The organism is Natrinema salaciae (assembly GCF_900110865.1).
In the GTDB taxonomy this organism is placed as follows: domain Archaea; phylum Halobacteriota; class Halobacteria; order Halobacteriales; family Natrialbaceae; genus Natrinema; species Natrinema salaciae.
Map to the genome: position 1 here is coordinate 1 of NZ_FOFD01000001.1, position 53660 is coordinate 53660.

At 67.3% G+C, this 53660-nt stretch carries 64 protein-coding genes (1 of these 64 running past the window's edge); 42 read left to right on the forward strand and 22 right to left on the reverse strand.

What is annotated here, in order from left to right; genetic code table 11:
• Nucleotides 1–691, forward strand: a 691-nt coding sequence (locus BMX07_RS00005) for an RNA-guided endonuclease InsQ/TnpB family protein (protein WP_139210774.1), incomplete at its 5' end; no start/stop codon positions are given.
• 11 nt (nt 692–702) lie between these two features.
• On the opposite strand, the gene BMX07_RS00010 is transcribed toward BMX07_RS00005, so the two are convergent.
• A complete protein-coding gene (locus BMX07_RS00010; RefSeq protein WP_090611485.1) occupies nt 703–1647 on the reverse strand; it encodes a PGF-CTERM sorting domain-containing protein in 945 nt (314 codons plus the stop codon).
• Nucleotides 1648–1961: 314 nt separating this feature from the next.
• The gene (locus tag BMX07_RS00015; protein ID WP_090611487.1) at nt 1962–2159 is read right to left on the reverse strand and encodes a hypothetical protein; all 198 of its coding nucleotides are present in this window, start codon (nt 2157–2159) and stop codon (nt 1962–1964) included.
• A 195-nt stretch (nt 2160–2354) separates the two neighbouring features.
• On the opposite strand from BMX07_RS00015, the gene BMX07_RS00020 reads away from it, so the two are divergent.
• The 11 genes from BMX07_RS00020 (at nt 2355) to BMX07_RS00070 (ending at nt 10213) form a co-directional block, all read left to right on the forward strand.
• Entirely contained in the window at nt 2355–2738 is a 384-nt protein-coding gene (locus BMX07_RS00020; protein WP_090611490.1) for a DUF5789 family protein, read from the forward strand.
• 108 nt (nt 2739–2846) lie between these two features.
• Complete coding sequence (locus tag BMX07_RS00025; protein ID WP_090611493.1) at nt 2847–3458, forward strand: translation initiation factor IF-2 subunit beta; 612 nt, start codon at nt 2847–2849, stop codon at nt 3456–3458.
• Nucleotides 3459–3542: 84 nt separating this feature from the next.
• Nucleotides 3543–4184 (forward strand): HAD family hydrolase, encoded by a 642-nt coding sequence (locus BMX07_RS00030; RefSeq protein WP_090611495.1) that lies wholly within the window; start codon nt 3543–3545, stop codon nt 4182–4184.
• A gap of 33 nt (nt 4185–4217) precedes the next feature.
• Nucleotides 4218–5195: an adenosylcobinamide-phosphate synthase CbiB gene (gene cbiB, locus BMX07_RS00035; protein WP_090611498.1), complete on the forward strand. Its 978-nt coding sequence runs from the start codon at nt 4218–4220 to the stop codon at nt 5193–5195.
• Nucleotides 5186–5950 carry an adenosylcobinamide-GDP ribazoletransferase gene (gene cobS / locus BMX07_RS00040; RefSeq protein ID WP_090611502.1) on the forward strand — a complete coding sequence of 255 codons (765 nt, stop codon included), beginning with the start codon at nt 5186–5188 and terminating at the stop codon, nt 5948–5950. Before cbiB ends, cobS begins: the two co-directional genes overlap by 10 nt.
• Nucleotides 5950–6537, forward strand: coding sequence for an NTP transferase domain-containing protein (locus BMX07_RS00045; RefSeq protein WP_090611505.1), 588 nt, complete (start codon nt 5950–5952; stop codon nt 6535–6537). The genes cobS and BMX07_RS00045 overlap by 1 nt, the downstream gene beginning before the upstream one ends.
• Nucleotides 6538–7584, forward strand: a complete 1047-nt coding sequence (cobT, locus tag BMX07_RS00050) for a nicotinate mononucleotide-dependent phosphoribosyltransferase CobT (protein ID WP_090611508.1) — start codon at nt 6538–6540, stop codon at nt 7582–7584.
• On the forward strand, nt 7574–8632 hold the full coding sequence (locus BMX07_RS00055) for an aminotransferase class I/II-fold pyridoxal phosphate-dependent enzyme (RefSeq protein WP_090611511.1): 1059 nt from the start codon (nt 7574–7576) through the stop codon (nt 8630–8632). The genes cobT and BMX07_RS00055 overlap by 11 nt, the downstream gene beginning before the upstream one ends.
• The gene (locus BMX07_RS00060) at nt 8629–9423 is read left to right on the forward strand and encodes an adenosylcobinamide amidohydrolase (RefSeq protein WP_090611514.1); all 795 of its coding nucleotides are present in this window, start codon (nt 8629–8631) and stop codon (nt 9421–9423) included. Before BMX07_RS00055 ends, BMX07_RS00060 begins: the two co-directional genes overlap by 4 nt.
• 26 nt (nt 9424–9449) lie before the next feature.
• Nucleotides 9450–9866 (forward strand): DUF8009 family protein, encoded by a 417-nt coding sequence (locus tag BMX07_RS00065; RefSeq protein WP_090611516.1) that lies wholly within the window; start codon nt 9450–9452, stop codon nt 9864–9866.
• A gap of 110 nt (nt 9867–9976) precedes the next feature.
• Nucleotides 9977–10213 (forward strand): hypothetical protein, encoded by a 237-nt coding sequence (locus BMX07_RS00070; protein WP_090611518.1) that lies wholly within the window; start codon nt 9977–9979, stop codon nt 10211–10213.
• 377 nt (nt 10214–10590) lie between these two features.
• On the opposite strand, the gene BMX07_RS00080 is transcribed toward BMX07_RS00070, so the two are convergent.
• Both BMX07_RS00080 and BMX07_RS00085 read right to left on the reverse strand, forming a co-directional pair.
• A complete protein-coding gene (locus tag BMX07_RS00080; protein ID WP_090611523.1) occupies nt 10591–10830 on the reverse strand; it encodes a PRC-barrel domain-containing protein in 240 nt (79 codons plus the stop codon).
• 113 nt (nt 10831–10943) lie between these two features.
• Nucleotides 10944–11183: a hypothetical protein gene (locus BMX07_RS00085; protein WP_090611526.1), complete on the reverse strand. Its 240-nt coding sequence runs from the start codon at nt 11181–11183 to the stop codon at nt 10944–10946.
• Nucleotides 11184–11222: 39 nt separating this feature from the next.
• Here BMX07_RS00085 and BMX07_RS00090 point away from each other — a divergent pair, with 39 nt between their 5' ends.
• The 3 genes from BMX07_RS00090 to BMX07_RS00100 all read left to right on the forward strand — a co-directional run bounded on the left by BMX07_RS00090 (nt 11223) and on the right by BMX07_RS00100 (nt 13089).
• Nucleotides 11223–11984 (forward strand): fumarylacetoacetate hydrolase family protein, encoded by a 762-nt coding sequence (locus BMX07_RS00090; protein ID WP_090611528.1) that lies wholly within the window; start codon nt 11223–11225, stop codon nt 11982–11984.
• Nucleotides 11985–12149: 165 nt separating this feature from the next.
• Complete coding sequence (locus BMX07_RS00095; RefSeq protein WP_090611529.1) at nt 12150–12662, forward strand: YkgJ family cysteine cluster protein; 513 nt, start codon at nt 12150–12152, stop codon at nt 12660–12662.
• A gap of 142 nt (nt 12663–12804) precedes the next feature.
• Nucleotides 12805–13089: a translation initiation factor eIF-1A gene (locus tag BMX07_RS00100; protein WP_081603348.1), complete on the forward strand. Its 285-nt coding sequence runs from the start codon at nt 12805–12807 to the stop codon at nt 13087–13089.
• A 119-nt stretch (nt 13090–13208) separates the two neighbouring features.
• Here the strand turns inward: BMX07_RS00100 and BMX07_RS00105 are convergent, their stop codons facing one another.
• Together BMX07_RS00105 and BMX07_RS00110 are read right to left on the reverse strand one after the other, a co-directional pair.
• Nucleotides 13209–13388, reverse strand: a complete 180-nt coding sequence (locus tag BMX07_RS00105) for a hypothetical protein (RefSeq protein WP_090611531.1) — start codon at nt 13386–13388, stop codon at nt 13209–13211.
• A 98-nt stretch (nt 13389–13486) separates the two neighbouring features.
• Nucleotides 13487–14185 (reverse strand): SDR family NAD(P)-dependent oxidoreductase, encoded by a 699-nt coding sequence (locus BMX07_RS00110; RefSeq protein WP_090611534.1) that lies wholly within the window; start codon nt 14183–14185, stop codon nt 13487–13489.
• 151 nt (nt 14186–14336) lie between these two features.
• Here BMX07_RS00110 and BMX07_RS00115 point away from each other — a divergent pair, with 151 nt between their 5' ends.
• The 4 genes from BMX07_RS00115 to BMX07_RS24055 all read left to right on the forward strand — a co-directional run bounded on the left by BMX07_RS00115 (nt 14337) and on the right by BMX07_RS24055 (nt 18030).
• Entirely contained in the window at nt 14337–15833 is a 1497-nt protein-coding gene (locus BMX07_RS00115) for a phytoene desaturase family protein (protein WP_090611537.1), read from the forward strand.
• A gap of 82 nt (nt 15834–15915) precedes the next feature.
• Complete coding sequence (locus BMX07_RS00120; RefSeq protein ID WP_090611540.1) at nt 15916–16788, forward strand: prenyltransferase; 873 nt, start codon at nt 15916–15918, stop codon at nt 16786–16788.
• Entirely contained in the window at nt 16781–17740 is a 960-nt protein-coding gene (gene cruF / locus BMX07_RS00125; protein ID WP_090611543.1) for a bisanhydrobacterioruberin hydratase, read from the forward strand. Before BMX07_RS00120 ends, cruF begins: the two co-directional genes overlap by 8 nt.
• A gap of 128 nt (nt 17741–17868) precedes the next feature.
• The gene (locus BMX07_RS24055) at nt 17869–18030 is read left to right on the forward strand and encodes a hypothetical protein (protein ID WP_175479998.1); all 162 of its coding nucleotides are present in this window, start codon (nt 17869–17871) and stop codon (nt 18028–18030) included.
• 68 nt (nt 18031–18098) lie between these two features.
• Here BMX07_RS24055 and BMX07_RS24060 read toward each other — a convergent pair whose 3' ends face one another.
• The 3 genes from BMX07_RS24060 to BMX07_RS00135 form a co-directional block, all read right to left on the reverse strand.
• Nucleotides 18099–18251, reverse strand: coding sequence for a hypothetical protein (locus tag BMX07_RS24060; RefSeq protein WP_175479999.1), 153 nt, complete (start codon nt 18249–18251; stop codon nt 18099–18101).
• 72 nt (nt 18252–18323) lie between these two features.
• Nucleotides 18324–19274 carry a phytoene/squalene synthase family protein gene (locus BMX07_RS00130; RefSeq protein WP_090611546.1) on the reverse strand — a complete coding sequence of 317 codons (951 nt, stop codon included), beginning with the start codon at nt 19272–19274 and terminating at the stop codon, nt 18324–18326.
• Between the two features lie 104 nt (nt 19275–19378).
• A complete protein-coding gene (locus tag BMX07_RS00135; protein WP_090611548.1) occupies nt 19379–20977 on the reverse strand; it encodes a bacterio-opsin activator domain-containing protein in 1599 nt (532 codons plus the stop codon).
• A gap of 158 nt (nt 20978–21135) precedes the next feature.
• On the opposite strand from BMX07_RS00135, the gene BMX07_RS00140 reads away from it, so the two are divergent.
• The 3 genes from BMX07_RS00140 (at nt 21136) to msrB (ending at nt 23488) form a co-directional block, all read left to right on the forward strand.
• Nucleotides 21136–22377 (forward strand): carboxypeptidase-like regulatory domain-containing protein, encoded by a 1242-nt coding sequence (locus tag BMX07_RS00140; RefSeq protein WP_090611551.1) that lies wholly within the window; start codon nt 21136–21138, stop codon nt 22375–22377.
• 435 nt (nt 22378–22812) lie between these two features.
• Nucleotides 22813–22974, forward strand: a complete 162-nt coding sequence (locus BMX07_RS24065) for a hypothetical protein (RefSeq protein WP_175480000.1) — start codon at nt 22813–22815, stop codon at nt 22972–22974.
• Nucleotides 22975–23086: 112 nt separating this feature from the next.
• Nucleotides 23087–23488 (forward strand): peptide-methionine (R)-S-oxide reductase MsrB, encoded by a 402-nt coding sequence (msrB, locus tag BMX07_RS00150; RefSeq protein ID WP_090611556.1) that lies wholly within the window; start codon nt 23087–23089, stop codon nt 23486–23488.
• 72 nt (nt 23489–23560) lie between these two features.
• Here the strand turns inward: msrB and BMX07_RS00155 are convergent, their stop codons facing one another.
• Nucleotides 23561–25972, reverse strand: a complete 2412-nt coding sequence (locus tag BMX07_RS00155) for an MEDS domain-containing protein (protein ID WP_090611558.1) — start codon at nt 25970–25972, stop codon at nt 23561–23563.
• Between the two features lie 300 nt (nt 25973–26272).
• On the opposite strand from BMX07_RS00155, the gene BMX07_RS00160 reads away from it, so the two are divergent.
• The 3 genes from BMX07_RS00160 to BMX07_RS24075 all read left to right on the forward strand — a co-directional run bounded on the left by BMX07_RS00160 (nt 26273) and on the right by BMX07_RS24075 (nt 27135).
• Nucleotides 26273–26479, forward strand: coding sequence for a DUF2196 domain-containing protein (locus BMX07_RS00160; RefSeq protein ID WP_090611561.1), 207 nt, complete (start codon nt 26273–26275; stop codon nt 26477–26479).
• Between the two features lie 70 nt (nt 26480–26549).
• Nucleotides 26550–26786, forward strand: a complete 237-nt coding sequence (locus tag BMX07_RS24070; protein WP_175480001.1) for a hypothetical protein — start codon at nt 26550–26552, stop codon at nt 26784–26786.
• Between the two features lie 175 nt (nt 26787–26961).
• Nucleotides 26962–27135 (forward strand): DUF7556 family protein, encoded by a 174-nt coding sequence (locus BMX07_RS24075; RefSeq protein ID WP_175480002.1) that lies wholly within the window; start codon nt 26962–26964, stop codon nt 27133–27135.
• Between the two features lie 72 nt (nt 27136–27207).
• Here the strand turns inward: BMX07_RS24075 and BMX07_RS00170 are convergent, their stop codons facing one another.
• Nucleotides 27208–27870, reverse strand: a complete 663-nt coding sequence (locus BMX07_RS00170) for an ERCC4 domain-containing protein (RefSeq protein WP_090611566.1) — start codon at nt 27868–27870, stop codon at nt 27208–27210.
• A 97-nt stretch (nt 27871–27967) separates the two neighbouring features.
• Between BMX07_RS00170 and BMX07_RS00175 the strand changes: the two genes are divergently transcribed.
• The 3 genes from BMX07_RS00175 to gdhB all read left to right on the forward strand — a co-directional run bounded on the left by BMX07_RS00175 (nt 27968) and on the right by gdhB (nt 32546).
• Nucleotides 27968–30958: a bacterio-opsin activator domain-containing protein gene (locus BMX07_RS00175; RefSeq protein ID WP_090611568.1), complete on the forward strand. Its 2991-nt coding sequence runs from the start codon at nt 27968–27970 to the stop codon at nt 30956–30958.
• Nucleotides 30959–31071: 113 nt separating this feature from the next.
• Nucleotides 31072–31218, forward strand: a complete 147-nt coding sequence (locus BMX07_RS00180; protein WP_139210821.1) for a rubrerythrin-like domain-containing protein — start codon at nt 31072–31074, stop codon at nt 31216–31218.
• 2 nt (nt 31219–31220) lie between these two features.
• The gene (gene gdhB, locus BMX07_RS00185) at nt 31221–32546 is read left to right on the forward strand and encodes a glutamate dehydrogenase GdhB (protein ID WP_090611576.1); all 1326 of its coding nucleotides are present in this window, start codon (nt 31221–31223) and stop codon (nt 32544–32546) included.
• 152 nt (nt 32547–32698) lie between these two features.
• On the opposite strand, the gene BMX07_RS00190 is transcribed toward gdhB, so the two are convergent.
• Nucleotides 32699–33328 (reverse strand): phosphoribosyltransferase, encoded by a 630-nt coding sequence (locus BMX07_RS00190; RefSeq protein WP_090611579.1) that lies wholly within the window; start codon nt 33326–33328, stop codon nt 32699–32701.
• A 133-nt stretch (nt 33329–33461) separates the two neighbouring features.
• On the opposite strand from BMX07_RS00190, the gene BMX07_RS00195 reads away from it, so the two are divergent.
• Nucleotides 33462–34238 (forward strand): NAD(P)H-hydrate dehydratase, encoded by a 777-nt coding sequence (locus BMX07_RS00195; protein ID WP_090614697.1) that lies wholly within the window; start codon nt 33462–33464, stop codon nt 34236–34238.
• Nucleotides 34239–34297: 59 nt separating this feature from the next.
• On the opposite strand, the gene BMX07_RS00200 is transcribed toward BMX07_RS00195, so the two are convergent.
• Complete coding sequence (locus BMX07_RS00200) at nt 34298–34981, reverse strand: class I SAM-dependent methyltransferase (protein ID WP_245742011.1); 684 nt, start codon at nt 34979–34981, stop codon at nt 34298–34300.
• A 147-nt stretch (nt 34982–35128) separates the two neighbouring features.
• On the opposite strand from BMX07_RS00200, the gene BMX07_RS00205 reads away from it, so the two are divergent.
• Complete coding sequence (locus BMX07_RS00205) at nt 35129–36196, forward strand: pyridoxal-phosphate-dependent aminotransferase family protein (RefSeq protein ID WP_090611585.1); 1068 nt, start codon at nt 35129–35131, stop codon at nt 36194–36196.
• Nucleotides 36197–36507: 311 nt separating this feature from the next.
• Complete coding sequence (locus tag BMX07_RS00210) at nt 36508–38346, forward strand: carbon starvation CstA family protein (protein ID WP_090611589.1); 1839 nt, start codon at nt 36508–36510, stop codon at nt 38344–38346.
• Nucleotides 38347–38428: 82 nt separating this feature from the next.
• Here the strand turns inward: BMX07_RS00210 and BMX07_RS00215 are convergent, their stop codons facing one another.
• A complete protein-coding gene (locus BMX07_RS00215; RefSeq protein WP_090611592.1) occupies nt 38429–39037 on the reverse strand; it encodes a DUF8052 family protein in 609 nt (202 codons plus the stop codon).
• A 198-nt stretch (nt 39038–39235) separates the two neighbouring features.
• On the opposite strand from BMX07_RS00215, the gene BMX07_RS00220 reads away from it, so the two are divergent.
• Nucleotides 39236–39484, forward strand: a complete 249-nt coding sequence (locus BMX07_RS00220; RefSeq protein WP_090611596.1) for a DUF8007 family protein — start codon at nt 39236–39238, stop codon at nt 39482–39484.
• Nucleotides 39485–39503: 19 nt separating this feature from the next.
• Here the strand turns inward: BMX07_RS00220 and BMX07_RS00225 are convergent, their stop codons facing one another.
• Nucleotides 39504–39728, reverse strand: coding sequence for a DUF8107 family protein (locus BMX07_RS00225; RefSeq protein WP_090611600.1), 225 nt, complete (start codon nt 39726–39728; stop codon nt 39504–39506).
• 132 nt (nt 39729–39860) lie between these two features.
• Here BMX07_RS00225 and BMX07_RS00230 point away from each other — a divergent pair, with 132 nt between their 5' ends.
• Nucleotides 39861–40181 (forward strand): hypothetical protein, encoded by a 321-nt coding sequence (locus BMX07_RS00230; RefSeq protein ID WP_090611604.1) that lies wholly within the window; start codon nt 39861–39863, stop codon nt 40179–40181.
• 116 nt (nt 40182–40297) lie between these two features.
• A complete protein-coding gene (locus BMX07_RS00235; protein WP_090611608.1) occupies nt 40298–40501 on the forward strand; it encodes a hypothetical protein in 204 nt (67 codons plus the stop codon).
• Here BMX07_RS00235 and BMX07_RS00240 read toward each other — a convergent pair whose 3' ends face one another.
• Nucleotides 40502–41749 (reverse strand): CobW family GTP-binding protein, encoded by a 1248-nt coding sequence (locus tag BMX07_RS00240; protein WP_090611612.1) that lies wholly within the window; start codon nt 41747–41749, stop codon nt 40502–40504. It abuts the gene before it with no gap.
• 74 nt (nt 41750–41823) lie between these two features.
• Here BMX07_RS00240 and BMX07_RS00245 point away from each other — a divergent pair, with 74 nt between their 5' ends.
• From BMX07_RS00245 to BMX07_RS00255, 3 genes are all read left to right on the forward strand, one after another.
• Nucleotides 41824–42120: a DUF7990 family protein gene (locus tag BMX07_RS00245; RefSeq protein WP_090611616.1), complete on the forward strand. Its 297-nt coding sequence runs from the start codon at nt 41824–41826 to the stop codon at nt 42118–42120.
• On the forward strand, nt 42120–43094 hold the full coding sequence (locus BMX07_RS00250) for an ArsA family ATPase (protein ID WP_090611620.1): 975 nt from the start codon (nt 42120–42122) through the stop codon (nt 43092–43094). The genes BMX07_RS00245 and BMX07_RS00250 overlap by 1 nt, the downstream gene beginning before the upstream one ends.
• Nucleotides 43095–43390: 296 nt before the next feature.
• Nucleotides 43391–44590, forward strand: coding sequence for a redox-regulated ATPase YchF (locus BMX07_RS00255; protein WP_090611624.1), 1200 nt, complete (start codon nt 43391–43393; stop codon nt 44588–44590).
• A 49-nt stretch (nt 44591–44639) separates the two neighbouring features.
• On the opposite strand, the gene BMX07_RS00260 is transcribed toward BMX07_RS00255, so the two are convergent.
• Complete coding sequence (locus tag BMX07_RS00260; RefSeq protein ID WP_090611627.1) at nt 44640–45050, reverse strand: polyketide cyclase; 411 nt, start codon at nt 45048–45050, stop codon at nt 44640–44642.
• Between the two features lie 119 nt (nt 45051–45169).
• Here BMX07_RS00260 and BMX07_RS00265 point away from each other — a divergent pair, with 119 nt between their 5' ends.
• On the forward strand, nt 45170–46837 hold the full coding sequence (locus BMX07_RS00265; protein ID WP_090611631.1) for a spermidine synthase: 1668 nt from the start codon (nt 45170–45172) through the stop codon (nt 46835–46837).
• A 28-nt stretch (nt 46838–46865) separates the two neighbouring features.
• Here the strand turns inward: BMX07_RS00265 and BMX07_RS00270 are convergent, their stop codons facing one another.
• Nucleotides 46866–47660, reverse strand: a complete 795-nt coding sequence (locus tag BMX07_RS00270) for a helix-turn-helix transcriptional regulator (protein WP_090611634.1) — start codon at nt 47658–47660, stop codon at nt 46866–46868.
• A 239-nt stretch (nt 47661–47899) separates the two neighbouring features.
• Here BMX07_RS00270 and BMX07_RS00275 point away from each other — a divergent pair, with 239 nt between their 5' ends.
• Nucleotides 47900–48880 carry a DMT family transporter gene (locus BMX07_RS00275; protein WP_090611637.1) on the forward strand — a complete coding sequence of 327 codons (981 nt, stop codon included), beginning with the start codon at nt 47900–47902 and terminating at the stop codon, nt 48878–48880.
• Nucleotides 48881–48903: 23 nt separating this feature from the next.
• Here BMX07_RS00275 and pth2 read toward each other — a convergent pair whose 3' ends face one another.
• Together pth2 and BMX07_RS00285 are read right to left on the reverse strand one after the other, a co-directional pair.
• The gene (gene pth2 / locus BMX07_RS00280; protein WP_090611639.1) at nt 48904–49242 is read right to left on the reverse strand and encodes a peptidyl-tRNA hydrolase Pth2; all 339 of its coding nucleotides are present in this window, start codon (nt 49240–49242) and stop codon (nt 48904–48906) included.
• A gap of 172 nt (nt 49243–49414) precedes the next feature.
• A complete protein-coding gene (locus BMX07_RS00285) occupies nt 49415–50227 on the reverse strand; it encodes a hypothetical protein (protein WP_090611643.1) in 813 nt (270 codons plus the stop codon).
• 218 nt (nt 50228–50445) lie between these two features.
• On the opposite strand from BMX07_RS00285, the gene dcd reads away from it, so the two are divergent.
• Nucleotides 50446–51048, forward strand: a complete 603-nt coding sequence (gene dcd, locus BMX07_RS00290; RefSeq protein WP_090614700.1) for a dCTP deaminase — start codon at nt 50446–50448, stop codon at nt 51046–51048.
• A gap of 15 nt (nt 51049–51063) precedes the next feature.
• Here the strand turns inward: dcd and BMX07_RS25365 are convergent, their stop codons facing one another.
• Complete coding sequence (locus BMX07_RS25365) at nt 51064–51195, reverse strand: hypothetical protein (protein WP_281246908.1); 132 nt, start codon at nt 51193–51195, stop codon at nt 51064–51066.
• A 34-nt stretch (nt 51196–51229) separates the two neighbouring features.
• Here BMX07_RS25365 and BMX07_RS24930 point away from each other — a divergent pair, with 34 nt between their 5' ends.
• Both BMX07_RS24930 and BMX07_RS00300 read left to right on the forward strand, forming a co-directional pair.
• Nucleotides 51230–51592: a hypothetical protein gene (locus BMX07_RS24930; protein ID WP_245742012.1), complete on the forward strand. Its 363-nt coding sequence runs from the start codon at nt 51230–51232 to the stop codon at nt 51590–51592.
• A gap of 83 nt (nt 51593–51675) precedes the next feature.
• Entirely contained in the window at nt 51676–52473 is a 798-nt protein-coding gene (locus BMX07_RS00300; RefSeq protein ID WP_090611646.1) for an alpha/beta fold hydrolase, read from the forward strand.
• A gap of 180 nt (nt 52474–52653) precedes the next feature.
• On the opposite strand, the gene BMX07_RS00305 is transcribed toward BMX07_RS00300, so the two are convergent.
• On the reverse strand, nt 52654–53660 hold the 3' portion of the coding sequence (locus BMX07_RS00305) for a YihY/virulence factor BrkB family protein (protein WP_090611650.1). 319 nt of this gene lie beyond the right edge of the window; only the last 1007 of its 1326 coding nucleotides appear in the window; its start codon lies beyond the right edge, outside the window; it ends in the stop codon at nt 52654–52656.

A 53660-nucleotide genomic window follows, 5' to 3' on the forward strand; every position in this document is an offset into this window, starting at 1 on the left:
TGAAGACACGGTTGGTCTCGACCTCGGCGTACTAAATTTCGTGTACGACTCCGAAGGTCGCACCATCGACCGTCTCGACTTGTCCGACGACCGAGAGCGTTTGGAACGCGAGCAACGCTCGCTCTCTCGCAAACAGTACGAATCTCAAAACTGGGAGAAACAGCGCCGTCGCGTTGCCAAAGTGCACGCGAGAATGTCGAACAAGAAGCGTGATTACAAGCACAAAATCGCACACTTCTACGCGACGGAGTACGACGCGGTGTTTGTCGAGGACTTGAACGTGAGGTCGATGCTGGAATCAGATGGCAACGCGCGGAACAAGGCTGAAGTAGGGTGGAGTGATTTCAGAGCGATTCTCGAACACCATTGTGACAAGCACGGAACGCATTACGTCGAAGTGAATCCCAGCGGAACGACGAAGGAATGCGCTGAGTGTGGTGCGGAGTCGGATAAGCCGTTGTGGGTTCGAGAGCATTCGTGCCCATCGTGTGGATTCGAGACTGATAGGGATTGGAATGCGGCGTTGAACGTGAAATCGCGCGGATTGTCGGAACTAGGAGTGGTTCACTCCAAAGGCACGCCTGTGGAGACTGCTACCTCTGCGGACACTCGTTCTGTGTCTGCAAGTCGCGTCGTAGAAACAGGAAGCTCCGTCCTCAAGGAACGAGTCGCGTTAGCGACGAGTGAGTAGGGCGGAGTAGTTCACTTTCGCCGTCGAGCGAGGGCACCAATCGACAGCGTTGCGAGGGCTGCGAGCGCGCCGAATCCGGGCATTTCGTCGTCTCCGCCACCGTCGGTCCCGTCAGTCTGCTCGGTCGCGTTCGTGTCCCCGTTCGAGTCCGTCACGTCCGTGTTCGAGTCGGCGGGCTCGAATCGTTCGTCGGCCGGCGCGTCGAGCTGGAGCACGACGACGACCCCCGCGTGTGTGGCGTTGGTCTCGTAGGTCCAGCCGCCGCCGGCTTCCGCGTAGGGTTCCGCGGCGGTCACGGGATCGATATCCGTGTCCCAGCCGTCGCCCTCGGGAATCTGTTGGATGTAGCCGACGAGGTCGATTCTGTCCGCGTGCTCGCCGCTGATCTCCGCTTCGCCGTATTCGACGGTCGCGTCTTCCGGGAGTCCGTGCATCTCGATGCAGTGAGTGTCCATGTAGCCGTCACCCTGTGAGATGTCCGGACTCGTTCCGAACTCGTCGGCGTCGAGCGGTCGGTCGTAGTGGTCGGTCATGGGGAACTGCACGGTCATCGGGTCCGCGTGCGAGTGCCAGCTCGTGACGTTGTTCGTCGGGATCGTCACGGACGTGTTCGGCACGGACTCGCCGACGACCGGATCGCCGTTCTCGTTGACGAGCGTGACACAGACCTTCCCGGAGCCATCTCCGAGGTACGGATTCCGGTACTCGTCGCGCGGGTTCTCGTAGCTGATCCAGCTACCGTCGCTCGCGGCCGCCTCGAAGTACGGATCGCCCTGTTCCGGTGCGGGCTTGACGTATTCAGCCTCCGAGACGGTCCCGTTCGAATCCGGATCCACGACGCCCGCGGACGCACCCGCCGCACCCGCCGCGACGAGGCTCGCGACCACGGCCAGCCCGAGCCCCAGTGCGAGCAGCGACTGCCGCCAACTCGGGCCACGTTCTCGAAACCTGGCCATGGTTACGTCCCCACCTCGGCTTCGACGGCTGCGGTCTCGATCGTGTGACTGTTTCGCCTCGACGACTGTCGTCTGGGACTACTGGTCATCGATCCGGAGTATCGGATTCACCGTTCTATATATGAGCCGCGTACTCGAGGAGTAGCGGGTCCCTACGCCCGGTAGGCGGTCGCTGAAGCGGTCGGCGGTTCCCGAAGGGAGTGGAAAACCGTGGACCCAAACTGGACGCTGGGGCGGTCGGCGACGACGTCGACGCGGGAGTACCGAGCAGCGGCGTTCGGGTTCCGTTCCGAACGCCCGTCGCGCTGGTCGAGTCAGGTATCGGTGGTGTCCTCGAGAGAAAAATCCGAGAGCGAGTCGTCGACGGGTGTAAAACACGTACTCCCGCATCGGCACCCGTCTCGGCTGCCGATCGGACGAATCTTGTCTTCGGCGAGTTCGAGTGCGGCGTAGAGCGCCCCGCACTGCTCGCAGGCAGCGATCGTTCGTCGATTGTCGTCTTGATCACCCATTCGCAGTGCGAGTTCGGCGAACGGCCCACATATATCCGCTGTGAGGCCTCGAGCGGTAACAGTGCTGTTACTCCTGGGGGAACAACACCGACGGACCGCCGGCGTGGATACCGACGGGCTACCGGTCCGGGAGCGTCGCCTCGCCCCGCGAACGCCGGCCGGTCGCTTTTCCGACGGCTGGTGATAGCTCGGTTTATGGCCGAGGGACCGAACCGCGATCGAGCACAGGACCGGGCGGAGAAACGGCAATCCGAGCGAGCCGACCACACGGAGTCGATCCTCAAGGACGTCGAACGCCACCTCGGCGAGCTGGAGTATCCGGTCACCAGCGAGGAACTGGCGACGGAGTACGCGAACGAACCGATCGACATGCCGAACGAGACGGAGTCGCTGGGGAGCGTCTTCGACCGGCTGGTGGGCGAGCAGTTCGATTCGCCCGAGGAGGTCCGCGAGGCGGCCTACGGCGAACTCACCGGGAAGGCCGGCAGCCCCAACGAGGCCAACGCCGAACGGGAGCTCGGCGAACTGGACGACGACGCACAGGAGTCGCGCGGCGAACGCGGGAGCGACGCGTACTGACCGGGACGTCGGCGGCGGGTCGAACGCCGTTCGGCCGGTCGCTCGCCGCGCAGTCGGTCGGATCGTGATAGCAGAACGGATTTACGTTCCCGTCGCCTGTTCTCGCGTATGGATTACGAATCGAGTCTCGACCGAGCGATGGAGGACGTTCCCGATATCGGGGGCGACGAACAGCGGCTACAGATTCCCGACCCGCAGCCACAGAAAGACGGCGCGTTCACGCGGGTGACCAATCTCGACGAGATCGCCGACGTCCTCTCCCGGGACACCGAGCATCTCCACCGGTTCATCCAGCGCGAACTGGGGACCAGCGGCAAACTCGAGAACGGCCGCGGCCGGTACAACGGGAGCTTCTCCCAGACGGACCTCGACGCAGCGATCGACGCCTACGTCGACGAGTACGTTCTCTGTTCGGAGTGTGGGCTGCCGGACACCCGCCTCGTCCGCGAGGACCGGACGCCGATGCTGCGCTGTGACGCCTGCGGTGCGTTCCGCCCCGTCACCAAGCGCTCGACCAGTTCCCAGCAGCAACAACAGCAGGACGCCGTCGAGGAAGGGCAGACCTACACGGTCGAGATCACCGGGACCGGCCGCAAAGGCGACGGCGTCGCGGAGAAGGGCAGCTACACGATCTTCGTCCCCGGCGCGGAAGAGGGCGACGTCGTGGACATCTACATCAAGAACATCTCGGGCAACCTGGCGTTCGCCCGGCTCGACTGAGTCCGGGTTCGATTCGTTCGCCGTTCGCCGAGCGCTCGAGTGCGGATCGCGAAATTAAAGTAAACTTGTCCTAGTCACACTGCTGTGGGAGTATCGTTTGACCTCTTCGGGACGCTCGTGACCGCCGACCGTCCGGACGATCCGGCGACAGCCGTCGCGACCGAATTAGCGAAGCGAGACGTCGCCGTCCCCGACGACTGGAGCGCCGCGTACGCGGAGCCACACGTCGACGCACCCGAGGGTGCGGAAGTACCGCTTCCGGCCCACGTCTCACGCGCGCTCGCGAGCCGCGACGTCGACTACGAGCACAACGCCGCCAGACGGGCCGTCGTCGCGGCGTTCGATCCGACCGTCGAAACCAGACCGGGCGCGCTCGAGGCCGTCGCCGCCGCCCGGGACCGCGGCCCGGTCGCGATCTGTTCGAACTGCAGCGTACCGGAGCTGGTCGGGCGGACGCTCGTCAGGTCCGACTTCGAGCGCGACGATTTCGACGCGATCGTCACGAGCGTGGGCTGTGGCTGGCGCAAGCCGGCACCCGAAATCTTCGAACTGACCGCGGACGAACTCGGCGTCGCGACTCCCGATCTCGTCCACGTCGGCGACGATCCGGCCGCCGACGGCGGTATCGAATCCGTCGGCGGGACGGCGCTACTGCTCGAGGATCTGTCGCTCGCCGACGTGCCGCCGCGACTGGCTGCGCTCGCCGACCGGAGCGGTCATGACTGAGCGGTCCGAGTCCGACGGTATGGAGGCGTCAACGTGGCGCTGACGACGCTCGCGATCGTCGGGCTCGCGTTCAGTCTCGATCTGCTGATCGGCGAGCCGCCAACCGCCGTCCATCCGGTGGCGTGGTTCGGCCGACTCGTCGACGTGCTCGATCGGCCGTGGAGCGACGACGAGCGCCGCCAGCGACTGGTCGGCGTCGCCGTCGCCGCCCTCGCCCCGCTCGTCCCGGCCGCCGTCGCCGCCGGAACCGTTCTCGCGGCGGCGACCGTTCACCCGATGGGCGCTGGCATCGCCGCCGGCCTCGTCCTCTTCCTGACGACCAGCCTGCGCACGCTGCTCGAGCTCACCGAGGACGTCGTCGCGGCGACCGAAGCCGACCTCGAGCGGGCCCGCGAACGGGTTCGCGGACTGGTCGGGCGGGACGCGTCGCCCCTCTCGGCCGGCGAGCTCCGCAGCGCGGCCGTGGAAAGCGCGGCCGAGAACCTCGCAGACGGACTGGTCGCGACGCTGCTGGCGTTCGCAGCGCTCGCACCGATATCCCTGCCGGCCGCGGCGGCGGCCGCCGCGTGGGTCAAGGGCGTCAACACGCTGGACTCGATGCTCGGCTATCCCTCGAAACCGCTCGGCACCGCGAGCGCGCGCCTGGACGACCTCGTGATGTTCCTGCCGGCCCGGATCGCCGCGGCCGCCATCGCCCTCGCGGCGGTCGATCCGCTCGCGGTCGTCCGGGCTCGGCGGTGGGCGCGCGTCCCGCCGTCGCCCAACTCCGGCTGGCCGATGGCGACGCTCGCCTGCGCGCTCGCGGTACGCCTCGAGAAGCCGACCGTCTACGTCCTCAATCCCGACGCCGAACTCCCGATGCTGGCGGACGGCGAGCGAGCCGTCGCCGTCGTCGGTCGAGCGGCCGTCGTCTCGGTGATCGTCGCCGTCGCGCTGGCGGTACTCGTCTCGGGCTCGGCGGCGGCGTCGATCGCACCCCGGATCGCGGAGGTGAGCGTCGGATGGCGGTGAGCAGCCGCTGGATCGGCGCCGTTCGCGGCGGGCTCGGATTTCTGACGCGGCTCCCGGTCGGCTACCGCGACGGCGATTGGGAGGCGTTCCGAGCGACGCCGGCGGCGTTTCCGCTCGTCGGCCTCGTCGCAGGTGCGCTGGCGGCGCTTCCGCTACTCGCTGCCGAGACGCTCGCAGCGCCGACCGTGGCGCTGGGCTACCTGTGTGCGGTGTACGCGGTGACGGGCATCCACCACCTCGACGGTGTCGCCGATCTGGGAGATGCGCTGGTGGTACACGGCGACGCGGAGCGCCGCCGCGAGGTGCTGAAGGACACGACGACCGGCGTCGGCGCGCTGCTTTCGGTGTCGATCACGGTCGTGGCGCTGGCGCTCGGCGGCCTCGGGCTGGCGGCGCTCCCCGTCGTCGCGGCGGTCGGCGTCGCGATCGGTGCCGAGGTCGGAACGAAACTGGGGATGGCCGGGATGGCCTGCTACGGACGGGCCGCGTCCGACGGGATGGGAAAGCAGTTCACCGATGCGGCGACCGTCGGGTCGTTCTTCGCTCCCCTGGCCGTCGCGGTGTTCGCCGCGACGGTCGTCTGGCCACACCCCGGTGCAGCCGCTCTCTTCGGGGCCGTCGCCGGCGGAGGCCTTCCGTGGAACTGGGCGAATCGGTATCTCGGGGGCATCAACGGCGACGTTTTCGGCGCGGCCAACGAGATCGGCCGCGTCGCCGGCGTCCACCTGGGGGTGATCGCGTGGACGCTGTTGTGATGTGTGGCGGGCGGGGAACCCGCCTCGAGAGCTCCCACGAGAAGCCGCTGTATCCGATCGAGGGGACGGCGATGATCGATCGCGTGCTAGCGGCCCTGCGAGAGAGCCGGATCGAGACCATCCACGCCGCCGTCTCCCCGCACGCGCCGGAGACGCGAACCCACCTCGAGGGAACCGCCGACGTCTCGACGATCGGGACGGCGGGCGACGGCTACGTGGCCGACCTGCTGACCGTCCTCGAGCGGTCCGACGTCTCGCCGCCGGTCCTGACCGTCGCCGCGGACCTGCCGCTGCTCGAGGCGACGGTCGTCGACCGGGTGCTCGCCGCCCACGGCGACGGTGTCGCTTCGCGGACCGTCTGCGTCCCTGCGGCGCTCAAGCGGCGGCTCGGGGTCAGTATCGACGCGCGACTCGAGCCCGACGACTACCTCGCGCCGACCGGGGTCAACGTGGTCGGCACGACCGACGAATCCACGACGATGACCGACATCCACTACGATCCACGACTGGCAGTGAACGTGAACCGCCTCGAAGACGCCCGCGTCGCGGCCGACCGGCTACGACGCCGTTCCGTGGAGGGGCGGTAGATGCGTCTCCTCCTCCCCGCTGGAACGACCGAAACCGCGCTGATCGACGGTATCAGCGCCGCCGGGGCCGCCCCGGAGCTGATGGAACACACCCCTTCGGCGGACGTCGAGATCCTCGAGTACGGGGAGCCGGTCGCGTCGCCGGTGACGCCGGTGAGTCCGAACGGCTGTCCGACGCCCGCCGCCGTGACCCGGGCCGTCAGGGAGGTCGTCGGCTTCGACGTGTCGGTGATCGACGCGGGACTCACGCGGTCGACGGCCGCGCCGACGGTCGACCTCGGCGTCGAGCCGGGGACCGACGTCCGCGAAGGCGTCGCCGTCTCGGACGCGAACGCGGCCTTCGACCGGGGCCACGACTACGGCGCGAGTCTGCCCGACGACGAGATCATGATCGGCGAGACGGTCCCCGGAGGAACCACCACCGCGCTCGGCCTCCTCACTGCGCTCGGCGAACCGGCCGAAGTCTCCTCGTCGTTGCCCGAGAACCCGCTCGAGCGCAAGCGACGGGTCGTCGACGATGGGCTGGCCGCCAGCGGACTCGAGCCGGGCGACTGCGAGGGCGAGCCGCTCGCGGCGATCGAGGCCGTCGGCGATCCCGTCCAGCCGACGGTGGCCGGAATCGCGGCCGGCGCGCTCGAGGCGGGTCTCGAGGTGACGCTGGCCGGCGGGACCCAGATGGTCGCCGTCGCCGCCGCGTTGCGCCACCGCGGAATCGACGCCCCGCTGTCGATCGCGACCACCTCGTTCGTCGCCGACGAGCGGGGCGACCGACTCGCCGACGCCTGCGAGCGGTTCGACTGCGAGCTCGCCGTGACCGACCCCGGCTTCGACGAGCGCGACCACGTCGCGATGAACCGCTACTGCGCCGGCGAGGCCAAGGAGGGCGTCGGCATGGGCGGCGCGCTCTCGCTCGTCCCCGACGGCCGGATGTGCGACGTGCGGGACCGACTCGAGGCAGTCTGTACTCGCCTCGGGATCGAGGCCGAGGAGGGGATCGACGACGAGCGCGACGGTGCGGACGCGACGGAGGGGTGCCGTGGACCCTGAATCGATCCGGACCGGGCAACGAGTCCCGCACGGCGGCGAATCCGACCGCGATCTGCTGGACTTCTCGGCCAACACCAACCCGCGGACGCCCGACGGCGTCGGGGACGCGTACGCGGCCGCGCTCGAGGCGTCTCGCCGCTACCCGGACGACGACTACCCCGACTTTCGGGCCGCGGCCGCCGCGTTCGTCGGCTGCGATTCGGAGCGCGTGATTCCGACGGCCGGCGGACTGGCCGCGATTCGGCTCGCGATGGAGGGCGTCCTCGAGCCGGGCGACGAGGCGCTCGTTCCGTACCCGAGTTTCGGGGAGTACGCGCGCGAAGTCCGGCTTCAGGGCGCGACGCCGCGGTTCGTTCGCTACGACGAACTGATCGACGTCGGCCCGACCGTGCTCGAGTCGTGTGCGCTGGCCGTGGTCTGCACGCCGAACAACCCGACCGGGGACGCGATCGATCTGGACGCGCTCGCGGCGTTCGCGGCCCGCTGTGCGGACGCCGACACGACGCTGCTCGTCGACGAAGCCTTCCTCGGGTTCACCGACCGACCCTCCGCGGCGACGGTCGATCTCGAGCCCGTCGTCGTCGCCCGCTCGCTCACGAAGCTGTTCGGCCTCCCGGGACTCCGCGCCGGCTTCGCCGTCGCGACCGGCGAGCAGCGGGACGCGCTCGCGACGGCTCGCCGCACGTGGTCGCTCGGGACGCCCGCCGCTCGAGTCGGCGCGCACTGCCTCCGTCGAGACGAGTTCGTCCGCGAGACGCGCGGTCGCGTCGCCCGGGAGCGAGAACGGATGCGCGGGGCGCTCGAACGGCGGTTCGACGTCTACCCGTCGGACGCACCCTACCTCCTCTGCGACGTCGGCGACCGCGACGTGTCGACGGTGATCGCGAACGCGCGGGCGGCGGGCGTCGCGATCCGCGACGCGACGACCTTCCGCGCGCTCGACTCCCACGTCCGCGTCGCGGTCAAGGACCGCACGGCGAACGACCGACTGCTCGCGGCGCTGGGCGTCCGCGACCGCGAGGATGTCGGTCCCGAAACCGATCCATGACTGGGACGGACGCGGACTACGAGGCGACCCGGCGAGACGGCGTCCTTCGCGTTCGCCGACCGACCACCGAGTGGCTCTCGACCGGCTGGAACGGCGGCCGTCGGACGGCGGACTGTGCGTACAACATCTCGGTTCCGGCGGCCTGGAATCGGACGGATCTCGGAGCGTACGTCGACGAGCGGCTCGAGCGAGCCCGATTCGAGACGGCCGCCGGGGAGTTCGCCGGACCGGCCCTGTTGACCGGCGTCGACGTCGCCGACGCTCGCGGCGCTCGCCGCGGCCCGGTGACCGCCTACGCGACCGCCGGGATCTCGAACCCTGCCGCGTTACCGATGGAACCGGACGCCGCCGAAACCGCCGAGGCGACCGCGATCGAGACCGGCGAGTCGGCGACGGGACAGGGTCGGGGAACCGTCAACGTCGTCGTCGGGACGACGCGGGCGCTCGAGCCGGGCGCGCTGGCGAACCTGATCGCGGTCGCCGCGGAGGCGAAGGCGGCGACGCTGCTCGCCGAAATCGGGTTTCCGGGCACGACCACGGACGCGATCGTCGCCGGCCACGACCCGTCGGGGTCGCCGGCGGCGTTCTCGGGCAGCGGCACCGAGGTCGGCGCGGCGACGCGCGCCTGCGTCCGGGACGCCGTTCGGGCGTCGCTCGCCGCACACTACGCGGCCGTCGATGCGGACCCGCCGGAATCGGTCGCGGACGCGACGTACGGCGTCTCGACGGACGGCCGGGCCGAGGTGTTTCGTCCGCCGGCCGATGACGGCTGGTCCGAACCCCACAGTTAACCCGTCGCGATTCCTACCGACGATCGATGGCCGAGGACGACGATCCGTCAGCGATCCGCTCGCTCGCGCTGTCGCCGGCAGACGCCGCCGACGCCTACGTGTACAGTCGGGAGAACCCGGGCGAGGCCGTCCTCCGGGTCACCCCGCCGTTCCACGGCCGGATGCGGGCCAGAATTCACGTCTACCACGTCGACGACACCGAACTGACGGGCGCGATCCACCTCTCGCCCGACGACGTCATCGCGGACGAGGTCCTCGACGACTACCCCGACCTCGAGTCGCGGCTCGACGACGCGGCCACCGAGGACGCCGATCGGATCCGCGAGCGCCACGCAGCGGCCGTCGCGGACTGGCAAGCGCGCGCCCGTGAGGCCATCGTCGACGCGGCGACGATCGAGACCGACGACGGGTCACACCGCGTCGAACTCAAGTCGCTCGGGTAGCGAGAACGCGAACGCGATGACCGCTCCGTCCGGGAGCGTCCCGCTGTCTCGTACTTTCACTTTCACTCCGGACGGATCGGTTTGACGTACTCTCGGTCGAACTGAAACGTATGCCACTGATCGCCGAGCAGACCGACGAACGGGCCGATCGAGACGCGGCGACCGACCGCCACGAGTCCCGGTCACCAGTCGACGGGACGGAGCGATCGGACGGACAGCGTCGCCGGATCGATGTCACGGACGTCCACACCGCAGGCATCGACGAGTACGTCCGGGCGAACGTCGACACCGACGCCGTCTCGCTCGAGCACCGCGGCGGCCGGACGTACCTGTTGCTCGAGGAGTGAGCGACGACGGCTCGAGTTCGAGTCGGCGAGCGCGGGTGCGGAAACGGGCCGTGACCGCTACCGCGAGCGCATCCGATCTCGAAGCCGCCGCGGGAGTCGTTCCCGTTTTCGATCGGTCCAGCCGGCCGAATCGGTCGGAATCGAGACCGGTCCCCCGCACCGTTTTGCGTCGGTCCGTATACGACAACGTTTACGGCGACCACTCGACCGGTTCGGGCTGGAACGCGCCGACTCGCGACTCGGGGTTCGCTCGGGAGTACCTCGAGGGCGTCTGCCGGTGACCGTCGCTGCGCAGTCACCGCTTTGGGACGCCGCTCATTTCTCCGGCGAAAGAAATCGGCGGCCGATCGGAGTTGGGGGAAGAAGTCGGCGGCCGATCAGAGCCGCTGGAGTCGGATTTCGTCGTCAGTGATCGACTCGACGTGGTCGTCGTCGAGCGGATACGTCTCCTCGTCGTGGTCGCCCCAGCCGAGTTTCGATTTGATCGTGTCGGTCATCCCGGGATCGGGATCGATGTGGGCGGTGCCACCGCTGACGTTTTTCACCATGCCGATCTCGTCTCCGTTCGCGTTGACGACGCGTTTCCCTTCGTCGTCGTCTGTGAAGCTAGCGCACATGCAGATCCCCCTCCATCGAGTAGTCGCGTATAGACTGGCCCTGCATCTGCACCGAATCGTGACCGCCGCGGTCTCCGGAGGGTCTGCCGGCCCTCGAATCGCCGGCCGCTCGATCAGTGCCGCCGGAGCCGAATCTCGTCGCCGGTGACCTCGTCGACGGGGTCCTCGTCGAGTCGATAGTTCTCCATCCCGTCCGCGACGTCCCGGTCGCGACGCGGCCGCGACTTGATCGAGTCCGTCATCTCCGGTCCGGGTTCGACCCACGCGACGCCCGCCTCGACGTCTCGAACGACGTCGGTATCCTCCGGCCGGTACTCGAGCGTGCCGTTCCGATCGAACCGGTCCGCAACCAAACCGGTACCACTAATCTCCCGGAATCGAGACCGCCGGTAATGAAACTCGCGCGGATCGCGACGGACGACGGACCGGTCGCCGGACGGTACGAAGACGGCGTCGTGCACACGGACGACGGCGTCTACGAGGTCGGAGCGGACGGGGACTTCCTGCCGCCCTGCGAGCCGTCGGCGCTGTACTGCGTCGGCCGGAACTTCGCGGCGACGCTCGATCAGATGGCGTACGAGCAACCCGACGAACCCGATTTCTTCGTCAAGCCCCCGGCGTCGCTCGTCGGTCACGAGGATTCGATTCCGTACCCCGCCTTCAGCGACGAGGTGACCTACGCCGGCGAACTCGCGGCCGTCATCGACGAACCATGCCGGAACGTTTCCGAAGACGAGGTGCCCGAGGTCGTCCGCGGCTACACGATCTTGAACGATATGGACGCGCTCGACCAGGGCGGCCGAACGGCCCGGAAGGCGTTCGACGCCTCCGGCCCGCTCGGCCCGTGGATCGAGACCGCCGTCGACCCGACCGCGATCGACATGCACACCGACGTGGCCGGCGAGCGCCGTCAGGAAGCGAACACCGAACTGATGCTGTTCGACCCCCACGAGGTCGTCTCGTATCTCTCCCGCCGGTTCACCTTCCGCCCTGGCGACGTAATTTCCTTCGGCAGCCCCGCGAACCCCGGCCTCGTCGAACCCGGGGACACCGTCGAGATCACCTACGAGGGCGTCGGCACGCTCCGGAACACGGTCGTCGACTCGAGCGAACGGGAGCGCCTGCCGCTCGAGTCCGGAGAAACCCGTCCGTAGTACCCTCCTTCGGTGCGGTCCAGCATCCCGATCCACTCCACCGACGGGTGGGAACGAAAGCATCAGGGGCTTGCAGGACGCCGGTGAATACCGTGGCCTCTCGGCGGAGTGCGACGGAGAAGTCGGGTAGAAAGGCACTTGGGGACGACCCGCCTCTCCACAGTCGTGAGCGCTGACCAACGGCGGCGCGTCGAAGTCTACCCCGACCGCGAGGTCGTCGTCGAGTTCGATCCCGACCTCACCTTCGAGTGCGTCGACGACTGTACGTGGTGCTGTCACCACGGCGTGCTCCTCTACGACCGGGACCTCCTCGAGTTGGCCCAGCGAGCGAACCTCGCCGAGACCACGACGGACTTTCGCGGCGAGAAGTTCGTCACCCGCGAGCCGAAAGACCGCGACGACCACGTCGGCGAGGACGGTTCGGCCTGCGCGTTCCTCCGGGAGGACGGCCTCTGTTCGCTCCACCTCGAGGCGGACTGGAAACCGACCCGGTGTTCCGTCTTTCCGCTGGGCGTCTGGCGCGAGGACGGCGACCTCCACGTCGACATTCGGGAGTCGGCCCACGAGCACTGCGAAGGGCTGAACGTCAGCGAACGAAGCGTTATCGACAACCTCGAGGCCTTCCTGCCGGAGCTGCTGTGGGAACTCGAGAACCCGGATTCGGATCGCGAACTGTAGTCGTCCAGCCGAAACGTATCCGTTCTGCGAATTGTCACGATCGCGTCCCGATCCGGACGATACGTGAACGGATTTACAGGAGAACGGTGTACGGTAGCACGCCTCCCCGACAATTTAAACGTCTACCGCACGTAGTCGAACTGTGACAGAAGACTCCGGGCGACGGAACCTCCGTATGCCCAACAGCGATGAAGTATTCGCCGTCGTAACCGAACACCTCGGTGGCAACCACGTTCGCCTCCGCTGTGAGGACGGCGAGGAGCGGCTCGGCCGCATCCCGGGCCGCATGAAATACCGGACCTGGATCGAGCAAGACGACATCGTCGTCGCCGAGCCGTGGGACTGGCAGGACGAGAAGGCCACCATCGAATGGCGATACACCGGCCAGGACGCAGATCAACTGCGTCGTGAAGGCCACATCGATTGATCGCTCGGTTTCGGCCTGAAGCGTAGATTTCTCTCGCAGACGTAACCTCGGCCAGCGGACGCGCTGTAGCGACCCGCTCGAGACGCCTCACCCCGAGACGCGAGAAAAATAGCGACGTGCTAGCAGAAGTATACCCAGTAGGTATGGCCCTGCGAACACGTGACCGTCGTGTACTCGCCGAACGCCGCGACTGATCGCCGCACTTTCACGTCCGTCCCCTCGCCGGGCGGCGAGACGCTCGCGTTCTCCCCGCAGTGTGGACAGGCGACCGCTTTCGTTGCGACTTCGTGCATCTTCATTCGCCACGGTACCATACGTCACGGGCCTGCATAACCGTTGGTATCGATCGGACCGACTCGAGACCGTCCCCGTAAACAGCGGGTCGATCCCCCGACGGTCACCGGGTCGCCGTCTTCCACTCGCGCAGTCCGACGACCCCCCCGTCTAGCACTGCGGGATCCGCCTCGGTCGCCGCCCAGACGAACATCGGGGCGACGGCGTCCGGATCGCGGCCGTTCGCTCCCGAGAGCCCCGTCGCGACGATTCCGGGGTCCAGACAGCCGACGACGTACTCGGTGTCGGCGGCGAAACCGCGAACCACCGCCTCCGCCGTCGCCTTCGAGATCGCGTAGGAGCCGTATCCCGCGTTCCCGTTTCGGGCGACCGATCCGGTCGGAACGAGTACCCGCGCGTCGTCGTTCAAGTGGGGAATCGACTCGCGGATCGTCGCGTACACGCCGCGACCGTTGGTCCGCCAGTGATCGTCGAACGCGGCATACGATTCGCCGTCGGTCGGCGTCCGCCCCGCCTCACCGTGGTAGACGCCCGCAGCCGGAACGACGATATCGATGCCGGCCGCCTCACCCGCTCGCGAGGCAGTCTTGGCCAGTCGTTCCACGTCGTACTCGTCTCGAACGTCGGTCCTGTGGCCAGCGACAGTCGCGCCCGCGTCCTCGAGCGCGTCGACAGTCTCCTCGACCGCGTCGCCGTCTCGCGCACCGACGACGACGGTCGCGCCGTCGTCCCCGAACGCTTCGGCGACGGCGCGTCCGATACCACGCGTCCCGCCGGTCACGATGGCCGTCAGTCCGTCCATACCGGTTCTAGGGCACCGACCTACAGGAATCCACCGGCGGGAATGGGCCGATACGAAGCCGTTTCCGCCGCTGTTCTCGCATCGAGAATCTTCGGGTTCCCTACCTATGTATGACATACGTTTAACACCGGTCCGCTATTCAGGTTCGTCCATGGAATCGCTGGCCGGTGAGTCGGTCGTCGTGATCGGGAGTGGGATCGGCGGGCTCTCGACGGCCTGTTACCTCGCCGATGCGGGTGCCGACGTGCGCGTCATCGAGAAAAACGAACAGTTGGGTGGCCGAGCGAGTCGCCTCGAGCGGGACGGCTTTCGGTTCGACATGGGGCCGTCGTGGTACCTGATGCCCGACGTCTTCGAGCGCTTCTTCGCGGACTTCGGCCACAGGCCGAGCGACTACTACGAACTCGAACATCTCGATCCGCACTATCGGATCTTCTTCAAGGACGGTGATCGGGTGGACGTCACCCCGGACCTCGAGCGGACGAAGGCCGTCTTCGAGGAGTACGAGCCGGGTGCGGGCGAGACGCTGGAGCGCTATCTCGAGAAGTCGAAGGAAAACTACGAGGTCGGGATGGAGCACTTCGTCTACGAGGACCGGTCGAGGCTGCGGGACTATCTGGACCTCGACGTGGCCCGACAGGCGCGGGGGCTCTCGCTGCTGGGATCGATGCAGGGCCACGTCGAGGGCTACTTCGACCACCCGAAGCTCCAGCAGATCATGCAGTACACGCTGGTGTTTCTGGGCGGCTCCCCGACGAACACGCCGGCGCTGTACAACCTGATGAGCCACGTCGATTTCAACCTCGGCGTCTGGTACCCCGACGGGGGGATCGGCTCGGTCATCGACGCCGTCGTCGAACTCGGGACCGAACTCGGCGTCGAGTACGACACCGACCGCCCGGCGACGGAGATCAAGGGCCACACGGGCGGGTTCGAGGTGGAGACTGCGACCGGGCCCGTGCACGCGGATCTGGTCGTCAGTAACGCCGATTACGCCCACACCGAGCAGGAACTGCTCACTCCCGAACGGCGCGGCCACGACGCCGACTACTGGGAGCAGCGCACCTACGCCCCGTCCGCGTTCCTCCTCTATCTGGGCGTCGAGGGCGACGTCGACGAACTCGCCCACCACACGCTCGTGTTGCCGACCGACTGGGAGGACCACTTCGAGCAGATCTTCGACGACCCCGAGTGGCCCGACGATCCGGCCTACTACTGCTGTGTGCCCTCCGAGACCGACGACGACGTCGCGCCCGACGGCCACAGCGCCCTGTTCGTCCTCGTCCCGATCGCCCCCGGCCTCGAGGACACGCCGGCGCTCCGCGACGCGTATCGAGACACCATCCTCGACGATATCGCCGCGAACACGGGAACGGCGCTCCGAGATCGGATCGTCCTCGAGGAGCGGTTCTGTATCGAGGACTTCGCCGACCGGTACAACAGCTACGACGGAACGGCGCTGGGACTGGCTCACACGCTCCGGCAGACCTCGCTCTTCCGGCCGCCACACCGCTCGACGGCGGTCGACGGACTCTACTTCGTGGGCGGCGATACCACGCCCGGGATCGGCGTTCCGATGTGTCTCATCAGCGGCGAACTGACCGCGGAAAAAGTGCTCGAGGACCACGGCGACGGGAGTCGGCCGTGACGCGGGCGGCGTCGGAGACGGCCCGTCGCGGCGAACGGCGTGTGGCCCGAACCGACCACGGCAACCGATCGAACCGCAATCGATGACTTCGGACTCGACGGCACCGACCGAGGCCAGCGTCGGCGAACAGCTGTCGTACCTGCTGACCCTCTCGCGGCCGCGGTTCTGGCTGTATCTGGCGGGTCCCGTTCTGGTCGGGGTCGCCTACGCCGCGGACACCGTCGGTGACCTGTTCGCGCCGGCCGCGATCGCGCTGTTCGCGTACTTCCTCCTGCCGGCGAACGTCTTCCTCTACGGGATCAACGACATCTACGATCGCGAGATCGACACGGCGAACCCGAAGAAGGAGGACAGGGAGGCGCGCTATCGGGGCCAGGGATACGTTCCCGTCGCCGTCGGACTCTGTTCGGCCGTGCCGGTACTGTTCGCGCCCGTCCTCTCGAGGGGCGCGTTGCCGTGGCTGATCGCCTTTCTCGTCCTCGGCGCGGCCTACAGCGCCCCGCCAGCCAGGTTCAAGACGCGGCCGCCGCTGGATTCGGTCTCGAACGGGCTCTACATCACACCGGGTGCGGCCGCGTACGCCGCCGTCGCCGGCGTCCAGCCGCCCCTGCTCGCCGTCGCCGGCGGCTGGCTGTGGGCGATGGGCATGCACACCTTCTCGGCGATCCCCGACATCGAACCCGACCGCGAGACGGGAATCCGGACGACCGCGACGGTGCTCGGCGACCGCCGGACCTACGCCTATTGCGGCGCGTGCTGGCTGGCGAGTGCGGCCGCCTTCGGCGCGATCGACGGCCGGCTGGGTGCGCTCATGCTCGTCTATCCGGCGCTCGTCGCCGCGATCGCCACCGCGAGCGTCGCGGTCGACCGGGCATACTGGTGGTTCCCGGCGATCAACACCGTCGTCGGCGCGGTCCTGACGATGGGGGGGCTCTGGAGGGTGCTCTATGGATAGCGGCGACTCGAATCGGTCCCCCTCGCGATCGGGGCCGGGGCCAGGATCGGAACCGAACGCCGATTCGCAGCCGGAGCCGCGTCGCGGCGACCGCACCGGCGACGAACCCGATTCGGCGCGGGTCGCCGTTCAGCGCCGGCTCGAGGCGCTCGTCCGTGAGAACCGGTTTACCATCGCGGTGATCTTCCCGATCGTCGGCGCAGTGACGCTGGTCGGGAGCGCGGTGGAGCTCCTCCCGCCACCGCTGTCCTACAATCCACTGTTGATCCTGTTCGGCACGCTGGTGATGCGGTCGCCGCTGGTCGTCGCCCTGTTGCCGCAGGTCGATCGCCAGGCGGTCGCCTGTCTGGGCGTCCTGACGGCGTACACCTACGCGATCGAACTCGTCGGCGTGCGGACGGGCTGGCCCTACGGCACGTTCGAGTACGGAATCCGGCTCGGGCCGATGCTCGGCGGCGAGATCCCGCTCGCCCTGCCGCTGTTTTTCGTCCCGCTGGTCCTGAACGCCTATCTGCTCACGCTGCTGGTGTTGGGCGACCGGGCCCGGCGCGTTCTCCCCCGCTTGCTCGCGGCGATCGCCGCCGTCGTCGCCGTCGACCTGGTGCTCGATCCCGCGGCGGTCGCGATCGGGTTCTGGGCGTACGTTCCGCCGGGCGACTACTACGGCGTCCCCGTCTCGAACTACCGGGGCTGGCTCCTCTCGGGAACCGTCGCCGTCGTCCTCGTCGATCTCGCGTTCGACCGCGCGGCGCTGCTCGAGCGCGTCCGGAGCTGCGAGTTCGCGCTAGACGATCTGGTGAGCTTCGTGTTGCTCTGGGGTACGATCAACGTCCTCTTCGGAAACTGGCTGGCGGCCGGCGTCGCCGGGCTGTTCTGTCTCGGGCTCTTCCGGACCGACCGGTACGGTCTCGCGATGGTCCGGACGGCGCTGCCGACGGGGCGGTCCGGGTAGTGATGCGTGATGCGCGACGTGGGCGACTCTCGGCGGCGGCGGGATCGACGCCGCTCGCTCCGGGACCCACGGCCACGGGAGGAGTATGCCGGCATTCCGCTTTTCGTCTCGAGACGTGTTCTCTCGGTATGGCGACCAAAGAGACGGTCGAGTGTCCGGTCTGTCGGGAGCCGCCGCCCGTCGATCAGCAACTCGAGGAGCATCTGTTCGCCGACCACTCCAAGCGCAAACTGGCGAAGCTCATCGTCGCCGAGACGACGGCCCTGACTACCGACGACATCTCCGAGTAACCCGGGGCGTCGAACCGCGCCGTCCGAGGCGACGAGCACGGAGCGGACGGCGCGGTTCGACCGGTCGGTCAGACGACCAGGCTCGAGATGGCGTCGCCGAACAGGAGCAACAGGACCACGGCGGCCATCGTCAGGGCGAGCCACATGCCGAGGCTAATCGCTGTCGTTTTGGCCAGTCGTCGTTCCTGGTCGACGATCTCCGAGTTGGATTCCGCGGACATACGTCGGACTTCGGCCGCCGGGAAGACGAACGAACAGCCACTATATCGTGGGGATTGATAAGCGGACGATCGCTACCGAGTCGGAACGCCGTCGCCGTGTTCCGGACCCAGCCGCTCGCGCTCGGCGGTCGGCACCGCCGAGACCCGCTGGAACACCGCCTCCGGATCGCGGTTCCAGTGCCAGTGCCAGCGCGTCTTCGCGAGACACCACAGCTTCCGGGTCGTCGACAGCGACGGCTCGCGGGAGAGGACGTCGTACTCCTGTGCGCGGATGACGGTGTGGTGCTCCGCGTAGAGGACCGCGGCCAGCAGGACCGGGAGCTGACAGTCCTCCGGCAGGTACCGGATGCCCGCGACGGCCTCGCGATAGAGCTCCTCCGTGCGGTGAAGTTCGTCGGCCATCGCCGCGGCGAACGACTCGGAGTGTTCGAGGCGCTCGATCTGTGCGGGATCGACGCCGTGCTCTCGCAGCGTCTCCTGTGGAATGTAGATTCGATCCCGCTCGCGGACGTCCTCCCGGACGTCGCGAAGGAAGTTCGTCATCTGGAACGCCTCGCCGAGTTTGACGGCGTGGGGCAGCGCGGCTTCCTCCGCCTCCGGCTCCATGATCGCGGTCATCATGACCCCGACCGACGCCGCCGAGCCGCGCATGTAGGACTCGAGGTCGGCGTAGGTCTCGTACCGGTCGGTCTCGATGTCGGCGGCCATCGCGTCGACGAACGTGTCGATCTCCGCGTCCGCGATCCCGTATCGCTCCGTGAGTTCCACGAACGCCTCGAGAACGGGGTCGTCGGGCGGCGCTTCGCCGAGCGCCTGTGCCCGAAGGTCCTCGAGCTGGGCCCGCTGGGTTTCCGGCGGGACGCCGTCGGCGTCGTCGACGACCTCGTCGGCGATACGGAAGAACGCGTAGAGGACGTGCGTGGCGTGTCGCACTCGCTCGGGGAGAAATCGCGTCGCGAGATAGAACGTCTTCCCGGTCCGCTTCTGTATCGCCTTTCCTGCGTCGATATGTTCCTGTTGCATTCTGTGTCCCGGTAATCCCGCCTGCCACTGAACGGATGTATACGATACGACAGGTGTATATAAAATACCACTCCCTCACTATGTTCAGGGACCCGGTCGCCGGGTCACTCGAACAGTTCGTCGAGCAGCTTGCGCTGGGCCGTCCGGAGGTGCTGATGGAACGTCGATCGGGAGATGTCCATCGACGCGGCCAGTTCCTCGCCCGAGACGTCCCGGGGCCACTCGAAGTAGTTGGCGTAGTAGGCCTTCTGGAGCGCCGTGAGCTGTCGATCGGTCAGCGACGACTCGAGCCGCGCCGTGACGTCCTCGGTCGCCCGCGTCGGTTCTTCGGTCTCGTGGTACCGCACGAGTTCGACGCGGTCGTACCGGCGTTCGAGGGCGTCGTACGCGGACCGCGCGGACCGTCCGTTGGGCAGGTCGACGGTCAGGTCGGCGACTCCGTCGGCGGCCGTGAACTCCCGGATCACGCCGCCGTGCTCGCTCAGCGCGGTCACGATTCCGTCTCCGACGGCGACCTCGAGGACGGTGCCGCTCTCGTCTCCGGAGAGGAGCGTGACGTCGTGTCCGTCTGGAAACGGGCTCGCCACGCCGTCGGCGTCTATCTCGCGGTCGGCGTGGAGAAAACAGAGCGGCGTCCCGTCCGCGTCGGTGGTCAGCCCGCGGTAGCTGATCGCCGCGTCGACGGCGTCGGCTACTCTCGTGACGAACAGCGACGGGTCCTCGATCGTCAGCTCGATCGAGACGACGGTCTCGGTCGTGAGCATCCGTCTGACCTCGAGTGCGTTCATCGCGGTCGCGATCGTTTCGGCCAGCGACTCGAGGACGAACCGCTCACGTTCGTCGAACGCGCCGGATTCGTCGGCGAGCACGACGAGAACGCCGTAGGTGACGTCGCCGTACGTGAGCGGCAGTGCGATAACCGAGTGAAGGTGTTCGTCGGCTCCGGTCGGCCACCAGCGGTCGGCGTCGTCGAACGCCGCGAGGTCCTGGATCACCTGCGGCTCGCCGTCCGTGAACGCCCGGACGGCGGGATGCGTTTCGTCGGTACCGAGCACGAGTTCGTCGGTCTCGAGCGGAACGGTGTCCTCGCCGGCCCACTCGCGGGGCGTGAGTCGTCGGTTCGTGACGTCGGTCCGACCGATCCAGGCGAGAACGTAGGGATCGGTCTCGGCGAGGCGCGCACAGACGTCGCGTTCGATCGCGTCACGGGTCTCCGCGCTGACGGCGGCGTCGGTGACGTCGCGGACGAGTCCGTCGACGCGCTCGAGGACGTGTTCGAGCGCCCGTCGTTCCTCGCGGACTCGCTCGGCGTTCTCCTCGGCAGCGATCTCGGCGAGTTTCCGGTCGGTGATCTCGAGGTGAACGAGCGAGACCAGTCGACGGTCGCCGTCGGTGAAGGGGCTGACCCGCATCAGGAACCACTGCTTTTGGTCCGGCGAGTGACACGGGTACTCCATCGCGAACGAGTCGCGGTCCCCTTCCACGACGGCCTCGATCCCCTCGAGCGCTCGGCGAGCGTGTTCGTCGTCCGCAGCCGTGACCATCGCGATGTAATCGACGCCGACGTGGTCGGTCTGGGTCTCGGGACTGAACGCGCGCCACGATTGATTCGTCAATAGAATCTCTCCCGTCTCGTCGATGACGGCGGCGGTTATCGGGAGGGTCTCGAGAGCCGATGCGGCGAGGTCGTTCCGAGAAGCCATCGCTAGACGGTTCGGTCGGGATCATCTTAACCGAATGGCTTCCGGACTGCGATCGGCGGTCGAGTCGCGGGAATCGATCGTCTATTCGACGCGGTCGTGACTGGAATAGAGACGGCCAGTGAGTGAAATTTAAGTGAGTGCGATATCCACTCGCAGCTATGAATCGCCTGGTGGTCCTCGTCGCCGTGGCGGTCTGTCTGACGACGTTCGTCGGCGTCGGGGCCGCCCAATCGAACGGGGACGTGACGGTCACCGTCCACGTCGTCGCCGACGACGGGAGCGACGTCGGCGGTGCGTCGGTGACCGTCGCGTGGGACGGTGGGGAATCGACAGAGCAAACGGCGTCGAACGGGCGGGCACTCATCGACGTTCCGAGCGGGGCGGACGTCTCGATCGCGGTCGACGACGAGGAGTACGTCCGGAACAATCCCGTGGAGATCGGAACGGTCACCAACCACACGACCGAAACCGTCACGGTCTATCCGCCGACGGACGGCGAAATCGCTGTCGTGGCGGACGACGACCCGGTCGAGTCCGCGACGGTCACGCTCACCAAACGCGGCGACGACCGCGCGGCGGCCGAGGGGACGACCGACAGTGATGGCATCTTCGCGGTCGACGACCTCGAGACCGGCGTCTACGACGTCACCGTCACGAAACCCGGCTACTACGAGGAATCGACCACCGTCGACCTCGCGGCGGTCGACGATGCGTCCGTCGACATCGAGCCGGGGACCGCAGAAGTCTCGTTCGCGATCACCGACGCCGTTCTCGAGGAGCCCCTCGCGGCCGACGTGACCGTCCTGAACGACGGCGAGCGGGATTCGACTATCTCGACGAACCAGAACGGCGAGCGACGTATCGATCTGTCCGTCAACACGGAGTACACCGTCGTCGTCGAGGCCGAGGGGTACGGGACGCTCGAGCGGGAGCTGTCGGTCGGCGAGTCCGATACGAGCCGGAGCTACGGGATCGAACGGACGCCGACACTGGCCCTCGAGACGTCGAACGAGCGCGTGATCCTCGGCGAGACCGTCGGTGTCACGGTTACCGACGAGTACGGCGACCCCGTCGAGGGTGCGACCGTTCGCGTCGACGGTTCGACCGTCGCGACGACCGACGCCGCGGGATCGGCGTCGGTACCGGTCGAAACGGCGGGCGAGCTCGAGTTCGTGGCCGAAGCCGACGGGACGACGTCGGACTCGGTCGTCGTCGAGGGTATCGATCCGGACGCGGACGGTGAGGACGGCGCGGACGAAGGGAGCGACGAGAACGAGACGGAACGTACCGACGCTGATGACCCGGCGGCTGGGGACGGGATGCCCGGCTTCGGGCCGTCGACCGCAGCGATCGCAGTCGCCGCGTTCGTCGGCGGACTGATCGCTCTCCGTCGGTCGTAGGGGTCCGGCCGTCGGTCGATCGCCCTACAATTCCTCCAAGTGACATGTTAGACAACGCTTATGTGGTCGTTTGTGGACAGCTTGCACGGAGATCAGGCGTGTTGGGATACTGACCCGCCCGAACGACGATCCGAGCGGCGGATTCGGGCAGGGGGTGTTCAGTGACGATTCCCCGTCACGGGTGCTCGAAGACGGTGGCCGATCCGACGAGGTGATCTCCGATCGAAATGCACACGAGGACAGCACGGTTCGGAGACGGAACGCGTCACTGTGGACCGCTCCGGATTCGCAGCTCGTCCGCGCTCGACCCTGTCAAACGCGGTCGTGGTCGCGATCGATCGTCGTGCCGCGATCGATCGTGCGACCCGTTGGCGTCCGTGACAGTCGTCACCGGTTTGACAAACGCATATGGTAGTCTGTGACATCTATCGTGATATGGCTAGCAACCAGGTCACCCACGACCGGTCACGGTGTCGCAACTGCGGGTTCGAAGCGCCCGGCGGAGACGACGAGTGGCGACGGATCGAGGTCCCGAAACTGGGCCGGATGACCCAGTGTCCACACTGCGAGAGCACGGACATCATCACCAGTCGGTGACTGCGGTCCCCCCGGTCGGCGAGCTCCAGGGTCCGATACCGACCCCGATTCGAACCGATCGACGGTCGCTCGCGCAGACAGACTCTTGAGTGTCTCGACCCTATCGGTGCCCATGAGCAACGAGGCAGATCAGCTTCCGACGAGCGACGACGAGTGGCGCGACCGGCTGAGCGACGAGGAGTACCGAATCCTCCGCGAGGCGGGCACCGAAACGCCGTTCAGCGGCGAGTACGTCGATCACAAGGCGGACGGAACGTACGCCTGTGTCGGCTGCGGGGCCGAACTGTTCGACTCCGAAACGAAGTTCGAGTCCGGCTGTGGCTGGCCGAGCTTCTACGACACCGACGACGACCGGATCGAAACCCGAACCGACACCAGCCACGGGATGCGCCGCACCGAAGTCCTGTGTGCCAACTGCGGCGGCCACCTCGGCCACGTCTTCGAAGACGGCCCCAATCCGACGGGCAAGCGCTACTGCATCAACTCCGCCGCCCTCGAGTTCGACGACGAATAATCAGGCCGCGGGACGTCGAGCGCGTGACGCCTTCCGGAGATCACCGGTCGGCAAGACGGGCCCGGTCGCGGCCTACCGATCGGTGCACGCGGGGAGCGTGAACGAGAACGTCGCCCCCTCGCCGGGCTTCGAGTCGACCCAGATGTCGCCGTCGTGGCGCTCGACGATCCGCTGACTGAGCGCGAGCCCGAGTCCCGTTCCCTCGTACTCCTCGTGGCTGTGAAGGCGATCGAAGACCGTGAACACGCGATCGTGGTCCGCCGGGTCGATTCCGATCCCCTCGTCGCGGACCGAGATCACCCACTCTCGTCCCCGCCGCTTCGCACCGACGTGCACCCGCGGCGGCTCGTCGCCGCTGTACGTGATCGCGTTCGATAGCAGGTTCTGGAACACTTGCCGCAACTGGCTCGCGTCACCGTCGACGCGCGGGAGCCGTTCCGCCGTGACCTCGGCGTCGCGCTCCCCGATCTGTAGCTGCAAGTCGTCGAGGACGTCCTCGAGAACCGTCTCGAGCTCCATCGGTTCGAACGGATCGCCTCGCGTTTCGACCCGGGAGTACGCGAGCAACCCGTCGATCATGTCTCGCATGCGTTCGGCCCCGTCGACGGCGAACCCGAGAAACTCCCGGCCGTCCGCGTCGAAGGCGTCGTCGTATCGACCCTCGAGCAACTGGAGATAGCTCGTCACCATCCGGAGCGGTTCCTGCAGGTCGTGTGAGGCGGCGTAGGCGAACTGCTCCAGGCGCTCGTTGGACTCCTCGAGTGCCCGCTCGCGTTGCTTTCGCTCGAGTTCGTACTGCATCCACTGCGACAGGAGGTGGTGGAACGTCCGCTCGGCGTCGGTAAACGCCCGGTTCTGCGGGTCCGATCCGACGAAGAAGAGCGTCCGGTCGGGCGCGTTCTCGAGTTCGATCTGCGTGCCGAGATACGTCTTGACGCCGAACTCCTCGTAGGCGAGGGTGCCGCCGAACCCGGCGTCGACGGGATCGGTCACGCTGGCCGTCTGCTCGCCGTCGACGGTCAACCGACAGTAGGTCTCCGAGAGTGGCACCTGTGTACCTGGCGTGAGGTGGTCGTGGTCGTCGCTGACGGCTTCCACTTCGAACGAGTCGGTAGCCGGATCGATGCGGGCCATCCCGCCGAGTTCGAGATCGAAGCGTTCACAGCCCAGTTCGAGCATCGCCTGTCGCTTCTCGTCGAACGAGCGGTCCGGATCGGCCGCGATCTCGTACAGCGTTCGTTCGTTGGACTCCCGTTGCTCCTGCTCGAGCTGGTATTTCACCCACTGTCCCAGCAGGCGGTGGAAGGTCAGTTCGCCGTCGGTAAAGTCCGTGTCTCGTCGCTCGTCGGAAACGAAAAAGAACGTCCGGTCGTTCCCCCCCTCGACGGGGAGGGAGGTGCCGAGATACGCCCGCAAACCGAACTCCTCGTAGACGGTCAGATCGTCGCACCCCTCGCGTCGCGGGTCCGACACGCTTCGGGTGGTTTCGACGTCGGTGGCGGCGTGACAGTACGTCTCCGACAGCGGGAGTTCGACGCCGGGCTCGAAGTGGGCGTGGTCGTCGCTGACGTGCTCGATTTCGAACCAGTCGTCGTCGGTATCGACGCGGGCCATCGCCCCGAGTTCGAGGTCGAACCGCTCGCAGCCGAGGTCGAAGAGCTCCTGTAGCTTCTCCTCGAACGAGCGGTCGGTGTTGGCTGTGATTTCCGTCTGCCGCTCGAGATACCGGTGGTGGTCCTGTAGTTCGGCCCGCGCTTCGGTGCGGTCGAGTAACGTCCCCATCATCCGGTCGATTTCGCGCTCGGGCTGGTCGGGTCCGAAGAACTCCTCGGGCGGCGTGTAGTAGAAATTCTGACAGACCGTCTGGTCGGCGATCAGATGCGGGTGGGTCTTGATGATGTCCCGAACGATCTCCGCGGAGAACTGCTCGCGATTGTACTGACAGAGCGCGATCCCGTCGGCGTCCGGGAGGAAGCGGTTGAGCTTGGCTTCGTACTCGATGAGCTTCTCGAGCGGGGGATCGTCGCCGAACACCCACGTCATCTCGCCGGTGATTCGGAGCCCCTCGTAGTCGGTCGCGGCCTCGTCGATCGCATCGGAGAGGAACGCGATCATGTCGTCGGGGTCGAACGCCCCGTTCCGGAGGTAGGACTCCTGCGCGGTGTGGACCGTCAGCGCGCCCGACTCGAGCGCGCCGTCGACGTCGACGCCGGCGTCCCGAAGCGCCGCGAGGATCGTTTCGACGTCGTTTTCGTCGGCGATGTAGAGACAGCGTTCGCCGCGCTCGAGTCCCTGCGTGACGTAGGGGATTGCCGTCGCGAACTGTTCGGCCTGCGTCTCGTAGAGGAGGGCCAGATGGTCGTACGAGCTGTGTTCGGGGACCGGTTCGACGGGGCCGTCGAACGCTGGGCTCGCTTGCAGTGCTTCGAGACCTGTGTCGAGTCCGAGCACGTCGGCGTCGGTGTTTTGTATCGGGTGGCTCATTGGGACGTTTCGAGTAGCCGTAGATAGTCGACTCGGCGACGGATCGGGTCGTCCGTGATCCGCCAGCGGTCGTCGTTCGCGCGGAGTGAGCGGCCGTCCGGAGCGACTGCACGCCTCCGTCGTTCTACAGACAGACACTGGACACACGCGGATAAGCGCGCCGGTCAAACGGCGTCGGAACAGTGACACTATCGGGGCGCTACTGACCGAGCCGCCAGTCGTTGGACGAAGGAACGGCTGATCGGCGGACTAGCGAGTGCAGGCAGTATCCTTTTCGATCCGCCTGGCTCACCTCCGCCCATGTCCAACGAACGACCGACCGCTGCGGAACTGCGACAGGGGATGACCGTCGAAATCGTGCAGGACGACGCGGACCCCCAGTCCGAGGATACGGAGCCGATCATCGGCGAGGTCGGGACGATCCACGGTGACGACCCCGAGGGGCCGCACGTCAAGTTGAAAAGCGGCGTCGTCGGTCACGTTCGGTCGGTCGCCCCCGACGAGTAGCGATCGCCGCGGTTCACGCACCCGGGCAGTCGACGGGCCCTGGGTCTTTCGCCGGCCGAAGCGGTTTCCGATGCGACGGCGACGGCGGGGGATGCGCGACTCGAGTCTCACCGGGCTCGTTCACGACGTCGCCGCCGTCGCCCGCGAACGCCAACTCGGCGTCCCCGCCGCCGGCCTCGCGTCTCACGCGTTCGATACGGTACTGACGTGGGTGTACGTCGGCAGCCGCTGGCTGCTGCTCGGGGCCGTCCTCGATGCGGTTCTCGCCGATCTCGTCGGTCCGGAGACTGAGTGGGTCCCCCTGTGAGCGGTTGCGGTCGACGTACGCGTGACGATTCGACCGAGCTTCCTCACCGATCGCGTCTAACTTTCCCGGCATTTTGATTGAGAAATTCAAATATATGGCGCAAAAAGACGAGTGTTCAAGCACCTTCTAGAGCGGTATCGACACATTCATGGTTGGGAGAACGATACATCCGACTATGGGGCCCGAAGCAGAGTCGATCGGAAGTCGTTCGAGCGAGACGGGTGACGTCGTCGCAGCGGTCGACGAAATCGACGGCAATCCGCATCTCGTCGTCGCCGATATCGCACAGGACGACAGCTGGATCGCCATATCCGAAACCGCCGCCGCCTCGCTCGAGGAGTGGCGATAGCTGCTTCGGGGAGCCGCCGCTCGACGGATCGCGTTTTCGGCGACCGTCCCGCGGCCGTCGGTCGTCCATCGCTCACTCGCGGGTACCATCCGTTCGGAACGCGGCGGCGATGGTGTTCGCTCGCACTTCGCCGATCCCGTCGATACGCGTCAGGTCCTCGCGACCCGCCTCGAGCAGGGCTTCGACGCTCGGATACCGATCGTACAGCGTCGCCGCGAGTTCGGGACCGATGCCCTCGATACAGCCGTATATCCGCTTCGTCGTGGGCTCGCGACGGCTCGGGACCGAGCCGACCGGTAGCCGGTCGGTCGTGGGGTCCTCCGCGTGTTTCCGCCCGAGTCGGATCGCGAAGTCGACCAGTCGTCGGCGGTCCGTACAGGGGACGACGGGCACCCCCTGCCGGGCGGTGATCGAGGCCATCGATCCCCGAATCGACGCCGGCGAGACGGTCGTTCGCAGCGACTCGAGGTCGGCGAACTCCCCCTCGAGCAGGACGTACGAGTGGTCGTACGCGGTGGCCATCCGCTCGACCTGATCGGTGAGGTCCGAACCGGCCCGACCCACGGCGCTGGTGACGTAATCGCGGGGCGTCTTGCGTTCGAACCCGACCGACCCGATCGCGAGGTCGCCGCTCGCGAGCCGCTCGACGCGCACCTCGGTGACGTCGGCGTGGCGTCGAACCGCCTCGACGAGCCCGGCGGGCTCCCGGTCGTCGACGGTGACAGCAACGCGCATACCGGACCGGACGCGCTCGAGCGATGAACGGGTGTCGGTCGCAGCGAGCGCGACCGGACCGATGCTTTCTATCCCCAGGAACCCGTACCGGCGACGAATGGTTTCCGCACGAACGCGCGACGAGGACCGGCTGCTCGTCGTCGCGCCCCCCGAAGGGAGAGCCGGTGCGCTCGACCCCGCGCGCTACGACGACGCGTTCGACGTGACGGCGGTGGCGACCGCGGCCGACGCGCTCGACCATCTCGAGAGCCACGCCGTCGACTGTCTCCTGACCGGACAGTCCCTTCCGGGCGTGGAATCGACCGGACTGGTGCTCCTCGAAGCGGTTCGGGAGCACCGTCCCGACCTCCCGGTGGTACTCTCCCCGACCGACGGCGACGAGTCGCTGGCCAGCGAGGCCGTCGCTGCGGGTGTCACGGAGTACGTGTCGCGAGACGCCGCCGCGGACGATCCGATCGAGGACTGCCGAGCGGCGGTCGAACGGGCCCTCTCGACGGGCCGCGAGCGGCGACGCCGGCGGGAGCGCGCGCAACGGTTCGACGCGATCTTCGAGGACCCGGAGACGTACTCGTGGGTACTCGAGCCGGACGGGACCGTTCGGCGGGCCAGCGAACCGGCGCTCGAGGCGATCGGCGCGGCCGCGAGCGACGTTCGTGGCCGGCCCGTGCAGGAACTACCCTGGTGGCAGGGGACCGCGAACGGAAGCGCGGCGATCCGGGACGCGATCGAGCGAGCGGCGAGCGGCGAGATCGCACACCGAGAACTGACGCCGGTTCGCGCCAACGGTGCCGGGACGACCGAGGGAGACGGCGGCTCCCCGCGCGAGACCGCGGACCCGAGAGACCAGACGTTCGAGGTGACGGTCCGACCGGTCCGCGACGAGTCCGGGGGCGTCGTCTCGCTGCTCGCGCGGGCGACCGACGTCACCGAACGCGTCCGACTCGAGCGGGAGCTTCGCGAATCCGAAGAGCTCCACCGGGTGACGCTCAACAACATGACCGATACCGTCCTCATCACGGACGACGACGGCGAGTTCACCTACGTCTGTCCGAACGTCCACTTCATCTTCGGCTACTCCGACGACGAGATCCGCGAGCTGGGGACGATCGACGAGCTGCTCGGGTCGGATCTCTTCGACCGCGAGGAGCTCGAGGCGGCGAGCGTGTTGACCAACCTCGAGTGTACGGCGACCGACCGGGCCGGGCGCGAACACACGCTGCTGGTCAACGTTCGCGAGGTCTCGATTCAGGGTGGGACCACCCTCTACAGCTGCCGCGACATCACGAAGCGAAAGCGCCGCGAGGAGGCGCTGACGGCGCTCCACCGGACCGCACGCGAACTCCTGTACGCCGAAACCGATCGCGAAATCGCCGACATCGTCGTCGAAGACGCGACGGACGTCCTCGACTGCGAGGCGAGCGCGGCGTACCTGTTCGACACGGACGAGAGCGTATTGCGGCCGGCCGCGGCCGCGCCGGGGATGGAGCGGTTACACGGTCCGGTCCGCGACCACCGGGCGACGAACGACAGTATTCCCGGTCGCGTCTTCGTCGACGGCGAGAGCCGATTCTTCGCCGACGTTCACGACGCACCCTCGCTCTCGAGTCCGGGGACCGACCTGCGAAGCGCCGCGTACATCCCGCTGGGCGATCACGGCGTCTTCGTCGTCGGATCGGCCGAGTCCGACGCGTTCGACGACGTGTCCCGCGAGCTGACCGACCTCCTCGCGGCGACCGCGGAGGCCGCGCTCGACCGGGTCGAGCGGGAGGGAACGCTGCGCGAGCGGGACCGCGAACTCGAGCGGCAGAACCGCCAGCTCACGCGCCTCAACGGGATCAACGAGATCATCAGGGACCTCGATCAGGCACTGGTCCGGGCGGAGACCCGCGACGAAATCGAACGCGCGGTCTGCGACCGGCTCACGGCCGCCGACCGGTTCTCGTTCGCCTGGATCGGGACCGTCGACGCCGGTCGCGACCGCCTCGAGTCGCGGGCCCACGGCGGTGCGGCCGAGGGCCGGGAGTACCTCGACAGCGTTTCGCTCTCGCTCGCGGACGCGACCGAGCCCGCGGTCAGGACGGCGACCGATCGCGACGTGACCGTCGTCCCGAACGTCGCGAACGGACTCCGCGACGAGGCGTGGCGGTCGGCGGCGCTCGCCTGCGAGTATCAGTCCGCCGTGAGCGTGCCGCTCTCCTACGACGAGTTCACGTACGGCGTCCTGACCGTCTACGCCGACCGGCCCGAGGCGTTCGACGACATGATCCGCGCCGTCCTCGCGGAACTCGGCGAGACGATCGCGTCCGCGATCGCCGCGGTCGAGCGCAAGCGCGCGCTCGTCTCGGGCGCGAGCACGCGACTCGAGTTCGAGGTGACCGACGACACGTTCGTCTTCGCCCGTCTCGCCCGGCGGAGCGACGCCGTGCTCTCGTTCGACGGGAGCGTTCGTCAGGACGAGGACGGGGCGTCGGTGTTCGTGACCGTCGACGGTGCACCGCCGGCCGCCGTCGCGACCGCGGCCGAGGACCTCGTCACCGTCGAGCGCGCGCGGGTCATCAGCAGCGACGGACTCGGGATCGGAGACGACGAGTCGATCGCCGACGGGAGCGACGCGGACGCCGATCTCGGCGGCGCAGTCCTCCTGCACCTCTCGCGGCCGGCACTCGCCCTCCGACTCGCCGATCACGGGGTGCTGTTGCGCGGCATCGAAGCGACCCCCTCGACCGCTCGAGTCGTGGTCGACGTTCCGCGGCCCGTCGACGCGAGGGAGAGCGCCGACATCCTCTCGACGGTGTTTGCGGACGTCGATCTCCGATCGAAACGGACGGTCGAACGCACGACGCCCCGCGATCTCGACGCGAAGCTCCGTGACCGGCTCACGGACCGACAGCTCGAGGTCGTCCAGTTCGCGTACTACGGCGGCTACTTCGAATCGCCCCGCGAAAATTCGGGCGAAGACGTCGCCGCGGCCCTCGATATTTCGCCGGCCGCCTTCTATCGGCACGTCCGGACCGCCCAGCGGAAACTCTTCGAAGTCGTCTTCGACGAGATCGGACTGCCGGCAAACGCTGCACCAGGGGTTGAATAGTGAACCTCGCTGGCTCGCCGCCGCTAGTTATCTGACGGATATACTCATCCTAATATACCTTGTATTCCTGAATGCGACGAACGGCCGAATCTGATCCGCTCGTCGTTACCATCATGAGCTACAAAGACGCCGAACTCGATCCGGAGTCGGAATCGACCTACGAGTGCTTCGACTGTGGAACCGTCGTCAGTACGACCTCGCCGAACGCCTGTCCCAAGTGCGGCGCAGAGATGCGCAATCGACGCACACCGATCGAGTAACTATGTCCTCTCAGGAACGTTCTTCGCCGCCGACCCGAGAAGCGACGGCCGCATCGACCGATCCCGAAACCGCGCTCGAGACCGCGCGCCGGCAACTCGACCGCGTCGCCGCGCAGCTGGACGTCGACGACGCCGTCCTCGAGCGCCTCAGTCACCCGGCTGCGGTCCACGAGGTGACGATTCCGCTCGAGCGCGACGACGGATCGGTCGAGGTCTTCACCGGCTACAGGGCCCAGCACGACAGCGTCCGCGGTCCCTACAAGGGTGGGCTGCGCTACCACCCCGAGGTGAGCCGCGACGAGTGCGTCGGGCTGTCGATGTGGATGACCTGGAAGTGTGCGGTGATGGATCTCCCCTTCGGCGGCGCGAAAGGCGGTATCGTCGTCGACCCCAAGTCGTTGAGCGACGACGAGAAGGAGCGGCTCACGCGTCGGTTCACGCAGGAAATCCGCGACGTGATCGGGCCGAACACGGACATTCCGGCACCCGACATGGGCACCGACCCGCAGACGATGGCCTGGCTGATGGACGCCTACAGCATGCAGGAAGGCGAGACGATCCCCGGCGTCGTCACCGGGAAGCCACCAAGCGTCGGCGGCAGTTACGGCCGCGAGGAAGCGCCCGGCCGGAGCGTCGCCATCGTCACCCGGGAGACCTGCGAGTACTACGACTATCCGCTCTCCGAGACGACCGTCGCCGTGCAGGGCTTCGGCAGCGTCGGCGCGAACGCCGCCCGCCTGCTCGACGAGTGGGGCGCGACGATCGTCGCCGTCAGCGACGTCAACGGTGCGGTCTACGACCCCGACGGGATCGACGTCGCGGCGATCCCCTCCCACGACGAGGAACCGGAGGCGGTCACCCAGTTTGCGACCACTCTCGGCGACGACCCCGGCGGGGCGCGCCGCATCTCGAACGCGGCCCTCCTCGAGCTCGACGTCGACGTCCTCGTTCCGGCCGCCGTCGGCAACGTCATCACCGCGGACAACGCCGACGCCATCGGGGCCGACATCGTCGTCGAAGGCGCGAACGGCCCGACGACGTTCGCCGCCGACACCATTCTCGAGGACCGCGGAATCCACGTGATCCCGGACATCCTCGCCAACGCCGGCGGCGTCACGGTCAGCTACTTCGAGTGGCTCCAGGACATCAACCGCCGCGCGTGGTCCCTCGAGCGGGTCAACGAGGAACTCGAGTCCGAGATGGTGACGGCCTGGACCGCGCTGAAAGACGAGGTCGAACGGCGGAACGTGACGTGGCGCGACGCCGCGTACGCGGTCGCGCTCGATCGAATCGCCGAGGCGCACGAGATGCGCGGGCTCTGGCCCTGAGCGAATGTATCGACCCGTAATCGAGCGCGTTTCTCTCACCCGAACGTACACGGCTCACGAGTCTGTTCGCCGTGGCCCGGCGCGCCACCGAACGTCGGTTGAGCGTTTCGCGTGGAGCCCGGAAATCGTCCAGATCGACGAGCGCCCCTAGTTCACGACTCTCGAGTGAGGTACTCGAGCGCCTCCGCGTCGCTCACCTGGCCGAAGGTTCGGTAGAACTGGCCCACGGCGCGGAAGTCCGCGGGCGTCTCCAGGGCGATCACGTCGTCGGCCTCCTGCTCGAGGTCGTCGACGGCCCGCGGTGAGCCCACGGGGACGGCCAGGGCGACCCACTCGGCACCGGTCTCTCGGACCTGTCGGAGGCAGGCGGTCGCGGTCGCGCCGGTCGCGACGCCGTCGTCGACGACCAGGACTCGCTTTCCCTGCAGATCGGGTATCTCCTCCGTCTCGCGGTAGCGGTCGGCCTTCTCGCGCGCGTTCCGGGCTTCCTCCGCGCGGACCCGCTCGAGATACTCCTCGGAGACGTTCAGCCGGTCGATCAGGTCGTCGTTGTACCAGACGCTGCCGTCGCTGGCGACCGCGCCCAGCGCGACCTCCGGGTTCTGCGGTGCGCCCATCTTTCGCGCGACGACGACGTCGAGGTCGGCCTCGAGCGCGTCGGCCACCGGTCGCGCGACGGGCAGCGCACCGCGGGGAATCCCGAGGACGACGTCGACCTCGAGGTCGCGGGACTCGAGTGCCGCCGCGAGGCGTTCGCCGGCGTGGGTTCTGTCGTCGAACATGGTCCTGCGACCAATTACGGCAGCGACGTACTATGCGTTTGCGTCGCACACGACGGGTGGGGGCGTCACACGTGGGGGACGAACCGGAATTCGCCTGCCGAACGCCTACCCGACGCCGCTCGGGACGGTGTGTATGGCACGGCTCCAGCAAACGCTCTCGAACGTCTCGGAGGAGAGCGGGCACGACAACGGCCGCGTCGGGATCGTCGGCGGCAGCGTCGCGTATCCGAACCAGCCCGCGCTCGTCGGGCGAGCGGCGTTGCGGACCGGCTCCGATCACGTCCGGGCGTTCGTCGCCGAACCGATCTACGAGATCGTCGCGAGCCACGCCCCGAACCTGCTCGTCGACCACCACGGTCACGAGGAGTTCTACGACGGCGCGATCGACCGCACGCTCGAGGTGGCCGACTGGGCCGACGCCTTCGTCATCGGCCCCGGCCTCGCCGACGCCGACCCCGACGCGGTCCGCGAGGCGGTCGACCGCATCGAGGGTCCGCTCGTCGTCGACGCGCTGGCAATCGAACCCGCGCTCGAGGCCGATCTCTCGAACGCGGTCCTGACGCCCAGCGGCTCCGAGGATGCCCCGATCTACGAGGCCTACGGCTCGCTCGAGACGTTCTCCGAGGAGACGGGAGCGGTCGTCATCCTGACCGGCGACGTCGACGAGATCGTCGCCGAGGGCGTGCGGATCGAGAACGAGACGGGAACGTCGGCGATGACCGTCGCCGGGACCGGGGACACGATGGCCGGTATCATCGCGTCCCTGCTCGGTCAGGGGATGAAGCGCCGCGAGGCCGCCGAACTCGGCGCGTGGGTCCTCGGCAAGACCGGCGAACTCGCCACGGCCGAGTACGGGCCTGGCGTCGTCGCGACCGACGTCATCGAGCGGATACCGAACACGATTCGGTAGGCGCGATTCAGTCGTTGGAGCTCGTGAGCCGGATATCGGGTATCGGGGCGAGACCCCGCTCACGAACGGGCCGAGAGCGACGGCACCTGCCGGCGTCGGAGCCGTCCGCGTACGACCGGCGTCGCCGGAAACAGCCCGACGTCGGTTCGTTCGATCTCGAGCACCTCGAACGCGTCGTGCCCGACGAATCGCTCGACCGTCTCGCGGTGAAGCTGGCAGCCGCCGGCGGCGCGCTCCCACAGCGGCGTGAGCCGTTCCTGCGCCCGAGCCCGCCAGCCGTCGTTGCGCACGTGCTCGAGGAACCGAAGTTCCCCGCCCGGCCGCAGGACGCGGGCGAGTTCGTCCAGCGCGGGGTCGGGATCCGCGATGGTACAGAAGACCAGACTCGAGAGCGCGACATCGAAAGCGTCGTCGACGTACGGGAGCGACTCGGCGCGGTCGTCGCGGAGGTGGACGCGCAGGTCGGATCGGGCGGCGACGTCGGCCGCCCGGCGTCGCATGTGGGGGTCCGGTTCGATCGCGTGGTACTCGAGGCCCTCGTCCGCAGCGTCGGCCGCGTAGGGAATCATCGCACCGTTGCCCGCGCCGAGGTCGAGGACGCGCCCGGCGAGGTCGGCGGTGAGGTACTCGCGGTGGAGTCCGACCAGAAACCGATCCGGCACGAACCGGTCGTAGAGCGCCGCAAATATCGGGTGTTCGATCCGCCGCTCGCCCATCGTCCGCCGTGAATCGGGAGGTGCCATTGAGCGACTCGGTGCAACCAACGACGACCGGTCCCAAACCGGTTTCCCCGCTTCGAAGCGGACCGCCCCGCGAGGCGTACCGGCACCGGGGAGCGCTCGCCGACCGTCTCGAGTGGTTTTATTGCCGGACGCCGCACTATCAGCAGTATGACCGACGATCGACTCCGCATGACGCCCGGCCCGACCGAGGTACCCGCGGCCGTCCGGGAGCGGATGAGCGAGCCCACGCCGAACCCGGACGTCGAGCCCGCGTTCTTCGAGTTCTACCGGACGCTGACCGGCAAACTCGAGGCGATCTACGGCGACGACGATATCGCGATCCTCGGCGGCGAGGGTATCCTCGGCCTCGAGGCCGCCGTCGCGTCGCTGGTCGAGCCGGGCGACCGGGTGCTCTGTCTCGCGAACGGGCTCTACGGCGAGGGGTTCGCCGACTTCGTCGAGATGGCCGACGGCGAGGCGGTGGTCTGCGACGCGCCGTGGCGGGGGCCGCTCGATCTCGCGACCGTCGAGTCCCACCTGGAGACGGGGTCGTTCGACGTCGCGACGATGGTCCACTGCGAGACGCCGACGGGCGTCCTGAACGATCTCGAGCCGGTGCTCGACGTGCTCGACGAGCACGACGTCGTCAGCGTCGTCGACGCGGTCTCCTCGCTCGGTGGAACGCCGGTGCCGACCGATCGGATCGACGTCTGCCTGGGAGCTTCCCAGAAGTGTTTCAGCGCGCCGCCGGGGCTGACCGTCTGCTCCGTCAGCGACCGCGCCTGGGCGAAGATCGAGTCCTTCGAGACCGAGAGCCTGTACACCGACCTCGAGCCGTGGCGCGACGCCGCCGACGAGGAGTGGTTCCCCTACACCCATCTGGCGTCGAACCTCTACGGACTCGATACCGCGATCGACCTGCTGCTCGAGGAGGGACTCGAGGACGTCTTCGAGCGCCACGAGGCGGCCGCCGAGCGCTGTCGCGAGCGAGCGGCCGCCATCGGACTGGGACTCTACCCCGACGAGGCGACCGCCTCGCCGACCGTGACCGCGCTCGAGGTCGACGGCAGCGCGACCGCCCTCCAGCGAACGCTGGCCGACGAGCACGATATCGTGCTCGCGACCGGACTCGGCGACCTCGAAGACGACGTGCTCCGAATCGGCCACATGGGACACAACGCGCGGGTCGACCGCGTCGACCGGACGATGGACGCAGTGGCCGCCGTTCTCGAGTAGTCCACGATTCGGAACAGGGTTCGGCCCGGCCTCTCTCGGGGCCCGCTCTTCTTAGATATATCTTACGGTTATGTGCACGCGCGAACGGCGGCTATTTTCGGGTCGTTATGGACGATTGAACAGTTTTCTACGGTGACGCGGCTACCAGTGATCGGGTATACAGGACGTCTACTGACGGTATAGGCGGTTCGATCCGATGTCGTGAAGCGCTATCCATCGCACAGTTGTGATTAAAAAATAGAGATGGATACGCAAATAAAGACAAATAACAATTAAGGTTATTGGGCCCACTTCATTTGGGTAGAAGTAGCATGACACAGGTAATATGGATCATCGCGGCAGTGTTGGTGACCTTCACCGCTGGATACGTGGGATACTCTAGATATCTCACGCAGTTCGTCGAGCTCGACGAGGACGCGGAGACACCGGCACACAAGTACGAGGACGGACAGGAGTACGTGCCATCGAAGAAACCAGTGCTGTTGGGCCACCACTACTCGAGTATCGCGGGTGGGGCACCGATCGTGGGGCCGATCACGGCGGGTGCCATCTGGGGCTGGGTGCCGGCCTTGCTGTGGATCGCCATCGGGAATCCGCTGATGGGTGCCGTGCACGACTTCGTCTCGCTGTCGGGGAGCCTCCGTCACGAGGGGAAGTCGATCGGGTACATGATCGGCGAATACGTCGGTGAGAGCGGGAAGAACATGCTGCTGTGGTTCGCGTTCCTGACGATCATATTGGTCGTCGCGGTGTTCGCGCTCGTGGTCGGGATCGTTTTCAACGCGTATCCGCAGGTGGTGACGGCCTCGCTGCTCTACATCGGGCTGGCGCTGGCCTTCGGCGTTTACCTGTACCAGTTCAACGGCCCGTTCATCCCCGGAACGGTGGTCTTCGTCGTGGGTGTCTTCGCGTCCGTCTGGGTGGGCCTTCAGTACCCGCTGGCGCTGTTTGCCGGTGACTACCCGGCCGGAACGATCGTGTTGCTCGGCGGTGCCGGCGACTGGGTGCCTGGCGCGGCCGCGCTCGGCGGGAACACCGCGGGATGGATCCCGGTCGTCATGGTCTATGCCGCGATCGCGAGCGCACTGCCGGTGTGGGTGTTGCTTCAACCGCGAGACTACCTGTCGTCGTTCCTGCTGTACACCGGCGTCGGCGGGGCGATCGTCGCGATCATCGTCGGAACGGTGCTCGGGACGTCGTCCAGCCCGCTCGTCATCGATAGCTCCATCGGCGCGTTCGAAGGGTTCTGGGGTGTCGAGGGCGCGGGGCTCGCACCGCTGTTCCCACTGCTTTTCATCACGATCGCTTGCGGGACCATCAGCGGCTTCCACTCGCTCGTTTCGTCCGGGACGACCGCCAAACAGCTCGACAACGAGACCGACGCCCGGCTGATCGGCTACGGCGGGATGCTCGGCGAGGGACTCCTCGCGGCGGTCGCACTCTCGACGCTCGCGGTGGCGGGCTTCGCCGATCCCGAGGGCGGAATCGGCGCTGCGCTTCCGAACTTCGCCGAAGGTGGCGGTATCATCCTCACGAGTGTCGGCGTGTCCGAGACTGTCGGCGCGGTGTTCATGGCGCTCGTCCTCTGTAGCTTCCTGCTCACGTCGACCGACACGGCCGTCCGTCTCGGCCGATACATGATGGAGGAGATCGTCGGCACGCCCGCGGGACGGACCGATACGGGACTCAACATGGATCCGCAATCGATCGCACGCGGTCGGTACACGAATCCGCTCGTGCAGATCCTGCCTGCCTACCTGCTCGTCGTCTCCGGGCAGTGGGTCGTCCTCTGGCAGCTGTTCGGCGGCGCGAACCAGCTGCTCGCGGCGCTGGCGCTGCTCACCGCGACCGTCTGGCTCGCGAACTGGGACGACAACAAGCAGCTCGTTTCGACCGGCGTTCCGATGGCGATCATGGTCACGATCACCGTCCTCGGGCTCTCGATCCTGGTGTTCTACGAGAACCTCTACCTGAACTTGCTTCAGGGCGGGGCCGAGACCGCCGAGGCGATGGTCTCCTCGGGCGTGCAGATGGCCATCGGCCTCGTTCTCATCGGCCTGGCGCTCGCGCTGGTCAGGCTGGGGTACCGGAACATTCAGACCGTCCGCAGCGGACCCGAGCGGCCCGCAGCGGAACCCGGCGACGACTAACGGCGACCGGCCGCTGCTCGTTTTCTTTCGGCTGCCGCGTGAGAGCTCCCGCCGGAACCGTCCGCGACCGTCGGCGCTCGTTCTACCGCCAGAATCGTTTCGCGAACCGCGAAAGGAGCCCCTCTTCGGGCGTGCTCACCTCCTCCCAGAGGGTAAACGCCTCCGTAACGTCGGCGGCCTCACTGCCGACGTGATCGTCGGCCGCGGGCGCGACGACGACGAGATTGATCTCGTAGTGGCCGTGATAGCCGAACTTCAGTAACGTCCGATCGCGGAAGCCGGCGACGAACTCGCGGACGTCGTCGGGGATCTCGTCGGCGACGAGGACGAACGTGAAGTCCGTCCCGAAGTGTTCCTCGTCGGCGACGACCCGCTCGTCCGCGAGGTCGTGACCCACCTCGACGAGTCGCTCGAGTTCCGCGACCGTCGGCCGCGACTCGCGCCGGGCGAAGAGGTACTCCTCGGCCTCGTGATCGGCGTAGGAAAGCGACGGGTGGAAGAACTGCTTCTGACTGAGCACGCGCATCTCGCCGTAGAGATCCCACCGCTCGCCCGCGACGGAGCGATCCTTCTCGAGGTCGTAGTTGTACATCAGCCGGTCGGACACCCGGTCCAGATACTCGTCGTCCCAGTCGGGCACCGCCTCGCGGATCTCCGCTGGCAGTTCCGCCGGGGTCGCCTCGTCGCTCATCGCGCGTCGGTGGCGGGTGTCAGAACCCGATCACGGCCCACCACTGACTCCGTTCGCTCGCGATCCATGACCCGTTCTCTCATACCTCCGGTTACCGTCGGGGTGTCAAATAATCGTCGGTGGGTCGAGCGTCGCCACGCCTCGACGCAGCCGGCAGATTTTAGACGCCGGAGACGAACTATCGTGCAAGAGGATAACATGGGTGGGAAGAAAACCGAATCCTGCGGCCGGTGTTCGATGTCGACGGTCGTCGACGTCGCCTCCTACGGCGACGACGGCGACGACGGCGACGACGGGTCCGACGGTGAAGTGAACCGGAACCCGTTCGGCGAGGCAACCATCGAGGTCGACGACGACGAACTTCGACGGATATCGCCGGGTGCCTGGGCCGGACGCGTCTCCGATCGACTCGACGACCTCGGCAAGCGGCTGATTTACGGGCGCTAGCCGGGCCGGCGGATCGCGCTCACGACATCGTCACGAGATACGTCATCGAAAATAACAGTATCGCGGCCGTAGCGACGTTGATGAACCCGAACTCGAGGAAGTCGAGATACGACAGTCCCCAGACGATCGACCACGCGAACAGCGTCGAGAGCACGGCGTTCATCGCGATCAGGACGCGCGGATCGCCCCGCGAGGACGATACCCCCGCCTCGAACCCCTCCTGTTCGGAATCGCCATCGCTCATACAGGGAGAGGTCGTCACCGCCACTTAACTGTTCGCCGTCCGGGGCCCACGGCTCGCCGACGGGGCTGAGCGTTCGGACGCGGACCCCCGGCCGTGGTATAGCTCTTTGCGACTCGAGGGAGAAGGATCGCTATGCACCTTCGAAACCGCCACGGATCGCACGTCGATCCGGTCCCGTTCGTCGTGGTCGTCGGCCTCTCGTTCATGATCCTCTTGTCGTTCGGCCCGCTGTACGGCCAGGCGCTCGGCCTGTCGCTCGACCTCGCGATCGCGCTCTCCACTGTGCTGTTCGCCGTCACCGCCGTCGCTGCGTTCTACCGGCACGTGTGGACGTTCCGTCCGGAAACGACCGGTACCGTTCCGTCCGCAGTCCGCGCGGAGCGACTGTTCTACCTCATCCCGATCCTCGCGGCGGCCCTCGTCGCCCTCGCGGTCCCGCTGGTCGTCGGCTAGTCGCGATCCCGCGGCCGCCGGTTCGCGTTCGGGTGCGTTCTCCATCCCGTCCGCGGTCGTGCAACTGTGACACACGATCGCATAACGCTGTTACCGCTGCCGATGAACGATCGACTATGGGACTCCTCGAATCGATGAAAGCGACCCTCGCCTCGCCCGCACCGAAGGGCCGTCCCGACGACGGCTCCGACGGTGCCTACTGGTGTGACGACTGCGGCGTCCGGATCAGGGACGTCGAACTCGAGGGCGACCCGGTCTGTCCGGACTGCGGAACCGAGATGCGTTTCGAGCGGTCGACCGGACGGGACTGTGCGTGCTGACTACGGTTCTCGGACGACGGTCTCCGCGCCCTGTTCCGCGGGGAACGGCCCGTCGAGATCCGAGTCCCACTCCTCGTCGGTGACGAGCGCGTCCTCGAGCGCCGCTCGGAGCGCCCCTTCGTCGTAGTCGGTGCCGATGAAGACGAGTTCGGTCCGACGGTCCCCGTGCTCGTCGTGCCACTCGAGATTCGGTCGGTTCGACCGGTACATGTCGCGCTCGACCTCGGGGAGGCTCGCGATCCAGGGGCCCTGTGCGGTGGCTCTGATCGACGGCCCGGCCTGCGCGACCGACACCCGCATCTCGTTGTCGGCGAGCCAGGCGGTCCCCTTCGCGCGGACGATCGATCGCGGGAGGTCCCGGAGGAACGCGGCGAACCGTTCGGGGTGGAACGGCCGTCGTGACCGGTAGACGAACGACGAGACGCCGTACACCTCGTCGGGGTGGTGGTGACCGTGGTGGTCGTCGGTACGGCTCTCGGCCCGGCCGTCGTGATCGTGGTGATCGGCGTGGCCGTCGTCGCCGTCGGCCGACTCGAGCGCGCGTTTCCAGCCCGGCAAGTCGTTCACTCGGCCGGCGTCGAACAGGGCAGCGCCGAGCAGGCGGTCGGGATCGACGGCCGAAAACTCCGTGCGGATCGTCTCCGCGTCCGGCTGGAGCGCGCCGACGAGTTCCTCGGCGTCCGCGAGTTCTGCCTCGCTACAGAGATCCGCCTTGTTGAGCAGGACGACGTTCGAGACCTCGACCTGCTCGACGAGCAGATCCGAGAGCGGCCGGTCCTCCGCCGTCCCCCGCCGCTCCGGCTGGTCCTCCCCCGCGAAGGTCTCGAGGAACGCGGGCGTGTCGAGGACGGTCACGAGCGTGTCGACGTCGTAGCGCGCCGCGACGCGGGATTCGGTGGTAAACAGCCGCGCGACGGGGGCAGGCTCGGAGATCCCCGACGACTCGACGACGAGGTGGTCGAACGAGCGATCGCGGGCCAGCCTGACCACGGCCGTCTCGAGATCGTCCTGCAGTTCACAGCAGATACAGCCGTTCGAGAGCTCCGTCACGCCGTCGTCGAGCTCGAGTTCCGAGCCCTCGGCGACGAGTTCGGCGTCGACGTTGACCTCGCCCATATCGTTGACGAGGACCGCCAGCGTTCGATCGCCGGCGTTCGATAGCAAGTGATTGAGAAGCGTCGTCTTGCCGGCCCCCAGACTCCCCGAGAGGATGGTGACGGGAATTCCGTCGTCCGTGTTCGTCTCCATAGCTGGACACTGGGGGCGGATCGCCTTGAAAGCGAGCCACGAGGGTTTTTACCGTTCGATACACAGATACGGGCATGGACTTGGCCGACCGGATCGAAGCGTTTCGCGAGACGCTCGACGAGTGGTTACGGGGGCTCTACCACGGGATGATCTCGCATCCGGCCTACGAGAAGATCGAAAAGGAAGCCGAAGACGCCGAGGACGCGTTCATTTTGGCGTGTTTCCCGGACGCCTTCGGCATCCCGTCACCGGTTTCGTACTACACCGCGGAGCTGCTCCCGTACCTCGAGGACGAGTTCGAATCGTGGGAGCGGCGGCTGTGGGACCGCGGGACGTACCTCGAACGCAAGGGGCAGCAGTACCACTTCTGATGGAGCCATTCGTCTTCTTCGGCGGCAAGGGCGGCGTCGGCAAAACGACGGTGTCGTGTGCGTACGCGCTTCGCTGTGCTCGCGACGGCCAGCGGACGCTCGTCGTCTCGACCGACCCGGCCCACTCCGTCACCGACGTGTTCGACCAGCCGTTCGACGACTCGCCGCAATCGGTCGCGGGAATCGACGGACTCGACGCGATGGAGATCGACCCCGACGACGAGGTGACCCGCCACCTCGACGAGATCCGCCAGGACCTCTCCGAGCAGGTGTCGGCGTCGATGGTCAACGAGATCAACCGCCAGCTCGAGATGGCCCACGGGACGCCGGGAGCCTACGAATCGGCGCTGTTCGACCGGTTCATCGACGTGATGCGGAACGCGGAGCCGTACGACCGCGTCGTCTTCGACACCTCGCCGACGGGGAGTACGCTCCGACTGCTCGGACTCCCGGAACTACTGGAAGGCTGGATCGACCGGCTGATGCACAAGCGGCGGACGAGCATCGACCTCTTCGAGAAGGCTGCCGTCGGGAACAACGAACCGCGCCGCGTGATGGAGGGCGATCCCGTCCTCGCCCGGCTCGAGAATCGCAAGGAGTTCTTCGAGTTCGCCGGCTCGGCGCTGCACGACGACGCCGCCTTCTTCCTCGTTTTGAACCCGGACGAACTGTCGCTGAACGAGACGCGGCGCGCGATCGGCGACCTGCGGGAGAAAGACCTCGCGGTCCGCGGCCTCGTCGCCAACAAGCTCACGCCGTCGCCGGACGCCGACGAGAACGGCCGCGGCGCGCGCTACCTCCGCGAGCGCGTCGAGACCGAGACGGAACGCCTCGAGACGATCCGTTCGGAGTTCGAGCCGCCGCTGGTCGCCGAGATCGGCTGGCGGAGCTCGGAAGTGAAAGGCGATCTCCTGGGGGACGTCGCCGCCGAGCTCGATATCGACACGGCCGCCGAACCGCCGACGCACGTCTAGCTCGAGCGGGAGCAGAGAACTCGGGGCTGCTTCGTCGGATCGCACTCGTCGGCAACCGTCCGTCGGCAAGTCCTCCTTCTTCGACGCCATCGTCAGAGCGCCGCTCTGACGGGCCGCAGAATCGCACACCGATTCTGCGACGGCGACGATGAACGACGTGCCCGAAGGGACCAACCCGGTCGTGTGCCTGTCTTGTTGAACGGACGGACGTTTCGAATTCGTTCGCGTCACGCTCTCACATACCATTCTGCGATCGGAAGGAAACCCGTTTACCCGGGCCGCGCGACGGACGGATAATGAGTACGAGTTACCGGATCGGACTCGTCGGCAAACCCTCCGTCGGCAAGTCCTCCTTCTTCAACGCGGCGACGATGAACGACGTGCCCGAAGGGGCCTACCCGTTCACGACCATCGACCCCAGCGTCGGCGAGGCCTACGTCCGCGTCGACTGCGCGGCACCCGAGTTCGACGAGGAGTGTACGCCGAACGTCGGCTACTGTGGCGACGGGACGCGGTTCGTCCCGACGAAACTCGTCGACGTGGCCGGGCTGATCCCCGGGGCGCACGAGGGCAACGGGCTCGGCAACCAGTTCCTCTCGGACCTCAACGAGACCGACGTGCTCGTCCACGTCGTCGACTTCTCGGGGAAGACCGACGCCGAGGGCGAAGCGACGGAGGGCCACGATCCCCGGGACGACATCGCGTTCCTCGAGGAGGAACTCGACCAGTGGTATCTGGGCGTCCTGAAGAAGGGGATCGAGCGATACGAGACGGGGTACACCACCGAGGACGACGCCATCGAGGAGGAGCTCGCCGAGCAGATGAGCGCGTTCAAAACGAACGAAGACGAGATCAAACGGCTCGTTCGGCGCGTCGGCGTCGGCTTCGACCCCGACGAGTGGGACGAGGACGACCGCCTCGAGCTCGCCCGCGAGATCCGCAAGGAGACCAAGCCGATGGTCATCGCGGCGAACAAGATGGACACCCCCGAGGCGCAGGCGAACTACGAGGAGATCACTGCCGATCCGGACTACGACCACCTGACGATCGTCCCCTGTAGCGCCCACGCGGAGAAGGCCCTGAAGTCGGCCGACAAGGCCGGCGTCGTCGACTACCGGCCCGGCGACGCGGGGTTCGAAATCACGGGCGACGTCTCCGACGAGCAGGAGCAGGGCCTCGAGCAGATCCGGGACTTCCTCGACGAGTTCGGCGCGACGGGCGTTCAGGCGGCCCTCGAGACCGCGCTCTTCGACGTGCTCGGCGTCACGCCGGTGTTCCCCGGCGGGGCGAACGGGCTGGGCAACGAGCGCGGCGAGGTGCTGCCCGACTGCTACCTGATCCCGCCGAACTCGACCGCCGAGGACTTCGCCTACAGCCTCCACTCCGACATCGGCGACGGCTTCCTGCACGCGATCGACTGCCGGACGAACCGCCAGCTCGGCAAGGACTACGAGGTCGAGTCGCGAGACGTCATCGAAGTCATCACCACGAACTGACGCGTCTCGACCGGTCGAATCCGACGCGCTCCTCGGACCCCGACTCGCGTCAGTCGAGCCCGGTCTCGACCGCCTCGAGCAGGTTCCGAAGCTCCCCGCGGCGTTTCCAGGCGGCGATCCGATCGCCGAAGGGAAGTGGTGCGGCGAGTTCGACCGCCGACCGGACCGTGACTCGCGTTCGCTCGGCGTCGACCGCATCGTACTCGAGCCAGGTTTCCATCTCCGAGAAGGGGCCGCGGTCGCTCTCTTGCGTGTAGTAGATCGTCCCGTCGCGGTCCTCGAACCGCAGCGGCAGCCGCATCCCGGGGCCGCTGGCGACGACGATAGTCGCGCCGTCTCGGTCGTCGACGGTTTCGACCGCGAAACTCCCCTCCGCCTCGACGATCGTCGCTGGCTCGAGCCGCGCCGACAGGTCGTCGGCGGAGACGTCGACGACTCGAGAGACCGTCACCTCGCGCATACCGGTCCGGACGCACGGGAGCGACGTAAAAACCGCCGACTGGCGCGACGCCGTTCGGTTACCGGCGACGACCGCCGTGAGGCGACAGGTTCTCGTCGCAGGCCCGCTATGTCCCGATAATGAGTCTGCGGTATCCGTCCACCTACCGGCCGACGAAACCCGACGTCGCGGTGTTCGTCTCCGGCGTCACCAGTATGGGCCTGGAGATCCTCGCGGGCCGGATCATCGCCCCCCAGTTCGGCAGCAGCATCTACACCTGGGGCAGTATCATCACCGTCTTTCTGGCCGCCCTGAGCCTCGGCTACTGGCAGGGCGGGAAGCGGGCGTCGACGGCGTCGAACCGGCGAATGGGCTGGATCATGCTCGGGACGGCGGGCTACGTCGCGATCGTCGTCTACGCGAGCGATCAGCTGTTGCTCACGGCGTCCGCGATGCCGCTGCCGGCCCGGTACGCCTCGCTCCCGGCCGTGCTCATCCTCTTCGGCCCGCCGACGTACCTGCTGGGCTTTATCAGCCCCTACGCGGCCGAACTCTCCCAGAAGGAGGGGACCGGGGAGGCGTCGGGCCACGTCTACGCGCTGGGCACCATCGGCAGTATCGTCGGCGCGGGCGCGACGACCTATCTCCTCATTCCGTCGCTCGGCATCGACGCCATCGGACTCCTGTTTGGATTCGTCCTCGTCGGCACCGCGTTCGCGCTCACGCTCCCGGCGCTCGCACCGAAGCCGGCGGCAGCCAGCGTCGCCATCGCGGTGCTGCTCGTCGTCGCAGCCGGGATCGGTCCGGTGGCGTTCGACCATCGCGGCGATGTCGTCTACCAGACCCAGACGCCGTACCAGGAACTCGAGGTCATCGACAACAGCGATACGCGGACGCTGTACCTCGACGGGGCTCGCCACAGCGCGATGGATCTCGAAGATCCGGACCGACACGTCTTCGAGTACACGCGCTACTTCCACCTCCCGATGCTGATGGTCGACGACCCGGACGAGGTCGAGAACGTGTTGTTCATCGGCGGGGGCGGCTATACGGGGCCGAAGGACTTCGAGCGGAAGTACGACGTCAACGTGGACGTCGCCGAACTCGATCCCGACGTGACCCGAGCCGCGAAGGACCACTTCCGCCTCGAGGAGAGCGAGAACCTGACCGTCCACACGGCGGACGGAAAGCAGTTCCTCCGGGACACCGAGACGAAGTACGACGTGATCGTGCTCGACGCCTACCAGAAGGATCAGGTCCCGATCCACCTGACGCAACTGGACTTCATGGAGCTGGTCGAACAGCGGCTGACCGACGACGGGGTGTTCCTCGCGAACGTCATCTCCGCGCCCAGCGGTGTCGGCTCCGAGTTCTACCGGGCGCAGTACAAGACCATCGACGAGGCGTTCGCCTCGACCTACAGCTACCGAACGTCGAACTGGGACTCGGTGCAGAACATCGAAGTCATCGCGACGAAGGCCGACACCGACTTCACCGACGCGGAACTCGCCGAGCGAAACGAGAACCGCCAGCTGGGGATCGATCTGAGCGACGAGGTCAACGCCTCGATGAGCGAGCCCAACACCGACGGCTTGCCGGTGCTGACCGAGGACCACGCGCCCGTCGATTCCCTGCAGGCGTCGACGGTCGGCCAGGAGTACGTCATCGAGCAGACGGAGGACGAGCAGACGGACCCCGAACCCGCGTCGATCGCCGTCGCGCCGGATCAATCCGCGCTCGCGCGACCGGTACCGGGACTCGAGGCGGCACCGGCCGGCCCGGTATCGCCCGGTCCGCCGCCGGCGTAGCTTCGGACGACGCCGCCCCGACGGCCCGTCAGTCCGACAGCGTCTCGAGTTCGAGCGGCGTCGCGGTCCGCCAGTAGTGGTCCAGCGAGTCCTCGGCCCACGAGCGCACGGCGTCGTCGTCGGTGTCGACGGAAGCCCGCAGAATGCCGTTCTCGTCGCGCAAGAGCAGGTAGACGATCTCGTCGACGATCATGATCGCGATCGGGACCCCCTCCTCGCGGACCCGGAGCTCGGCGTCCTCGGCCGCGAGCAGGCGCTCGAGCTGTCCGCACAGCGCCGAGTCGTCGGCGAGGGCGTCGATCGCGCTCCGGCCGAAGACGCCTCTGAACTGCTGGTTACCGTCGGTGACGCGCTCTCGAACGACGCGCAGAGTCTGTTCGTTGAACGTGTGGGAAAACGTCCGGACTGCGACGCCTTCCCGGAGGAAATCGAGCAACCGGGCCAGCGGCGCGTTCGGCCGCGTCGCGCTGGGGACGGTGATCGTCGCGTCCGAGAGCCGCCGGAGGTCGAAGTCCATCGCGTGCGTCGGCAGGTAGTCCACGATCTCCCGGAGCTTCTCCTCGGTCTCGAGGATCTCCCGCAGGTCGGTGAACCCCTCCGAAACCAGTCGACCCGTCGCGGTCGCGACGTACTCGCGACCGTCGTGTCTGATCCACGACCGGTCCTCGAAGTCGCCGAGAATCCGCCCCAGCGTCGCCTGCGAGGCGCCGGTCGCGTCCGCCAATTCGTTTCGCGTGCGTCGTCCCGCCGAGAGTAGCCCGAGCACCTCGACGCGGTTCGACGAAAGAGCGAGGAACTCGATCTCTTCGAGCGCCGATTCCATACGGCCTTCTCGTGGTTGCGTCGGTAAACCGCTTTCGTAGCGTGAAACTATTTCACGACCTGCGGCGGTGTCGCGGCACCCGGTTCTTTCCCGGCCCGCCGTCGTTTCTTACCGTGAAACTATTTCTGAACGAAACTATAACCCCGGAGCTCGTACGGTTGAGTACGATGATTTTCGCTATTCGTGTGTCGGCCGCGTTCGGTCCGACGCACACGGTCCCGCCGGAGGTGACGGCGTAGATGGTCTCTCGTCGCACCGCCGCCTTCTTCGCCCTCTCGAGTCTGCTCTTCGGCGGCACGTTCGTCGCCGCGAAGGCCGGCCTCGCGTATTTCCCGCCGCTGCTGTTCGTGGCGCTTCGGTTCGACGTCGCGGCCGTCGTCATGCTGGCGTACGTCGGGCTGACGTCGTCGCGGTCCGAACTGCTCCCGCGGACCCGCGGCGACGTCGGCGGGATCCTCGCGACCGGGGTGCTCGCGATCGGCCTGACGAACGCCTTGCTGTTCGTCGGGCAAGGGTACGTCTCCAGCGCCGTCGCCTCGATCGTCTACAGTCTCAACCCCATCATGACGCCGGTGTTCGCCGCGCTCTTGCTCTCCGACGAGCGGCTCTCCCCCCGCGGCGTGGCGGGCATGGGACTCGGTCTGCTCGGCGTCGGCCTCGTGGTCAGTCCCGATCCCGCGAACCTGCTCGGCGGGGCCGTCGGCAAGGGAATCCTCTTCGTCGGCGCGATCGCCGCCGCGCTCGGCGCAGTACTGATCCGGCGTGCCGACAGCGACCTCTCGAGCACGGTCCGCGTCGCCTGGGGGCTGCCCTTCGCCGCGGCGCTGTGTCACCTGCTGGCCTGGACGGGCGGCGAATCGATGGCGGCGATCGCGTGGTCCACCGAGGCGGTCCTGGCGCTTGGCTACGTCAGCATCTTCGCGGGCGTCCTCGCGTACATCGCCTACTTCGGCCTCATCGACGCGGCCGGTGCGATCCGCGCGAACCTGATCTTCTACGTCGTGCCCGTCGTCTCGACGCTCGGCGGGTGGGCGCTGCTCGACGAGACGATCGACGCGCCGGCCGTCGCCGGCTTCCTGACCATCTTCGCCGGCTTCGCAGTGCTCGGGAGCAAATCCATCGACGTCCGTTCGCGGCTCCCGCGTCTGCCGGCCGACCCGCCGCTCTCCGACGACGAGTCGGCGGTCAGGGAGGAACCCCGCGGCTACCGCTCCGACTGACGGGGCGGCTCCGTTCCGAGCGGCTAGAACAGGGAGAGATCGCCGGTGACGCTATCGACGCGGTCGTCCGCCGCCGGCCCGACGGCCAGCGCGGTGACGGTCCCGGGCTCGAGTTGGGTGTGACCGGCGTCCCGGACGACGGCGGTGGGGATCCCGTCTCGCTCGGCGATCTCCGAGAGTTCGTAGAGTTGGCGCTCGCTCTCGCCTTTCAGGACGACTTTCTTCTGCCCGCCCTGCTTCCACTGGTCCCGCAACTGGCTGTCGGCCTTCTCGTAGGCCGACAGCGACGCGTGAGCGACCTGCGCGGCGAGCTTTCCCTGTCCCATGCCGATGTCGGTGCGGGCGACGATGGCCTGTTTCATGGACGACTCGAGAACGGGGACACCTTTAGCCGTACCTATGTCGGCGACGAGAGCACCACCGAACCGGTCCCGGGCTGTGACCGGTTCGGGATGGCTGATCGGCGGTCGAGCGGGTTCCGAACTGACGGCCGCGTCGGTCCGAGCTGACAACTGCGGTCCCGGCCGAGCCGAATCAGTGAACGATTTCGCTGTCCGGAAGGAGGTCCCGTTCCGTCCGTCTCGCCTCCGGCCCCGCTTCGACGAGGGACGGCTCGTCGACCGGGTCGGAAAACCGGTCGGGATCCGGCTCGACGCGCTCGAGCATCACGGAGAAGACCGATCCGCGGCGGCCGCCGGCCGAGACGATACCGCCGTACTGATGATCCTCGAACGAACTCTCGTCGGGGTCCGGGAACTCCTCGCGGATGATCTCCGCCGTCTCTCTGAGGTAGTCCGCCGCCTGCTGTTGGGAGTACAGACTTTCCTCGTAGTAGGTCTCGGCGTACTCGTCGAGCTCTTCCGAGGAGTGTTCCGGCGACTCGTAGCGAATCGACTTCCGCGTGGTGTACCCGCTCGCGAATCTGATGTTCATCGTGAAGCTGTCGGGGTAGCGGAGGATGAGGGGGGAAAACAGCATGTCCGTGATGGTGGTTCGCTGTTGGATTCGCCACGCCCCCTCGAAGTAGTACGCGGCGAGCGCGCCGATCCGATCGTCGCGCTCGCCGCGGTGGTACGCCATCGCGACCTCCTCGTAGTTGTCACCGGCGATCCGTCGGAGTCGCCGCTCGAAGCTCTCGGCGATGCGCTCCCGTTCCGCTTCGTAGGCGTCCAGCACCGATATTGCCGGATCAGCGAGCAACTCCGCCTTCCGCACTCGAGCGTCCGCCACGGTCATCATGTTCTCGTGAAAGATCCGCTCGGCCTCGTGATCGGACAACGGTATTCTGACCGCTCGCTGGTGCAGAACCCTCGTATCACCGTTGAACCGGTCCTGCTTCCCCTCCATGCGCCGCCTTTCGAGATGCGGGGTTATAATCGATTAGGCCGTCGAGAATGGACGTTCAGATCGGTAATAGGTTCCGGCAGTATCGGCTGCGGACGCTTCCGCATCCCGTCCCCACCTTCGAGAGGGGGCGCAACGAACCGAACCGTGCGATCCGTTCGCGGCCGCCGGACCGAACGTGGACCGAGGAATTTAGGGCCCCGTACTCGCTCCTACTCCGTATGATCCTCTCCGACGCGGACATCCTCGAGCGCCTCGAGGCCGGCGACCTCGTCGTCGATCCCCTCGACGACCCGGAACTGCAGATTCAGCCCGCGAGCGTCGACCTCCGGCTGGGACGGGAGTTCCTCGAGTTCCAGCGGACGAACATCCCCTGCATTCACCCGAACTCCGAGCAGGAGGTCGACGAGTACGTCACCGAAACAGTCGTCGACGACGGCGACGACTTCATTCTCCACCCGGGAGACTTCGTCCTCGGGACGACCCACGAGCGCGTCGAGATTCCGGCGGACCTGATCGCCCACGTCGAGGGCCGGTCGTCGCTGGGACGGCTCGCGGTCGTCGTCCACGCCACGGCCGGGCTGTGCGATCCCGGCTACCGCGGCCAGATCACGCTCGAACTCTCGAACCTCGGCTCCGCACCGGTCGCGCTCACGCCCGGCATGCGCATCTCGCAGCTCACGTTTACCGAGCTCAAAACGGCCGCGGAGCGGCCCTACGGGAGCGATCGCGGCTCGAAATATCAGGATCAGGACGGTCCCCAGGCCTCGCGCATCCAGAGCGACGACGAGTTCGGGGGCGATCAGCTCGAGCGCGAGGAGTGAACCGCCGGTCGGGAGTCAGTTCTCGAGCCGTTCGTCGCGGTGGGAACCGTCCGACCGATCTCTCCCGCAAACGACGACCGCCACGAGCAACTCGGTCGCCTCTCGAGCGCTCCCCCGCTCGCCCTGCCGACAGGCTGTTGCAGGCACCACCGCCTTGCCTCGAGTCGCGAAAGCTGCCGGTATGTGTGCCACGTTTACGGACGACGACGTCGACAAACCCGTCGAGAACAGCAACGGCGAGACGGTCGGGGTCGTCGCGGCGGTCGAGGGGGACGTCGTTCACGTCAGACCGGACCCGACGGTCGTCGATTCGGTCAAGTCCTCGCTCGGATGGGAGAAGGGCGCAGCGGAGATCGTCGCGTTCGATCGCAAATCGATACGGGAGATCACCGACGATGCGGTCCTGCTCGAGGGATCGTTTCCGATCCGGGACGAGCCGACGGCCGACGCGAGCGCCGATCGGGGTGAGTCGTCGGAGGGAACACCGGAGACGAACCCCGCCGACGAGACGAAGCGGAGCGACGCCGACAGCGACGACGAATAGCCCCACACCAGCGGGAGCCGACCACTGCGCCGTACTTCGCCGGGCGATCTACTAAGATCCTCCTCGTGATACGAACAACGGCTATGGACTGGACAGACGAGAGCGGCGGCGTCGAGGGCGTCGACGTCGCCGGGCCGTCGAACGCGGAGTCGATCGTGTTCGTACACGGCGCAGTATTCACGCGGAAGATGTGGCTGCCCCAGCAGCGCGAGCTCTGCGAGGAGTTTCACACCGTCGCCCCCGATCTCCCGGGCCACGGCACCCGCGCCGGGAACCCGTTCCGGATGGAGCCGGCGATCGACGTCCTCGAGGACACCTTCGAGCGCCACACCGACGGCTCGGCGGTGCTCGTCGGGCTCTCGCTCGGCGGCTACGCGGCGACGGAGTTCGCTTACCGCCATCCGGATCGCGTCGACGCGCTGGTGCTGTCGGGGAGCAGTGTGAATCCGACGGGGAAGATGGACCTCGGCACGCGGCTGACCGGCGGGCTGTCGCGGCTCCTGACCAAACCCGATATCGGGAAACGTGCCGTCGAGAAACTCGCGGCGCGCTGGGTGCGCAATCGGAACCTCTCGCCGGATATCGAACGGGAAATCATCGACGCCGGCTTCTACCCGAAGCAGTTCGGCGACGCGGGGCCCGACATCGCCGGCGTGGACTTCCGAGCGAAGCTCTCGACCTATCCCGGTTCGACACTGGTGCTCAACGGTGAGAACGACAAACTCATGCGCCGCGGCGAGCAGGCCCACGCCGCTGCGGCACGTGACGGCCACGTCGAAGTGCTCGCGGACGCCGGTCACATCTGTAACCTCCACCGACCGGCCACGTATACGGACCGGGTTCGACGGTTCGTTCGCCGAGTCGCGCCCGCCCAACAGTAGGTGCAGCCGTCGGCGTGCTCGCCCGTCGTTGCTCGCGGATCGTCGATCGCCGACAACAGCGCCGCCCGAGCAGCCGCAGTGGATCGCTCGCGAGGAAGAGCCGCGGGACCCAGCGCAGATGTGTCTCGGTAGCTCTAGAATTGGACCGAGAACCGTCGAGGAGCGGCCGAGCGAGCGATTTCAGGAGCGTCGGTCACCGATCGCGTTTCGGAGGCGGCCCGGAAGCCCGAGCACGGAAATCCCGAAGCCGAACAGGACCATCAGGACGTAGACGCCGAGCGTCGACGTCCAGACGACGAGCATCGAGAGGATCGCCCAGGGGCCGTCGAGGAAGTAAAACGCCGCGATCGACATCGCCGTCCCGTAGAGCAAGACGAGGTACGGTCCCCAGTCCTGCGCGTGGCCGCGTCGCACCCGTCGCCGAACGTAGCGTTTGAGATCGCCCTCGAGCGATTCCTTTCGGACGGTCCTGTTCTCGACGTCGTCTTCGAAGGCGTCCACGCGGTCGCGCAGCCGCTCGATCTCCTCGCGGAGGGCTGCGGCGTCGCTCGAACGATCGCGCGTCCGGGCGCTGGCGCTCCTCGCGGTCGCACGGTCGCTCGCGCGGTCCTCCGTCGCCCCCTCGTCGGCACCCGTAGCGTCGTCGGTCATCGCTTCTGTCGAAATCTGTCGGTGTCCGGGACTTTGTAGCTGCCGATCCACTTCACGGTTGGCGAGGACCGCGTTGACCACCGCCGCGAAGACGAGGATGATCGCCCCGACGTACAGCCAGATGAGGACGAGAAAAGCGGCGCCGAGTGCGCCGTAGATCGCGTACTCGGTGAGCAGACTGGCGTACAGCGAGAACGTGCGACTGAGGACGAACCAGCCGACCGCGGCGATGACGGTCCCTGGCGTCGCCTCGCGAACGCCCACGTTCGCGTTCGGAAAGACGACGTACAACGGCAGGAACGTGACGAACAATCCCAACACGACGAACAGCTGTCCGACGACGCCGATCTCGATCCCGGGGAGAAACCGGAACGCGAGCTCGAGCGCGCCGACCAGTGCGAGGCCGGCGGTGATGACCAGCGAGACGATCATCGCGTCCCAGATCGTATCGAGGAGCGATTTCTCCCCGACGGTACCGTACACCTGCGAGAAGGCCCGATCGAGGCCGCGGAGGACGCGACTCGAGCCCCAGAGCA

Excerpts from the sequence above, each read along its gene's own strand:
- BMX07_RS00010 (WP_090611485.1), bottom strand. The coding sequence starts at position 1,647 with ATGGCCAGGTTTCGAGAACGTGGCCCGAGTTGGCGGCAGTCGCTGCTC.
- BMX07_RS00015 (WP_090611487.1), bottom strand. The coding sequence starts at position 2,159 with ATGGGTGATCAAGACGACAATCGACGAACGATCGCTGCCTGCGAGCAG.
- BMX07_RS00020 (WP_090611490.1), top strand. The coding sequence starts at position 2,355 with ATGGCCGAGGGACCGAACCGCGATCGAGCACAGGACCGGGCGGAGAAA.
- BMX07_RS00025 (WP_090611493.1), top strand. The coding sequence starts at position 2,847 with ATGGATTACGAATCGAGTCTCGACCGAGCGATGGAGGACGTTCCCGAT.
- cobS (WP_090611502.1), top strand. The coding sequence starts at position 5,186 with ATGGCGGTGAGCAGCCGCTGGATCGGCGCCGTTCGCGGCGGGCTCGGA.
- BMX07_RS00045 (WP_090611505.1), top strand. The coding sequence starts at position 5,950 with ATGTGTGGCGGGCGGGGAACCCGCCTCGAGAGCTCCCACGAGAAGCCG.
- cobT (WP_090611508.1), top strand. The coding sequence starts at position 6,538 with ATGCGTCTCCTCCTCCCCGCTGGAACGACCGAAACCGCGCTGATCGAC.
- BMX07_RS00060 (WP_090611514.1), top strand. The coding sequence starts at position 8,629 with ATGACTGGGACGGACGCGGACTACGAGGCGACCCGGCGAGACGGCGTC.
- BMX07_RS00065 (WP_090611516.1), top strand. The coding sequence starts at position 9,450 with ATGGCCGAGGACGACGATCCGTCAGCGATCCGCTCGCTCGCGCTGTCG.
- BMX07_RS00070 (WP_090611518.1), top strand. The coding sequence starts at position 9,977 with ATGCCACTGATCGCCGAGCAGACCGACGAACGGGCCGATCGAGACGCG.
- BMX07_RS00080 (WP_090611523.1), bottom strand. The coding sequence starts at position 10,830 with ATGTGCGCTAGCTTCACAGACGACGACGAAGGGAAACGCGTCGTCAAC.
- BMX07_RS00090 (WP_090611528.1), top strand. The coding sequence starts at position 11,223 with ATGAAACTCGCGCGGATCGCGACGGACGACGGACCGGTCGCCGGACGG.
- BMX07_RS00105 (WP_090611531.1), bottom strand. The coding sequence starts at position 13,388 with ATGAAGATGCACGAAGTCGCAACGAAAGCGGTCGCCTGTCCACACTGC.
- BMX07_RS00110 (WP_090611534.1), bottom strand. The coding sequence starts at position 14,185 with ATGGACGGACTGACGGCCATCGTGACCGGCGGGACGCGTGGTATCGGA.
- BMX07_RS00115 (WP_090611537.1), top strand. The coding sequence starts at position 14,337 with ATGGAATCGCTGGCCGGTGAGTCGGTCGTCGTGATCGGGAGTGGGATC.
- BMX07_RS00120 (WP_090611540.1), top strand. The coding sequence starts at position 15,916 with ATGACTTCGGACTCGACGGCACCGACCGAGGCCAGCGTCGGCGAACAG.
- cruF (WP_090611543.1), top strand. The coding sequence starts at position 16,781 with ATGGATAGCGGCGACTCGAATCGGTCCCCCTCGCGATCGGGGCCGGGG.
- BMX07_RS24055 (WP_175479998.1), top strand. The coding sequence starts at position 17,869 with ATGGCGACCAAAGAGACGGTCGAGTGTCCGGTCTGTCGGGAGCCGCCG.
- BMX07_RS24060 (WP_175479999.1), bottom strand. The coding sequence starts at position 18,251 with ATGTCCGCGGAATCCAACTCGGAGATCGTCGACCAGGAACGACGACTG.
- BMX07_RS00130 (WP_090611546.1), bottom strand. The coding sequence starts at position 19,274 with ATGCAACAGGAACATATCGACGCAGGAAAGGCGATACAGAAGCGGACC.
- BMX07_RS00135 (WP_090611548.1), bottom strand. The coding sequence starts at position 20,977 with ATGGCTTCTCGGAACGACCTCGCCGCATCGGCTCTCGAGACCCTCCCG.
- BMX07_RS00140 (WP_090611551.1), top strand. The coding sequence starts at position 21,136 with ATGAATCGCCTGGTGGTCCTCGTCGCCGTGGCGGTCTGTCTGACGACG.
- BMX07_RS24065 (WP_175480000.1), top strand. The coding sequence starts at position 22,813 with ATGGCTAGCAACCAGGTCACCCACGACCGGTCACGGTGTCGCAACTGC.
- msrB (WP_090611556.1), top strand. The coding sequence starts at position 23,087 with ATGAGCAACGAGGCAGATCAGCTTCCGACGAGCGACGACGAGTGGCGC.
- BMX07_RS00155 (WP_090611558.1), bottom strand. The coding sequence starts at position 25,972 with ATGAGCCACCCGATACAAAACACCGACGCCGACGTGCTCGGACTCGAC.
- BMX07_RS00160 (WP_090611561.1), top strand. The coding sequence starts at position 26,273 with ATGTCCAACGAACGACCGACCGCTGCGGAACTGCGACAGGGGATGACC.
- BMX07_RS24070 (WP_175480001.1), top strand. The coding sequence starts at position 26,550 with ATGCGACGGCGACGGCGGGGGATGCGCGACTCGAGTCTCACCGGGCTC.
- BMX07_RS24075 (WP_175480002.1), top strand. The coding sequence starts at position 26,962 with ATGGGGCCCGAAGCAGAGTCGATCGGAAGTCGTTCGAGCGAGACGGGT.
- BMX07_RS00170 (WP_090611566.1), bottom strand. The coding sequence starts at position 27,870 with ATGCGCGTTGCTGTCACCGTCGACGACCGGGAGCCCGCCGGGCTCGTC.
- BMX07_RS00175 (WP_090611568.1), top strand. The coding sequence starts at position 27,968 with ATGGTTTCCGCACGAACGCGCGACGAGGACCGGCTGCTCGTCGTCGCG.
- BMX07_RS00180 (WP_139210821.1), top strand. The coding sequence starts at position 31,072 with ATGAGCTACAAAGACGCCGAACTCGATCCGGAGTCGGAATCGACCTAC.
- gdhB (WP_090611576.1), top strand. The coding sequence starts at position 31,221 with ATGTCCTCTCAGGAACGTTCTTCGCCGCCGACCCGAGAAGCGACGGCC.
- BMX07_RS00190 (WP_090611579.1), bottom strand. The coding sequence starts at position 33,328 with ATGTTCGACGACAGAACCCACGCCGGCGAACGCCTCGCGGCGGCACTC.
- BMX07_RS00195 (WP_090614697.1), top strand. The coding sequence starts at position 33,462 with ATGGCACGGCTCCAGCAAACGCTCTCGAACGTCTCGGAGGAGAGCGGG.
- BMX07_RS00200 (WP_245742011.1), bottom strand. The coding sequence starts at position 34,981 with ATGGCACCTCCCGATTCACGGCGGACGATGGGCGAGCGGCGGATCGAA.
- BMX07_RS00205 (WP_090611585.1), top strand. The coding sequence starts at position 35,129 with ATGACCGACGATCGACTCCGCATGACGCCCGGCCCGACCGAGGTACCC.
- BMX07_RS00210 (WP_090611589.1), top strand. The coding sequence starts at position 36,508 with ATGACACAGGTAATATGGATCATCGCGGCAGTGTTGGTGACCTTCACC.
- BMX07_RS00215 (WP_090611592.1), bottom strand. The coding sequence starts at position 39,037 with ATGAGCGACGAGGCGACCCCGGCGGAACTGCCAGCGGAGATCCGCGAG.
- BMX07_RS00220 (WP_090611596.1), top strand. The coding sequence starts at position 39,236 with ATGGGTGGGAAGAAAACCGAATCCTGCGGCCGGTGTTCGATGTCGACG.
- BMX07_RS00225 (WP_090611600.1), bottom strand. The coding sequence starts at position 39,728 with ATGAGCGATGGCGATTCCGAACAGGAGGGGTTCGAGGCGGGGGTATCG.
- BMX07_RS00230 (WP_090611604.1), top strand. The coding sequence starts at position 39,861 with ATGCACCTTCGAAACCGCCACGGATCGCACGTCGATCCGGTCCCGTTC.
- BMX07_RS00235 (WP_090611608.1), top strand. The coding sequence starts at position 40,298 with ATGGGACTCCTCGAATCGATGAAAGCGACCCTCGCCTCGCCCGCACCG.
- BMX07_RS00240 (WP_090611612.1), bottom strand. The coding sequence starts at position 41,749 with ATGGAGACGAACACGGACGACGGAATTCCCGTCACCATCCTCTCGGGG.
- BMX07_RS00245 (WP_090611616.1), top strand. The coding sequence starts at position 41,824 with ATGGACTTGGCCGACCGGATCGAAGCGTTTCGCGAGACGCTCGACGAG.
- BMX07_RS00250 (WP_090611620.1), top strand. The coding sequence starts at position 42,120 with ATGGAGCCATTCGTCTTCTTCGGCGGCAAGGGCGGCGTCGGCAAAACG.
- BMX07_RS00255 (WP_090611624.1), top strand. The coding sequence starts at position 43,391 with ATGAGTACGAGTTACCGGATCGGACTCGTCGGCAAACCCTCCGTCGGC.
- BMX07_RS00260 (WP_090611627.1), bottom strand. The coding sequence starts at position 45,050 with ATGCGCGAGGTGACGGTCTCTCGAGTCGTCGACGTCTCCGCCGACGAC.
- BMX07_RS00265 (WP_090611631.1), top strand. The coding sequence starts at position 45,170 with ATGAGTCTGCGGTATCCGTCCACCTACCGGCCGACGAAACCCGACGTC.
- BMX07_RS00270 (WP_090611634.1), bottom strand. The coding sequence starts at position 47,660 with ATGGAATCGGCGCTCGAAGAGATCGAGTTCCTCGCTCTTTCGTCGAAC.
- BMX07_RS00275 (WP_090611637.1), top strand. The coding sequence starts at position 47,900 with ATGGTCTCTCGTCGCACCGCCGCCTTCTTCGCCCTCTCGAGTCTGCTC.
- pth2 (WP_090611639.1), bottom strand. The coding sequence starts at position 49,242 with ATGAAACAGGCCATCGTCGCCCGCACCGACATCGGCATGGGACAGGGA.
- BMX07_RS00285 (WP_090611643.1), bottom strand. The coding sequence starts at position 50,227 with ATGGAGGGGAAGCAGGACCGGTTCAACGGTGATACGAGGGTTCTGCAC.
- dcd (WP_090614700.1), top strand. The coding sequence starts at position 50,446 with ATGATCCTCTCCGACGCGGACATCCTCGAGCGCCTCGAGGCCGGCGAC.
- BMX07_RS24930 (WP_245742012.1), top strand. The coding sequence starts at position 51,230 with ATGTGTGCCACGTTTACGGACGACGACGTCGACAAACCCGTCGAGAAC.
- BMX07_RS00300 (WP_090611646.1), top strand. The coding sequence starts at position 51,676 with ATGGACTGGACAGACGAGAGCGGCGGCGTCGAGGGCGTCGACGTCGCC.